This is a genomic window from Acinetobacter endophylla (genome assembly GCF_053543775.1).
Window position 1 is genome coordinate 1 of sequence record NZ_JBLVOM010000001.1, and the last position, 47,608, is coordinate 47,608.

The 47,608-nt window shown below is 37.3% G+C and carries 26 protein-coding genes and 1 pseudogene; 18 read left to right on the forward strand and 9 right to left on the reverse strand.

Going from position 1 to position 47,608, the window contains the following annotated elements; translation table 11 throughout:
• The 3 genes from ACNPNW_RS00005 to ACNPNW_RS00015 form a co-directional block, all read right to left on the reverse strand.
• Window positions 1–200, reverse strand: a 200-nt coding sequence (locus ACNPNW_RS00005) for a transposase-like zinc-binding domain-containing protein (RefSeq protein ID WP_448766370.1), incomplete at its 3' end; no start/stop codon positions are given.
• On the reverse strand, window positions 191–382 hold the full coding sequence (locus ACNPNW_RS00010) for a hypothetical protein (RefSeq protein WP_448766371.1): 192 nt from the start codon (window positions 380–382) through the stop codon (window positions 191–193). The genes ACNPNW_RS00005 and ACNPNW_RS00010, both read right to left, overlap by 10 nt.
• Window positions 383–387: 5 nt before the next feature.
• Complete coding sequence (locus tag ACNPNW_RS00015; protein WP_005005760.1) at window positions 388–810, reverse strand: hypothetical protein; 423 nt, start codon at window positions 808–810, stop codon at window positions 388–390.
• Window positions 811–974: 164 nt separating this feature from the next.
• On the opposite strand from ACNPNW_RS00015, the gene ACNPNW_RS00020 reads away from it, so the two are divergent.
• Complete coding sequence (locus tag ACNPNW_RS00020) at window positions 975–1,628, forward strand: hypothetical protein (protein WP_005005764.1); 654 nt, start codon at window positions 975–977, stop codon at window positions 1,626–1,628.
• Between the two features lie 65 nt (window positions 1,629–1,693).
• Here the strand turns inward: ACNPNW_RS00020 and ACNPNW_RS00025 are convergent, their stop codons facing one another.
• The 6 genes from ACNPNW_RS00025 to ACNPNW_RS00050 form a co-directional block, all read right to left on the reverse strand.
• A complete protein-coding gene (locus ACNPNW_RS00025; RefSeq protein WP_005005767.1) occupies window positions 1,694–2,206 on the reverse strand; it encodes a hypothetical protein in 513 nt (170 codons plus the stop codon).
• A 7-nt stretch (window positions 2,207–2,213) separates the two neighbouring features.
• Window positions 2,214–3,344 (reverse strand): hypothetical protein, encoded by a 1,131-nt coding sequence (locus ACNPNW_RS00030; RefSeq protein ID WP_005005771.1) that lies wholly within the window; start codon window positions 3,342–3,344, stop codon window positions 2,214–2,216.
• A gap of 685 nt (window positions 3,345–4,029) precedes the next feature.
• On the reverse strand, window positions 4,030–4,875 hold the full coding sequence (locus tag ACNPNW_RS00035) for a hypothetical protein (protein WP_024160863.1): 846 nt from the start codon (window positions 4,873–4,875) through the stop codon (window positions 4,030–4,032).
• Window positions 4,876–4,998: 123 nt separating this feature from the next.
• On the reverse strand, window positions 4,999–5,601 hold the full coding sequence (locus tag ACNPNW_RS00040; RefSeq protein WP_005005776.1) for a hypothetical protein: 603 nt from the start codon (window positions 5,599–5,601) through the stop codon (window positions 4,999–5,001).
• Entirely contained in the window at window positions 5,594–7,384 is a 1,791-nt protein-coding gene (locus ACNPNW_RS00045; RefSeq protein WP_005005779.1) for a hypothetical protein, read from the reverse strand. Before ACNPNW_RS00045 ends, ACNPNW_RS00040 begins: the two co-directional genes overlap by 8 nt.
• A gap of 167 nt (window positions 7,385–7,551) precedes the next feature.
• A complete protein-coding gene (locus ACNPNW_RS00050) occupies window positions 7,552–8,028 on the reverse strand; it encodes a hypothetical protein (protein WP_005005780.1) in 477 nt (158 codons plus the stop codon).
• A 1,608-nt stretch (window positions 8,029–9,636) separates the two neighbouring features.
• Here ACNPNW_RS00050 and ACNPNW_RS00055 point away from each other — a divergent pair.
• The 17 genes and pseudogenes from ACNPNW_RS00055 to ACNPNW_RS00135 all read left to right on the forward strand — a co-directional run.
• Window positions 9,637–11,271: a hypothetical protein gene (locus ACNPNW_RS00055; protein ID WP_005005782.1), complete on the forward strand. Its 1,635-nt coding sequence runs from the start codon at window positions 9,637–9,639 to the stop codon at window positions 11,269–11,271.
• Between the two features lie 31 nt (window positions 11,272–11,302).
• Complete coding sequence (locus tag ACNPNW_RS00060) at window positions 11,303–17,929, forward strand: strawberry notch C-terminal domain-containing protein (RefSeq protein ID WP_098733068.1); 6,627 nt, start codon at window positions 11,303–11,305, stop codon at window positions 17,927–17,929.
• Between the two features lie 312 nt (window positions 17,930–18,241).
• Window positions 18,242–22,675: a hypothetical protein gene (locus ACNPNW_RS00065; protein ID WP_448766372.1), complete on the forward strand. Its 4,434-nt coding sequence runs from the start codon at window positions 18,242–18,244 to the stop codon at window positions 22,673–22,675.
• A 2-nt stretch (window positions 22,676–22,677) separates the two neighbouring features.
• Window positions 22,678–23,571: a hypothetical protein gene (locus ACNPNW_RS00070; RefSeq protein ID WP_044108758.1), complete on the forward strand. Its 894-nt coding sequence runs from the start codon at window positions 22,678–22,680 to the stop codon at window positions 23,569–23,571.
• A 68-nt stretch (window positions 23,572–23,639) separates the two neighbouring features.
• The gene (locus ACNPNW_RS00075) at window positions 23,640–24,068 is read left to right on the forward strand and encodes a hypothetical protein (RefSeq protein ID WP_044108757.1); all 429 of its coding nucleotides are present in this window, start codon (window positions 23,640–23,642) and stop codon (window positions 24,066–24,068) included.
• A 9-nt stretch (window positions 24,069–24,077) separates the two neighbouring features.
• Window positions 24,078–24,878 carry a hypothetical protein gene (locus ACNPNW_RS00080; protein WP_227555118.1) on the forward strand — a complete coding sequence of 267 codons (801 nt, stop codon included), beginning with the start codon at window positions 24,078–24,080 and terminating at the stop codon, window positions 24,876–24,878.
• Window positions 24,879–24,903: 25 nt separating this feature from the next.
• The gene (locus tag ACNPNW_RS00085; RefSeq protein WP_044108754.1) at window positions 24,904–25,866 is read left to right on the forward strand and encodes a hypothetical protein; all 963 of its coding nucleotides are present in this window, start codon (window positions 24,904–24,906) and stop codon (window positions 25,864–25,866) included.
• A 12-nt stretch (window positions 25,867–25,878) separates the two neighbouring features.
• Window positions 25,879–26,715, forward strand: a complete 837-nt coding sequence (locus ACNPNW_RS00090) for a hypothetical protein (RefSeq protein WP_005028686.1) — start codon at window positions 25,879–25,881, stop codon at window positions 26,713–26,715.
• A gap of 5 nt (window positions 26,716–26,720) precedes the next feature.
• Window positions 26,721–27,911, forward strand: a complete 1,191-nt coding sequence (locus ACNPNW_RS00095) for a hypothetical protein (RefSeq protein WP_005028684.1) — start codon at window positions 26,721–26,723, stop codon at window positions 27,909–27,911.
• Window positions 27,912–27,923: 12 nt separating this feature from the next.
• The gene (locus ACNPNW_RS00100; RefSeq protein WP_044108753.1) at window positions 27,924–29,165 is read left to right on the forward strand and encodes a hypothetical protein; all 1,242 of its coding nucleotides are present in this window, start codon (window positions 27,924–27,926) and stop codon (window positions 29,163–29,165) included.
• 209 nt (window positions 29,166–29,374) lie between these two features.
• Entirely contained in the window at window positions 29,375–36,661 is a 7,287-nt protein-coding gene (locus ACNPNW_RS00105; RefSeq protein WP_448766373.1) for an LPD1 domain-containing protein, read from the forward strand.
• Window positions 36,662–36,948: 287 nt separating this feature from the next.
• Complete coding sequence (locus ACNPNW_RS00110) at window positions 36,949–44,175, forward strand: LPD1 domain-containing protein (protein WP_228273137.1); 7,227 nt, start codon at window positions 36,949–36,951, stop codon at window positions 44,173–44,175.
• A 9-nt stretch (window positions 44,176–44,184) separates the two neighbouring features.
• Window positions 44,185–44,616 carry a hypothetical protein gene (locus tag ACNPNW_RS00115; protein WP_005005806.1) on the forward strand — a complete coding sequence of 144 codons (432 nt, stop codon included), beginning with the start codon at window positions 44,185–44,187 and terminating at the stop codon, window positions 44,614–44,616.
• Window positions 44,617–44,888: 272 nt separating this feature from the next.
• Entirely contained in the window at window positions 44,889–45,461 is a 573-nt protein-coding gene (locus ACNPNW_RS00120) for a hypothetical protein (protein ID WP_005028673.1), read from the forward strand.
• Entirely contained in the window at window positions 45,415–46,203 is a 789-nt protein-coding gene (locus tag ACNPNW_RS00125) for a hypothetical protein (protein WP_077170153.1), read from the forward strand. Before ACNPNW_RS00120 ends, ACNPNW_RS00125 begins: the two co-directional genes overlap by 47 nt.
• Window positions 46,204–46,211: 8 nt before the next feature.
• Entirely contained in the window at window positions 46,212–46,694 is a 483-nt protein-coding gene (locus tag ACNPNW_RS00130) for a hypothetical protein (RefSeq protein ID WP_098733065.1), read from the forward strand.
• A gap of 97 nt (window positions 46,695–46,791) precedes the next feature.
• A pseudogene (locus ACNPNW_RS00135) lies at window positions 46,792–47,608 on the forward strand (hypothetical protein); the annotation flags it as partial.

Sequence of the window (47,608 nt, forward strand, 5' to 3'; positions counted from 1 at the left end):
CCGCTGCCTCTGACCATTAACTGTAATATTTTACGAGTAATGCCAGAATTACATCCTAGATAGCTCAGAGCATGGTCACCAATAAACTGACGTTTGCAGTCTTTGCATTGGTAGTTTTGTTTCCCATCTACTTTGATGCCATTTTTCTTTATACTGTCACTGAGGCAGGTTGGACATTTGATTTCTAGAGTTATTTGCATTTCTCTATTTTATCAAAATTCAACCTGCTTTTTTTTAGCATACTTTTTGATACACCACCAACTTGTTTATTAAAGTATGTGACCAAAACAGGTGCGCTATCTGGCACATACGCTTTGATACGTTCAAATTTACTTAAAGCTTCTGGAGAAGCATGACCACTAAGGGCTAATTTCACTAACATATAATTCACTCGACATCTAATTCATTTTTTAAAACCAATTTGTATTTTGGATGAACCCCAAGTCTAAGTTGAAGTAATGTCCACGCTTGCTTTGTTATTAACTTTTCGCCACTTTCAAACTTTGACCACTGTATATTGTTGTACAATCCTGTGTGACTAGACATTTTGGTTTTACTTAAACCACTCCAGACTCTTAGTTGTTTTCCTAAGACTGGTATTGGAACCAGCATTAAACCATTGTCCTCTTGTTCCTTTAAAATCTTTAAAGCTGCCTTTTTACCTACTAATTGACCGCCATCTTCACAAATATAAGTAATACGAGCTGTATATTGTTCAGAGTTTAAGCACTCTTCTAACAATGCTAGAACTTCATCCTGAGGATTCGTTAAACCCCCTCCAACCGTATCGCCTGTATCAGTTTTAATCACGAGTTATACCTTTTAAGATAGATATTCTTATAGTATATACGAAAAACATTTAAAAGATTTTTTTAAAAAAACAAAATGTTCATTTTTTGTATTTTAGCTAAAACCACTTATAATATGATTATTGGTATTAACCAAAGTTTAAAACATATTGAAAGGTGTTTAAAATGACTAACTCTAAAACTAACGCTAAAACCAAAGAGAACCGCTTAAACCAAAATGGCAGTTTAAGCAAAACCGACCAACGCAAGCTTAAACCTATTTCTTTTTGCTTATTAGATACAGAACAAGTGACAATGCTGGAGAAAATTGAAAAGTTTCAATATGGCAATTTCTTTAAAAACATTATAGCTTCTATGACTGATGAAGAAGTTGAACAGATCGCGAATAGCAACAAGAAAAGCGATCCAATCATTCCTCAAAAATTACTAGATCTAAACATCACAAAAGGTTTCTTATCTTGTCGTTCAATTGCAAAGGTGCTTTTTAAACACAATAAAGTTGAATCTATGCTGCATGAGCTACGTAACTTTATCTCTGACGAATTCATTTTAAAGTTAGCTGAAGACCGCAACTTAACACTATCTATAAGCGACTCAGAAGTCGATTCTAATACCTCTTCAGGTATGTTTGATGATCGCTATGCGATGGCTGATACTGGCTATAAGAGCCGTACAACACCTGTTTTCAATCAGCAAAATATTGAATCTATAAAATCCATTGTTCGTGAACATGAGAAGCTTCCAAAACATGTCGAATTAGACAATGATTTCATTGAACAGTTTATGAATGACAATCCTGAAGTATTCGCAAAATTATAAAAACACAAACAAAAAAAACCATCTAATTTTTAGATGGTTTTTTTATGTCTTAATTATTTCTAGAATCAGCTATAAAGCTTCGCTGGCTCGTCTGCAACTGGTATCACTGGCTGTACTTCTTGCATAAGAATTTTAGTCACTTCATCCAGTGGTGCAATGTTGGAAGGTAAAAACTCTATTGCTTCAGGAAATTGTGATTTAAGGTAAGCATCTATGGCTTTGTGAATAGCTCGGTACCATTCTCGCGATTCGCTCTCTAAATTAAACATGCTTGAAATTGAAGCTTCTAGATCCGCAATATATTTACTTGGTAGTAAAGCTTTACGCTCCATATAAGCTTGATGTGCCATAGCAAGCCAGATAAAGCGATTTAATTCCTTACTACTTCCCTCTACGCTATTATCTTTAAAGTTCAACGTTCTAAATTTGCAAATGTGAAAATGTTGCTCACTAAAATATTTAAAGAAATCTTCATACTCAATTACAGAAATGGATTTTTGTAGCACCAATGGTATATCTAATGCGAGATCCACTTCGACTTTACGTGTACCAATGCCATTTTTAATAACAAATTTCATATTCACCTCAAAATAAATTAAATTGTTTAAAGGTGTCTTTATCATTAAAAGTAACCAGGTGATGCGATTCAATTAACGATTTAAGGTCCTTAGCCTGAGCAACTGGCTGTATTTCAATGCTGGCGATTTGTGCAGCTTCATGAATTAACCCTATGATTTGAGCACGGCTTTCTAAATATGCAGATAGATCGCGAGTTTCTTTGAATGAAGAAATGACAAAGTTAATATTCTTTTCTAAATTCTCACTCAAACTGCTTAGTGTTTGGTTAATTGGTGCATACTTTTCTATATGCTCTAAGACTGTTGCATGATCTAGAAAAAAACTAACTTCCAGCAATAATGAATTGTAAAAATCAATAAAGTTCGTTTCTTTTTCAAAGATGAAAATTTCTTGGCCATCTTCGTCATTAGGTATCTCAATTGAACCTTTTGAGATCTCAAAACTTTCATCCCCCAACAATGTATGCAGAATTCGGCCTAAGTGTTCTGCATGTGGTTTGCTGTTAGTAAAGTTGATTTTCAAGTTTTCATTTGAATCAGCAATACGGACTAAAATATAGTTTGTTGTGTGAAATAATTCATCTGCATTGTCAGTAAAATTTAACATTGAAATCTGATTATCTGTTCCAGCATCAGAATCAAGTTGCTTATCCAAAAATTCATGGTTATCAATAAAAAGCTTAGCTACACCGTTTGTAATAATGCTTTCGTATTCACCAAAGTTTTGTGCAAGGTATTCGCTCATTAAATTTGGCAGAACTTCTAATAAACTTTTTTTAAGATCCGATAATTCAATAGCAGAATTGAATAACGAATCTGGCACAAGGTTCTCTACCTCTTCATCAAGTGCTTCATCGTTTGGTGACAACCCTTTTTGCTGTGCAATTGCATTACGGAAGGAAGCCATAATTGAGATTGTCAAAATTGAAAGTGTTACCGTTTTAACCCATTCACTTTTCACATCGTTAGGCACGTAAAAAGCGCAATTACTAACCCACTGGTGGTTATGATTAAGAATCCGCTTTAAAGGGGTTTTAGTGGCTGGAAAAATTTCAAAGACAGTATTTAAGATTGGGTTTTTACCCAATTTGATGCTTTTATTATTACCGTAAAAATAGATGCTGCGAATATCAGACATAATATACTTTCTTAAACTTAACGTTGGTTACATATTATCACTGATTTAGTTTTAAAAAATATTTTTTAAAACTATTAATTTTATTTTTTTGTGTTTTAATTCTGCCCTTGTTCACTGCTTTTAAAACCCAAAAAAACAGGTAACTTTTGCTTAGGCTACGGTGGGAACTTGGTATTACAGTGTTATTTGGTAGCTAAAAAATTAAACATTGATAAACTATTGATAGTAAAAGAGATAAGGAATAGATAGATTTCTTTGCGTGTAGGGATATACTTTTCATCAAACATTTTGTTTATCGCATACAGAAGTGAAGAAAAACATAAAATGAATATGATGATTTGCAATATATATGATGGAGTATTGAGGGTTTCTGGTAGATATTTAATCTTGTATATCGTTGTATTTAAAAACATTTCAAACACAAAGAATACAACTACAAAGATGTAGCAAATATTGAAAATGGCAACTAAGTTGTATGCCGATTTGAGTACCAGGCCTGTCATCGATTGTTCACTTGAATCAATCTCACCCGTTTTTGGAATTTTAAAAAGCACAACGCATTCCAGTTTTAAGAGTGTATCTATTATACTTTTAGAATACCTTTTATCAACTATAAAACTTTGTTATTAAAATAAAAAAATGGCCTTTTAAGACCATTTTAAAACACCCTACCCTCCTTTTAAGACTAGCCGTTGTGCTTATCTTTAGAATCACGGTAAGTAGAGATATGGTAGAAGAAAAAGCACGATAAAAGTGAGAAAAGCACCACCCCGAACGTGTTCCAAAATCTGCTATTTGATAGTTCAGAAATACGTTTATTGATTTCTGAGATAACACATGGATTCGCTTTTGCAACTTCAACATTTACATTGCAGACTTCAGCATATTGGAATAGGAATGTTTTATGGCCAATATCATACATTTCTTGGATCTGGTTAATATTGGTCGTATTCAGAAGAACCATAACAAGAGAGATCAGTGCTACAAATATAGAGATAACAAGAAAGCACTTCACAATGATTTCACGAGCCACATCATCAACACCACTTAAATATCTTTCGAGCAATATATTTAGCTTAGTTCGACCATCAAGGATAATGTTATAGTCATGTTTTACTTCATTATTTCCTGTATGGTTTTGATTTGTTGGTTCAACAGGAATGTCAGATAATTCGGCTGGTAAAGTGACTGCAATTACATCTTTTTGTTCTTCAGGTGCTAAACTTTTATTGCTGCTGTTTGATACAAAATCTTTTAATAAGGGTACTGGCTCACTTTTAAGGTGTTCTGTTTTTACAACCTCGTGAGCCGACTCATTTGCATCGAATAAGATCTTGTCTGTTCTTTCTGGATGCTTGAGATGTATATATTGATAAATAAAATAATTGATCTTTTGCTGTAAGACCGGGCTTTTATCAACTTCACTTTCCACATCTGCACCAAAAGTCTCAGTTATAGATGATTTTAATTCTTGTACTTCGGATTGATTCAGCAATTGATATAGTTCATATATTGTTTTAGAACTGATCATGATAAAACCCACATTAATATTCATTAAACTGTTAGTAGTATATAGAATGTGGTTTTAAAATAAATAGGTATGTTTTAAGAATAAAAAACCGCCTTTTAAGGACGGTTTTAAAAGGGGGTTTAATTAGTATAAACAGTTGCCGTTTGCACCAATAGAGCGTCCATTCTGGCTTAAATACCGTTGTACGGTGTTAGCAACATCTCTTGGGAGTTGATTATTCACTTTTTGTATAACATCGACTTTGTATTTATTCTGACAACTCACAATACCAGCCAACATGTTATTGATCAGTGATGTATTGTCTTTACCATCCAATTTACGTGTTTCTTCGTTTATCACTATGAATTGAACAATATTTAGATAGTTATTCGTGAGGTTGTCACCACTTTTTGATGACTTGTTTAGATTCTCAATGGTCGAATTCAAGTTATTCATTCGTGCTTCAAGGCCAGAATCACCAGTGACATTTGCATTATTGTTTTGGTAACGCGTAGCTGTGGTGTTCCGATTAGAATTATATTGTCTTTGCTGTATCGGCTGTTGCTGAACCTGAACTGGTGCTTGCTGTTGAATTTGACCAGGTGCTTGCTGTTGTTGAGCTGGCACTTGCTGAGTTGAATCTTCATTTGAAGTTGCTTTTTTATACCAATCACTAAAATCGGCATTTGCACTACTACTCAATATAGTAGCCGTAAAAATTGCACATAAATAAAGTTTATTATTCATTGTCTGAACTCTCTTTACCGTTGTAGTTCGCTGGACTAATAGCTTTTAAACTGAACTCATTTGCAAGTTTCCACAACCGCATAAATGTCTTTTGCTTTTCTTGTACCCAATAGTCCTTATCTTTTTTTAGAAGATTCTTTAATACATCTGAGTTCAAGTGGAAATTATCATCAAAAAAATGTTCAAACAGGAGTTCTGTTAAATAGTTTTGAGTTAACGTTTTTTTATTTTCATTACCCGTACCAAAGAATATTTGGCAAAGCTTTGTGCTTTCACACACGAGATCTATGTATTTTTTCTCGTCTGCATTTCGCTGGTGGCGCAAATGAGGATGTGTAATAAAAATAGAATTACGTATGAAAGCATAATCAATAATTACAGTAGCTTCCGTTTTCTTTGAAATGTACTCAGCGTTTGTAAGAATTTCACAAGTGGTAACATCAACTTTGTCGCGAATATTAATGAATTCGCTTGAGAAAGTAGATGCACTTTTGTTTTCGATCTCAACTTTCTTATCACGATTTCTCAGATAAAGTAAATTATCTGCTTGCTTCATATCGTTTAGGAATCTTTCAAAGAAGTGATTACTTTTATATAGATCTTCTAGAGCTCGCGTAACATAAGACGCAACCAAATTAAGATTTTTAGCTAAATATGATGGTCCATTCTTAGTTGTATAAGCAGCTAAACGATCCTTAACAAGTTCTATTACTTTTTCAGGTTCACCATTATTCAATCGAATTGCTGAAGTGAAGAGCGCATTACTGATTTTAAGCTCATTGCCCTGTTCATCCTGAACCTTTGCACACATTTCATTTAATGTATTAAGCGCTTTACGATAGTTGGACTTCAACTGAATCTGAAAACGATAATTGCAAAAATTGTCACGATCTGGTGTACGCTTATTGCATGGTTCATACTTAACAGAAATAAATAATTCAATAGATGGATTGTTATTCAGTCTTTCTAATGAAACAAGAAGTCGTTTACGGTAAAAATCACTTGCTTTGTATTTAAATTCTACTGAAAACTCGGTTAATGCTTTGAAGTCAATGTAAGGAATAACCACTTCGCCACGAAACTCATTGATCTTCATCAAGTTATACATATAAAGATCAAAACGGTCCTTAAATCCAAGAACCGTTAAAGTGTCGAGAACTGTGTAGCGCCCCTTTTTATCAAAATCTAATTCAGATAGATTGGCAATCAACGTTTCTTCAAGCTGATAGCAAATAAACGCATTGTTATCTAATTCAAAATAGCCCGTACTGGCAAACATTCTTTTATGAGTTACGCTGTCTACGTCATTTCTTGAAAATGGTTCGCTGTCCATTTGGCGTAAAGAGCTCATTGGTAGCATCACTTTACCAACACTATTTAGCGTATTCCATGCCAAAGATTTGATACGGCCATTGCTAAGGTAATTAGCTTTATTTTTGAATAAAAGAATTTGACGGATGTATTCAAAATTCAGAACAAAGTTGTTCGCTAGTTGTAATGCTTCAATTTGGGATAATTCAGGTTTTTCAGCGATAACGCGCTGCAGCTGATGTGCATACTTATTTTTGGCATTCACCAACATTAAGTAAAAAATGAATTGATCAACAACTGGAATATCTAGATAACATTCGACTATGAAATTACTGATTTTGTTGCCGTAACCCAAGAGATCCATGGTTTTTGTTTCGGCATTAATAATTGAGTCTTTGATTGACTGCGATAGTCCAAAAATTTCATCTTCTGAAATTCCTTTACTTATGCAGACTTGTGAAGAATCTTGCATAACTGCTCCACTTTAGACAACGTACAACGTACATTGCCTGAGATTGAATTAAAAAATAAAAATAAAAATATATTTGCAACCCAACTAACGTTGTAGTCTTTTCGCTTTAAAGCTGTGTATATACTAACTAAATTTTAGACAATAAAAAAGCCTCGTCAGAGGCTTAATTACGCAATTAACATTATTTGTTGACCGATCTGCGGTAACTCTAGTTTAGAAGTAGTGAACCTGTATGGTAGCTTCTCATATATGCTTTTAAAACTAAGAGAATTTCTAAAAAAATCAAAGCTTTTAGTGAGTTTAAAAGTAATATCGCCACTTGATAAGATTTGAATTTCGTCAATCATAGGTGCTGCAGCTTGCTTCGCATCTGTATCAATCATAAATGATAAATCACAAGCTTCACGCATGATCTGGTTGATAGTTTTCTTATTAAAATCTAGACCTGTAACGTGGTTAACTTTTTCAGCTGATACAACGTATCTACCGTCTTCTGCAGAATAAAATGCATTTAAATTATCAACTAGAATAAGCAATTCGGCAGATAAAACACCTTTTAGCAAAATATCAGACGAGCCAGAGCTAAACACATTGAAGTCAATGAGTATTTTTTGATGTCTAAGACTAAATGATTGATATTGCATATCTCGAATTCCCATAGGCATTCTGAGTAGACATTATAGCATCAATTCGTTAATTAGACTACGATTAAAAGCATTTTTAACAGTAATTTCTTAATAAATAAGACTATGAAAAACAGTGCCTTATATGAGTAATATTCACAATTACAATGTAAGTTAACCAATGTAATACTTGATCAAATAAATATGTGCTCAAGATAGGCACCCAGCGAAACTTTTTTATAAATGGTTTGTAAACTTTCTTCCGTCCTAATGACGTAAGTTATTGTTTTATAGTGGTGCCAAAATACGAGCGAAACTTTTTTATAAATGGGTTGTAAACTTTCTTCCGTCCTAATGATGTAAGTTGTTGATTTATAGTGCTGGCAAATTTCGAGCGAAAGTTTTTTATAAATGGGTTGTAAACTTTCTTCCGTCCTAATGATGTAAGTTGTTGATTTATATTGCTGGCAAATTTCGAGCGAAAGTTTTTTATAAGTGGGTGTAAACTTTCTTCCGTCCTAATGATGTAAGTTGTTGATTTATAGTGGTGCCAAAATACGAGCGAAAGTTTTTTATAAATGGGTTGTAAACTTTCTTCCGTCCTAATAGCGTAAGTTATTGATTTTACTTTTTTGTCCAGATCCAATAGCTCAACTATCATAGATAGTATGTTTAGTATGTTTTAAGGTTAGGTTATAACTTTTTGGCTGTACCTAACTTCCAGCGAAAGTTTTTTATAAATGGGTTGTAAACTTTCTTCCGTCCTAATGACGTAAGTTATTGATTTATAGTTGTGTCAAAATACGAGCGAAAGTTTTTTATAAGTGGATGTAAACTTTCTTCCGTCCTAATGGCGTAACTCATTGATTTTCTGTTATAGTCTGAACTCAGCGAAAGTTTTTTATAAATGGGTTGTAAACTTTCTTCCGTCCTAATGGCGTAAGTTATTGATTTGTCGTAAAACAAGCTAAATAGCGATCGTTGGGTCATATATAAGGGCTATTCCTCATAAAATCTGAAAGTCTTTATTATCAAGGCTCTCAGGAAATTGGAGAAGTTATCCGCAACGTTTTGAATTTAATTTGCGCTCAAATGAATTTAATTTGCGCTGGAAGTATTTTTTATTCTATTTAATTTTATTATAAACAGCGACTTACAACACTTGCTAGTTTGCAAATTTCCAATATTGCAAAAAGCTAAAAAATGAACAATATTTTACTCATATTTTTAAATTCATTCTAATATACAAGAACTTAATTTGTGGATAGAATTTAATAGGAAAGTGGATAAAAACATCAAAAACCAGCTAAAAACGCCTTATTTTCTAAAAATTCAAATTCAATTTGCGCTCAAATGAATTTGATTTTCGCTCGTACCATTTGTGTTTTTCCGTACTAATCCTGTAATATCATGAAAAATAAGCATAAAAAATGTCCCTAATTAACTTCCCTTAATTAGAAAGATAATAAACAAAAAATTTCTTTTTAAAAATTTACTCTTAAACTTTTTAATATATTTTTTAATTTTTTATTTGCCTCCTTAGTATATACCAATGAGGTTTTGTAGTATTTTATAAATAGCTTGAGTCAATGACCAGCAATCAAAAATATAAAGCGTGGAATTTAAGAAATGAGTAAAAGTGATAATACGATTAAACGTATCGTCATGACTGTAGATCAATTTTACAAACATGATGAACAAGACGAGCTGTATGCATACGGCTTTGATATGTCTACCAATGAACCAGTTCGCATACGAATGAGTTCATCTGAAGAATTCACGAAGATCATTAATAAACTCAACAAGCATCATACTGAGAATGTTTCAGTAGATGAAGTCCACGCAAAATTTGATTCTGGACGTAACCAACGTACTTCATTAGACACACATAATCGCGGTGCTAACCGTGGTCGAATTATCTGTTTTGACAAATGTGTTGACTCACCCTACGAATCTCTTGACGGTTATAAAACTTATGTTGCTCAGTGGTGCAACGTAATGAGTAACAACCCGAATTCACAATTAATCAAAGCAGTCACTTCTATCAATGTGCATCAACAAAAAAACGGCGATTTCTTTGTTAAAGCTCAAATCATTGAAGATGCAGCACATATGCAAGTGCCCAATGTAAAAATTAATTCTCCAGCACTTCATAACGCTATTATTAAAAATAATTTACAGCTTCTTGTTAAATCTTTATCGAATAGTACTGACAACCAACCTGAGCGCATTCCATTTTCAAAAATTGTTGTGCGCTATGAGTCTGGTTCTGTATTAACTACAATCCCATTGATTCCAACCTATGACAGTGCTGATCGTGAAAGTGTTAAGCAATTCGCTAAGCCAGATCCGTTGATGCAACGTGGCGGTATTGATAAAACTAAAAAGTCTTATCGGGTTGCTAAAGATCCGATTGAAAGTATCAAAGATATTTTGAACGGCAATGACTTTCACACCGCAACTTTTGATCCAAATTTTGTACCATCCAACCAGCATGAAAAAGACCAGTTCGATAAACAGGCTCAGAACGTTTATGTTATGGACCAGGCCCGTATTGCCCTGTTTGCATTACTTGGCGATCGACAAATTAAAGTGTTCTACAATGAAGATGTAGACAAAGAAAAAAATCAAAATTTAAAACGTCTTTACGCTGGCTTGGTGAGTCAAAAATTACTGCCTGAGGTTTATCATGGCCAACAACTACAACTAGGTGCGCTTTACAAAGACACGTTCTTAAAGAAATTTTTCAACAATAAAACGCCTCACGCTGGTTTTCGCAAGGTAGATCCAGAAATAGATTTACGTACTGGTGAGGGTGTTCGTGGTGTTGGTGCACCTCCCCTAGTGAATCAATTTACCGATGACTACGGCAATCCAAAACCGCACGACTTAAATCCTCAATTTTTAAGTCAAGTTGATCGTCAGACCATGAATAAATTGACGCATGCAAAACAGCAATTTGCTGAAGCGTTTATTGTTATTCAACCACACCAACGGAACTCGAATAATTGTTTTGTCTCGTTTATCGAGCCTGTTGAACTTACTCAAACCCGTATGAATGCGTTGAACTTTTCAGAAATTACGGTAGAGCATGTACAGCAACATAAAGCTTCAATCGATAGTCCGTTATCTAAGAACTTCAACCACGATCTTTTACCTGATCCACAAGAGTTAATGATGAAAGTCAGACAGCCAGAAATGGATGTTAAGAAAAGCCAAGAAAAGGCTGCGACTTCTGATGTCTATAACGACATGACTTTTTAATCAAATTTAATAATTCTTCTTCAGGTTCGCTATGACTACTCATGATTTAAACGAAAAAATTAAATGGATCGACTTATCACAAGCTGGTGTATATCTCGATGTACGGCGTGTTGGCCAGACGGATAGCCAATTACTCTTATTGGACGTTCAAAAAAAACTATCTAAAGAAAATTTGAATAACATTGGTTTTACACCGATGAAGTTTGAGGCTTATCCTCACTTTGACGGTCACTTGTATCAATACAATTTGAATGAAACGATCAAACCAAGACTGTTTCATGAAGTTTTGGGTATTCCAAAAGAATTTATCCGTAGTGTGCTTGCGACTCGCCAAGAATTGCATGATTTGTTCAATGCCCAAGCAAAAACATTGGTGCCACAACGATTGAACGTTGCGTTGAATAGTGCAACTCCACTCGGTTATAACTCTGATGGCAACAAAATCTATGCTTCAGCTCATAACCGTTTTTACGTGAATGCCCAAGGTACGCAAATACCTGAAGGTCCTAATGATCAGCCGTCTAGTCTGTACTTACGTGCGACCAAGCAAAAAGATTTAAAAGAATGCTTAAGAGGCTATATCTATCAATTAGAACATGAAACAAAGAGCCATAATCACCAGGACTTTTTAAAGTTTTTAGCTCTAATCACGCAAGCCAAAAATGCTGACGTTGATGTATCCAAGGTAACAGATAAACAGATCCATACTGCAGAAGAAGCGCTTGAAACAGTGATGGTCGAAAAGTTAGGTGAGCTTGATTTTACTGAGAGCTCATTTAAAACGAGTTTAGCGTTATACAATCGCATGCCGACTAAGACCATGCGAAACAATACGATTCGTATGTTACAGCAATATTCGACTCCAATCCCGATGTCACTTGTGGCTCAGCGCTTATTGATTGAGGGTGATAACCGAACAAAACAAAACTTTTCCGTGCTCGAGCCAACTGTGGGTAATGGATCTTTAATCGGTTTATTAACCCAAGAGCGTAATGCTTCTGTCTATGCGGTTGAGTTAGATCCCAAACGTGCTGAACGTACAAAAGCACTGACTCAAAATTATGAATGCACGGTTGTTACTGCAGATGCTACACAAATTGATTTTGAGCAAACGTTTAAGCAAAAAGTTGACTATGTGATTGCCAACCCTCCTTTTGGTGCTATGGATAAATTAGAACGTGTTGCACCAATTTTGGTTCAACAGCGTAACGGCGTAGATCCAAACCCATTATTGGTAGATCCATCAGAAAACGTCTGGTTCAGTACGGATAAATTGGACCATGCCATTCTGGTTAAATCACTAAACGCACGAAACGATCAAGGGCGTTCAGTTTTCATTATTGGCTCAGATAAACAGATTTCAGATGGTACGGTTGAGCGTAAATCAAAGAATTTACTCAATTATCTCTATAAGCATTATGAAGTTGAGGCGGTTGTAGAAATCCACGGCAATGCATATGCACGAAACGGCGCTAATCAAAATGTTCGTATGTTGGTGGTAGGCAATCGTAAAAATGAACAAGCGTTACTACAAACTTACCAATCTTCTGTGGTACCAGATAAGTTGAAAGTCATAACGGACTATGACGAACTTTGGGGATGGGCTAATAACGTAATCTATAAACGTTTGAATCCGAATAAGGATCTATACTTCAAGCCAACTACTCCGACTCCAGTTGAGCAACAAGCACCAGTGGTTGAACCTGTTGTTGAGGTTAAGCCTGTTGAAAAAGAAAATGACGATTTGTTTGCCAGTCTAGGTGATGAACAGCCTGTTTCGCCACTTGAAGATATTGCATCAAGTGTAACGCCTACGTCTGCAGTCACTATGTTTGATGAAGTCGTGGTCGCTAAAGAAGAAGAGATTAAGCAAGAGGAAGCTGTCAAACCAAAACCGATGTTTGGTCGTAAACCTAAATCAAAACCGAATAAAGTTTCTTTTGACTTCGGAACCGTTGAAGTTAGTACGCAAACAACCAGTTCAGATGATGATGTACCTACACCAACTGAAGCTACACCAACGTTTGAAAATGAAAATGACAATGATTTCGTGCCTGAGGTAAAGAATCCGCACGAGAACCAAAATCAGGATGAAGACCTTGACGATGACGTTAATCTTCAAGTAGGTGATACCACGGCGACCAATGAGGGTGAAACACCTGAACAAACACCAGCTGAAGAACCAGCGGTAGAGCAAGTAAAACAGGAACCGGGTTTAACTGCTGAAGAGATTGCTAAGTTAAATTCTGAATTAGCGATCGGTACTGAGCAAAAAGAAGAAGAACCGACTGTTGAATCTGACCAATCAAATTTACAGCCGATTGTTCCTGTTCCTAATGCTGAAAACACAACAGAACCAACTCCGGAAAATATATACCAAGTTAAGTATATACCGATGTCCATGGCATCTGAGCCAATTGCTTTAGTGGCTAAAAACCAGATTAAAGCGATTAATCAGGCAAATGCTCAATTGACTAAACACATCCAAAATGTATTAGGTTTTGGGGGTATCAATTTCCAAGCTGAAGTCGATAATGGTAACTACCCTACTCTTGTTGATGCCTATGTCGCTAAGAAATTGCAATATGACAATTTTGATGCACTAAAGTCCGCTTTTGCATGTGAACAGGTCGATGCGGTTGCCCATATCATTTTACGTTTTGACCAAAACTTACCTGTGCTTATTGGCGACCAGACGGGTTTAGGTAAAGGTCGTATTGCAGCTGCGTGTTTACGATATAGTGCGTTAAGAGGAAAGCCCCCTGTTTTCCTTACAGATACAACGCAACTCTTGAACGACATTTGGCGTGATATTGTTGCTACAGACAGTGACAAGTTCTTTAAAGATCCGTTTATCTTTAACTCGGATGCTGTGATTAACCGCTTTGGTACTGAAGAGGTTTTATTCACTGGCCAAGATCTGCCTAAGGAAATTGAAGATATTCCAGCGCAACATGACTTGGTATTGGCAACGTATAGCCAATTTAACCGACCAAACCGTAAACGTGCGTTATTGACTCGTTTTATTAATCAAGACACTGTTTTGGTGATGGATGAAACGCACCGTGCAGCATCCTTGAAATCAGCTACAAGTCAATTTTTCTTAGATGTTATTGATCAGACCAACCTAATTAATTTCCAGTCTGCATCGGCAATTAAGAAACCTGAAAATCTTGAATTCTTCCATAAATTGTTCCCTCGATCCGTATCTCGTAATGACTTACAAAAGGTTATCGATAATGCAGATGGTCCAATTTTGGAGTTTATTTCTGAAGGTTTGGTAGACAGCTCTGCCATGATTCGTAGAGAGCAAGATCTCTCGCACATTACCATTCAAACCTTTGTGCCAACTGAAGAGGAAATTAAGAAATTTCACAATTACTCAGATGTTCTTTCTGACATCTTGACGGACATGGTGAAATTTTCTAAAGACATTCGCCTCGATGCGCTAGAAAACATTGCCAATGATGATGATGCTGTTGCCAATTTAGACTTTCATCAGGATTCAGACGATCCGAAAAACCGTTTAAGTTTGAGTGTGATGAACTTTGGATCTCGAATGTACCAGATCCAAAAGCAATTCCTATTGGCATTGAAAACTGACTCTACAAGTGATGCTGTGATTCAGGCGTTACATGAGGGTAGAAAGCCCGTGATTGGTTTGGAAAATACGGGTGAGAGTCTATTCAACATTTTGATGCAAAGTCGCATGGAAGCGATTTTAAAAGCAGATACGGCGCAAGACGTTACCGCTGATTCGCCTGAAAAAGAAAAAGCGTTTAATAACTTCAAGTCGGTATCGTCAGAAATTGAATTTCTTGAAAATGAGCTTCAAAAACTCATGATCAAAGAAAACCGTGACGCTGGCGATGAAAAAGCAGCGAAAAATATTCAAAAGGAATTGACTAAGCTTGAAGATAAGCGCGGTAGCTATCTGCAAAGTCAAATTTCTGTTTTAGATGAACTCCCACAATTCCGTGACTTGCTTGAAGTGATGTTAGATCGCATCGATGTGGTGAAAGCTGAAGATAACTACGGTAACTCGTTCGTTAAGAAGCTCAGTACGGAAGTGACATTTAATGAAAACGGCGATCCAGTGGTAAGTCCGTATAAAATCATTTTGGATCGTATCAAAGAAAAGATTCAAAAGTTCCCTGACCTACCTTTGATGCCTTTGGACGTACTACGTAACAAGGTGACAAAAGCTGGCTTCAAGATTGATGAAATCTCTGGCCGTCAGATCCACTTAACGGAAACAAGAGACGGCAAATGGAAGGTTAATAAACAAGAGAACAATACGACACAAGGTAAGATTTTGGTTCAATCAAAATTCCAATCTGGTGAAATCGATGTTGTTATTGTGACTCGCTCTGGTTGTACGGGTATTTCTCTACATGCAGCCAAAAACCCTGATCCTACAATTCCATCGGATCACTTGCGCCAACGTGAGTTGTTTTTCTTGCAAAAACCTGAGAACTCTACCGATACGATTCAGATGATCGGTCGTGTGGGTCGCCGTGGTGAAGAATCACATCCGATTATGACGACAGTAGATTCGGGTATTCCAGCAGAAACACGTATGCACTTAATGATGATGCGTAAACTGTCTACCCTATCAGCGAACGTCTCTGCCAACTCAGAAACCAAGTTTAACGAAAACGATTATCCTGACATGCTCAACTACATTGGCAACCGGGTAGCGTTGGACTATTTAAAAAATAACGTGAACTTGGCGAACACACTTGATATTGATATTTCGGATGATGAAAAAGGACCATCGTATCGCACGGCGCAAAACTATCATGTAAACCAGTTGCTATCTAAACTGATTTTGATGCCGATTAGTCAGCAAGAACAGGTTTATCAAGACTTGGTTGTTGACTATAACGATAAGATCCGTGAATTAGACTTGTTGGGTCGTAACCCTCTCAAGACCAACTTTTTAGACTGGAAAGCTAAAAAAGTCCGTGAGTTTGAAGTGAAGGACAACTTCTTTACCGTGACTTCAGAAACAGAAGCAGCCAAGATCAATACCTTTGATCTACCTGTGCGTTTTGAAGGTCTGCAATACATTGAACATGTTGAGCCATTACGTGCTGACAATCTAAAACTCATGTTCAAAGAAAGTGATGATTATCTGGTGCGTCAATTTAAACGTATCAATGAAAACATCAATGAAACGGTACACGGACTACTACACTATGCCTATAACTTTGAGGCATTGATGTACCAAAAATATGAAGGCTTTGCTAAGCAAAAGTTATTTTTCAAAAATGGGCAAATGCGTGGTGAAGTAATTCGTGATTATCGACACGAAGTATTTGATCATTTCGGTGTTGTTGAAGCCAATGTAAAACACATTGATGATATTCAATTTCGTAAACCTGATGATCACTCTGCAGATGCCTTTGAAAAAGTAGCTGAAGCGGTTTATCTGGCCAATGATCCTATTCTGACCTCTAACTTTGATCGCATGTATCGAATTGTTCAGGATCTAAAATTCTTGGCTCGTTCTATGGAAAGGAACGAAAAAGAAGGTCATTCAGCGCATGGGTTATTGTTCCTTATCTCAAAACCTAGTCTTTTTGATGATGAAGTGACGCCAGATCACAAAACAGGTGCTTTGCTACGTCTAGACCTACCGCCGTTACGTGTAGGTGCAATCACACCGAATGCGGTTAAGCTTGATTTGGTTTACCCTGGTGATAAGAAGTCGTTTAAAGTTCCACTGATCAATTACACCATGCAAAATGCCAAGCAAGACTTGGATTGGGTAGCTCCAGTGAGTGAAAAAGGACGTATTATCCTAAAACGCTTCAATCCTGAATTTTATTCTTATGCTGATGTGAATAGACGTCATGTTGAGGATCGTCAACCCTTGGTGAACTTATTTACTGAACAAAACAATTATTCCCGTTATACGCGTACCTATTTTGAGAAAGCGCCGTCTGGTGATGTCACACGACAAGCGATTACCTTAACGGGCAATATGTTCAAGGCACATAAGATTGTCAGCTCACTAGATCTACGACATTCAACCGTTATATTTACCGATGCTGATGGTATGCGTAACCGTGCGTTATTATTGCCATCAAATACACCAACTGACTTGTTTGAAAGCTCTCTTGAAAACCAAGTGACGTTTAAGCAAGTTAAAGAGATTGCGAACTTCTTTAATCAATTGCCTGTAAACATTGATTTCAACCGCAATAACTATGTGGGTACTAAGGTTAATTTCCCGTACAAGAAAGCAAGTATTGAGTTCTACTACAACGGGTCAGACTGCTTTAATGTGACGGTGAAATCTGTTGCAAAACAGTTCAATCGTTTTATGTCGAATACCAACGTATTCCATGATCCTAAAGGCGGTAAAACAGATGAATCGTTGAACATCCACTTTACTGAGCCAGGCCGTAATGAGTTTAGATTTGCGCTTGATCTCAAGGATGTTGAACGCTTTGTTGACGAGCTGGACAGTACAACCAAAATTGAAGCTGCCTTTTTGGATTTAAAATCTAAGCTTCCTGATGGTAATGATTACTTTTTAAATGAAATTAACCGTATGCTTAATCCTCCAGAAGAGCCAGCTTATAAGGCTGAGTTACCTAAGGGTAAAACCTTAGATAACGATCAAGAAATCCAGCAATTATCTTTCTAAAACCCTCCCTTAAAAGGTATATACCAGACCATACGTGAATAACAATTACGTGTGGTCTAGTTCGTATATACCATGTATCATATCCGTGACGATCACATTGACGTTTTAAAAAACAAATACAGGTATTTTATGTGCAACTCTAATCCCTTAGAGGAATCTTCTAATAACTCAGATTTAGTGGATTTTGACAGTGAATTAGACATCACAACTGGTTTTAATTCTGACTTTAAAGAAGACTTTATTTGGAATGTTGATACAGATTCTAAAAAGGACTCTTAAAACCAGGAAGGCCACCTGTCATAAGGATCAAATATGGACCAAAGCCCTAAACAAGATAATTTTGACGAGCAAACACTTGATCAACTGCAAGACGGCCAATCATTAACTTTCAATGAGGGCCTGGAACAGTGGGATGATTTAAGTTTGGACGGCGTGGAATTTCAATCCATCCAGCCTACGCCACAACAAAACAATGTTGCACAAGATCAATCGCAACAATACCAGTCTGAACCATATCCCAATGATCCCCTATCTGAACCTCCATTAATGGAAGAACCGCCAGTCATGCAAGATGATGGGTATCAAAATAATCAGTATGATCAGTATGAACAATATGATCAGCCTATGGGCGGTAACTCTGTACCTCCTGGGCACCCAGATTATGATTACGCTCCCCCTCTTGAAGATACTCGGTTGAACGATGATGAACCGATGTTTTTTGATGAAGGTGATTATGAGCGTAGTAGCTACCCGAACTACGAGAATGAACAGTCCATCATTCCTGAAAACACTTTTGATCTTTCCGCTGTCACTGTCAATGATTTAGCTGAACTTGATCCTGTTCTGATTGGTAAAGTATTTGATGCACTTGAGCAAAGAGATCCAGCCAGTCAATTAGAATTCTTTGCAGACATCGGGCTTGATCTGCAGAATGATGATGATCTTAAGTTTATTGCGGATCTGAATAAAATCCAGACTAAAAACGCACTGGACCAAGGATTAGGTAATATTGCTGAAAATAACAGTTCATTGCCAGTTGAAGACCGTGTTTATACAACTGCAGACTCTAAATTATTTCTATCAGACAATGATCCTGATTTCCTCCTTTCCAAAGAAGAAAATCCATTTGAAGCCGTTCAAGTGGCTGAAAAAACCCTATTTAACTTTGAGACAAAATCTTTTATCACTCAGCCCTACTATGGTTTAAGCCTGAAGGGTGCAACTAAAGAAAATGCCCTCAACTTCCTGAGTAATCGTCAATTCGCGATTGAAGGCTTGATTAACCAAAACCAAGTCGTGCGTGAAGCAAAACAGCAGATCTACAACGAAGTTACGGGTGCACCGAATACCTATTTTTCAGGTGAATTAACCGATAAAAACCAAATTAACGCATTGATGCGCCAAGTGCGTGACTTTTGCTTAATTCGTGGGATTGAAGCTGAAGAACTTGGCTTAGTGCCAAAATCTATCGTCATGGATCAATGGCGTGTGAATAGCGACCATACAGCTGCTCGACTTGAACAACTTGAGATTCACTATCTTGAATTCAATACGGACACGTTAACCAAGGAAGTAATTCAGTTATTAGAAACCCGTGAACATAGCGACCAGTTACAAGCTGCTCTACTTTTGAAAGAACATAAAGAAAATCAGAAGACTAAAGAGACAGTAAAGGAAGATGTTGAATCAGCTGATCCGAATGCACCAAAAGGTACACCAAAGAGCACATTAAACATTGCTGGTGGTCCACAAGACAAAGCAAGTTTGGCTGCAAGTAGCGTTGCCTCTAAAAGCTTTAAGGATATGCGAAATGAGGAAGGTAACGAACGTCCTCCTTTAGCGCGTGAAAATAGCCACGGCCATCCACGAACGGTCGCTGATGAACTCGCTGCGCTCAGTGCAAAAATGATTGCAGTCATGATTGAACTGGTTAAGAAAACAATCAAGTTGATCATTGCAGCGATTATGGCCATGTTCAACAAGAACAAAAGCCTTGATAACCTGAAAAACATTTGGGATAAACCAATCAATCCTGATGTTACCGTTAAAAGTAACCATCCAGACGCACAACAACCCGAACAGCTTGCCAATACAGCCGATAAATCAAAATTGACTGAACCTGGTAAGAATGCCGATATTTTAAAACCGATCTCAAAAGAGCAAATGTTGCCTCTTTTAAACGATCCATATACCACTCAACTGAATAAAGACCGTGACGGCGTTACCTTAGAAGAATTCGATCTAAATGTCGGTAAAGTCTATGCCATTGACGGTGAACAATACATCGTGATTGATGTAGTCGGTAAGGATTCTGTCGAAGGTATTGAATCCTCTACCCCATTTATCAAACTAGTTAAAGAAGCAGATTTACCGCCTCAAGTGGAAGGTAGCGATGCACCTACCCCGATTACGCCGTTCTATTTAGAAACGATTGAAGACAAAGTAACGTTTCTCTCAATTGAAGAACTGCACGAAGGCATTAAGTCTGAAAAGATCCATGAGTTTGAAGGTCGCTTTTTTGAACCCATTTGTTCTCAGTACTTAGAACAAGCACGTATGTTCCTTGGTGCCGAATATCCATTAGGGCAAGATCCAGAACAAATGACTGAAGAAGCCAAAGCTTCATACAAAGATCAGTTTATTCAACGTGCCTATCAATCAGGTCAAATGATTTCGGATCAAGTAAAGAAAGCCAAATCTAAACTTTCAAACCTTTTGGGTAAGTTTAAAGGCAATACTGCAGAACAGTCGGCAACTCAATCAGCACCGCAAAGCCAAGACCAAAACAATGACGGTAAACCAATGAACCCTTATGACAGTATTTATGTTGATCATGATTCTGACTTAGAAGCATTCTTTAATGACCGTCACAACAATATTTCTTATGCTGAAATTGAACAGTTTGTCGGTATGGTTTATGAAGATGAAACAACCCAAACCAATATGGTTGTTTTGGATATAGCTTCCGATAATCTGGATAAACGTGCGATCGTTGTGCCTCTTTCGGTGATTGAAAATCTCGAAAATATCACTGAAAAAGATGTGCTTTATTTTAAAGACATCGTGAATGAATCCTCTACCGTTCCACTGTATGAGCTGGAGTCTGTCGAGCCGATAGACGAGTTAAATGCGCTTGGTAAATTTTCAAGCGAATACTTAGACAAGCTCAAAGCCGATACCATCAACAATACTGCAGAACAGACTAATACTTACGCCAGATCTGCCGAACGTGAACTTGAACTTTCAAAAATGATTTTGGAAGGCAAACTCAGTGTTGTAGGCGCCATGGTGAAAACGGATTACGGTCAATTCGTGGTACTGACTTCAGATTCGGAAGGTCATAAATCAATTGCACCCGAATACAACGCCGTGGCCATTACTAACCTTGATCGTCAAATTACCACGGAAGATATTATTAATGCCGGTATTACAACGATACCGCGTAAAGATATTTTAGAGTGGAATACTGTCACGGCGCTCAATGAAGAATCTGCCAATCAGGTGACTTATTTAGATCCTGAAGTTTACCAGGCAGTAAGTAATGCAATTCATCAAAATCGCGAAAAAGAATTGATTCAAACCTTGAGTACATTACAACCCTCTGCTGCACTCAATAGCATCGGTTCAAAAATCATTACGCAAGATGGCAATACATATATTGGTCTATGCGCCAAAGATGATGGCAAATCAGGCGAGTACTACGCCGTAAAAGCTCCAGATAATCAACTCTCCCCGATTGGTGCAAGCTATATCAATGATGTTGGTGTTGAAGTCATTAGCCGTAGCCAAATTGCTGAATTTCAGAATGCGGAAAATAATCAGCAACAACTAATCAGCCATGATGTGTTTGTTACATTGCTAAATGCAGTCAATAACAGCAATGAACAAGAAGTACTTCACCTCTTCTCTAACTTGGACCAGGTGAAACAACAAATTAAAGATTCGTTATTCAGCGAAAAGGAAAGTGAAAAAGTGATTGAACAAAATCAATTTATTGAACAACTGAAAAACAATAACCTTGTGAAAGCCGATCACATTAACGCGCTTAATCAAATTGCTGATCAGATTCAAAATACGCAACTGAAAAATGTTGTTAAAGGTATGGCCTCAACCGTTGTTGCGCCTGAAAACTCTCAAAACGAGATGTATGTTCAAAGCTTTCTACATCTCAACCAACGCCTAGACACGTTACAACAAGATTTAAAGCTTCAAGCAGCATCAAATCTTATGAATGCTGAATATAAGCAACTTTTTGAATGTATGGATGATCATCTAGTACTACCTACTGCGTATGGTGATGCCAAGTTTGTTAACCTTAATAGTGTTGAGCCTCGTATTGTTGAATTTAGAAACTCGGCTGAAACAGGTCAAATCTTTGACAGCTTCAACGCCGTGATTGCTGAAACAGGAAACGTGGAAATTGCGCTTCAGCACTTAAAGCAAGAGATCTTAACTGATCACTATATCGCTGCGATTCATGAAGATGTGAAGTTACACCGTCTAGAACAGCAAGACATGGACAAAATCAAAGAAGTGAATCAGATCCTTGAGGCTGATTTTGATAAAACTGGCCTACGCTTAGAAGCGCTCCAAGATGGTTTGAATTTCAATACTAAAAACTACTTAGACCAAGTAAAGCTTGAGAAAAATACGACATCTCAATTTTTGAGTGACCTTGATAAGCATATAGATTTAGAACTCGCACGTAGAAACGATCATGACAATAATCAAACATTGGGGCGTTAATCATGGATCTCTATAAAAACGTAATTGGCGACATCGATGCGATGATTACTTTTGATAAAATCTTAGGTGGTTTTGGTCAAAATACAGTGAATACCACGCGAGAGCGTGTTCAAATCAACTCTAAGCATGAAAAGGTAGAGCGTGAGATTGAAGGTGCCAGTCCGTACCTTAAAAGCGATTATGAGCTATTTGTCGAGCATCACAATATGTTGATGCAAGAGTATCGGGCAACTCAGCTACATTTACGCAATATCTTAGAAAAGAAAAATGAGGTTAAAAGCATTCAAAAGCTTGCGGATCTCTGCGAACGGCACCAGTGCTCCAACATCGCTCAATTATTCGTTGAGAAAAATGAAGATGAATATGTATTGCAATGCTTTCAAGACTTTCAGCAAGACTTAGAAAACAATAACGCTCTGCGAAAAGACTTTAATCACTTTTCAGACTCGTTTGAAGCCTACCGATACAATATGGAGATCTGCAATAAGCTCTCTGGTATCGATCAGCCGTTTACCCTTGAACGTCCGAATGACAGACAGTTGAATTTCGTTATCCATAGTCATGAAAACATCAATAAAACATTGTTGGACTATCAGGCGAAGATCATTGAGCAACAAACAACTGTGGACCAGCTCAAGCAAGATGCTTCCTATACTGCCCTATTTCCGATCGCAACCAATGATAAGAACATGTTCTCAATTGCAGCGACCGAAGTTTATGTAGAACAGTCACCGAAATATCAAGACTATCTTAAGGTCATTAAAAATGAGCTTAAGAACATAAACGAAACGGGTAAAAATACGTTTAGTCAGCATTACAAAGATACTATTACGCAAAGCAATCTTGAAAACGTTAAAACTAAAGAAAGCGCTTCAACTTATAGTAATGGGTTTTAATTAATTTTAAATAAAAACATTTAGGGTGTTTTAAGATAGAATCTAAATACCCTTTAATGGAGTTAAACATGATTCAAACTAAAATCACTGAACCGACAAGAACGCCGTTTAATCCTCATGGTTTTGCAGATGCAACGCCTTTACATGCGTTTTACTTGGGATTATTAGAAAAGGGATTAATCAATAAAGTTCTTGAAGAAGGTAATTTGGAATTTGAAAACCAAAACTTGTTCATGACGATCGATTGGGAATCAATAGACGTTCAAATGGATGCTTATACGTTTGATGTGAAATTAGATATTGTATGTGGCGTCATACTTGATGAACAAAAGGTCACGAATAGCATTCAAGTGTTTATTAATGAGCATACTTTGTTTATAGCTTCAGCTAAAACCTTTAACCCTAAATCTGGTCTAACGCAAAGTCTTAACTTTGATATTCCTTTACGTGTTTTAAGTCAAATGGGCTATTACGCCCTACCTCTCAAAGAGGACTAAATTGTGGGAATGAGCATAGAAAGCCAAAACATAGCATTGTCTCAAGAGCCTACAACCTTTGTACCAGAAGCTTTTGTACACTCTATTAACTACTTTTGTCAGACCTTAGAGAACACTTTTCATTTTGATAAGCGTTCACTCAATTTCTTTGAATCAGGTACACCAAAAGAATACGGCTTGTATCTTACTGAACAGCATTGCCTTGTTTTTTTGAATGCTTGCAGTAGTGGCTATCTTGGCGAAACACGCAAAGTTACCAGCTTTACCGCTTTTGTTCTTTTAAATCAAAAAAATAATGAATCTGAAATGCTCGACATCACGTTAAACGATCCAAAACGTGTAGAGGAACATTTCAAAACTGCGTCTAAAGATCAGATCAATATTTACTTAAAGAACGTGCATGAATTAAGTAATTTTCTGAAAAATAAGTACTCGGATTCAGGTTTTTTAAAAGATATTGTGACTGAGGAAGGTTTTTCTAAAACCCTAAAGCCATCGGTTTTACAGGAATGCTTAAAAGAGGAAGTAGAGCTAATTAATACTTTAATGTGTTTGGTTAGTACTCAGTTTATATATATTACGACAGCTATTATTTTTAAGCGTCCTATTTTAAAAGAATTCATAAAACTATGTTTAACCAATGAGAAGTATATACTACAATATGGTGAAGAATGGTATTATGATTCTATATATAAGTTCGCTAAAAGGATATATGAGTTAAAACACCTTATAGCTACCTTATATTTAAGTAGTGAAGCTGTAGTAAAAGATGTTGTAGTGCTTTGCGAACTTGCTTCTAAAAAACATTAATCATAACTCTTTTAAAGGGCTAGATATGCGTAACAATCACAAGAAAGCTAAAAGGCTACAACAAGTTCGGGGCAAGACTTTAAGGACTAACCCTAATCTACAAAATGTTAAGCCAGCTTTTAAAACTAAAAGTGCTTTAAGCATTTTTGTTGCTACCGTTATTGGGTGTTCAAGTGCTATTGCAGTTCAACAAAGTTCCGTTGCTTCTGTTACCAGTAATACTCAAAACATGGGTAACTTAAACATCGCAACATCATCGACCATTGCAAGTAGCTCTGGTGGTGATACGCCTTTGTCGAATTCAAATAGCGGATATTATTCGTCTACCAGTTCTAATTCGTCATTCAACTCTACTGCTGCTGAAAACAACTTCATGGCGGTTAAAAAAGGTGAACAAGCAGCTGCTCAAAACATTCAAACCAATATTGAATCATGTGCAACTGATGGGATCGGTAAAGTCGTTAAAGACAACTTAGATCTACAAATGACGGTTTGGGGTCGTCCAATCGATATTAACAAAATGTTCAGTCCAGCTAGTCAAGGTGGCTGTTTTGCTGACATCGGTAAAATCATTGACCTTTCTGTGACTATTCCATCACTTGATACAATCATCAATGCAGCGCAACAAATGGTTGTCGATTACGCGACTAAAAAAGCGTGTGACGCAATGAAAACTGCAAGTACTGAACTTGTTGGCCCATTGAATGATGTTATAGGTGAAATCAACAAAGCTGGTCAATATACTGATGTATCGGGTGCGCTTGGTACTGCTGTGAATGGTCAACTTGGTAAACTTGATCCTGGTCTAGTTATGCCTAGCGGTGCTTTTGAGGGTGGAGATACTTATACAATCAATGGTAGTAGCTCAACTGCTCCAGTTTCTTATTCAACTGATCAAAAAGCCAGTACTAGCACACCGTCTAACGCAAAAACTTCAGGTTCAGAATCTACTTCTGTCACCCAATCAATTAAAGACTTTTTCTCTTAAGTTGGGGGTGGTATGAAAAATAGAAATAATCTGCGTAAAAGAAGAATTACTGTTAATCAGTTTTCACCTGTTAAAGCAATTGCGGTGGGTACTTTAACGGTTGGTCTATTATCCGTACCACTTTTTACCAATGCTTTTAGTCTTGGCACTATCCTTTCTGAGCTTGCAATACAAGCTCAGCAATTGATGGTACGTTCTGCTGTGCGTGTATCTACTCAACAAACAGCGGTCAGTGCAAATCAAATTGTTGATAACCAAACGCGTGATTCAGAAATGATCGTTGCTGGTATTCAAAGTGTCGATAAAAATATTGAGATCAAAAAAGCGATTTTAAATTCTGGTACGAATGCTGCCCTCCCTGATTCAGCTTTTTGTACGGCTCTTGAAGAACGTGAACAAACCGATCTCAATAGAAACTTAAAAGACTTTAACGTTTCTAAATACATGCAAGACGTTTCAGGGAAACTTTTCTCAAATTCAACAGATGAAGCAACCTCACCATATGCGTTTCACTTGGCGACCTCGTGTGGCGTAGAAGAAGCAAAAATGGGTGTCTGTAATTTGATTCCAAATGGTCTGCAGTATGGCGACATTGATACTGCTTTTGTTTTTTCTCGTTCTCGACTTTCTGAACAGCAAGCGACTGTTGCATTGAACTACTCGTCAATTGCATCTAACAACGTTGTTCCAGTCGGATTGATGGAATGCTCTTCATCAACTTGCGTTGATTTTCAAAATAAATACATGGCTGGAAGTACTCTTTCATCACTGGCTAACTATTCGGTGGCTAATAATGTGATGCAACGCACTACACCAAACTCCAATGCTTCAGCCAAATTCTTTGAGTAATGACTATGAGAAAGCGTAAAAATACTTTAAGACAGCCTAAAGGAAAATCAAAGTTTGTACCTGTCATTTTAGGTGCAACTTTGGTGATTAGTAGTCCTGTTTTTGCTGAATGGGCTACGGTTGGTTTGGGTACGATTATGAGCGAGATGTCTTCTCAGATTCCTAAGCATGCAAGCAACCAAGCAAATGATATTCAACAAGTATCTCAAAGTACCCGTAGAAAGTTAGATGATTCGACTGAAAACATCGTTGCAGCGCTTAAAGTTGCGGTGAAGCAAAAGGCGCAAGCTGCTAACCAAATTACCGATGCGACAACTAAAAATACCCAAACTATTGCCTCTGGTATTCAAGCGCTTTTACAGTCAGATACCATGAAAAAAGCACAATTTGCTTATGGTGCCAATACTGGTCAAGGCTTTAAGTCTTGTGAGGTTTTGGCTGAAAATACAAATATGTCGAGTGCATCTGGTCAAGTGATTGATCAAGCAGCTGATATGGCGACTCAAACTTCTCAAGTCGGCGGTAAATTAGTTGGCTCTCAACAGGAAGTGATTAATCAACGCCTAAACGTGCATAAAGCTGAATTCTGTACGGTTGCTGAAGCACAAGCTGGTCAATGTACGTTGTCTAAATTACCGGGTGGCGATACCAATGCTTCCCTACTGTTTAAGTCTGTTGCACCTGGCTCAAAAGAAGCTCTTGCAAGACATTACGTGCGTGAAAACATTTTAGGTACACCAGATAAATCATTGTCTAATGCAACGGCACGTACTCCAGCTGGTCGAGATTATTTGCAAGCAACCAACCAAAAAACAGCTTTACTTGCTATGCCAGCGTATAGCTTGGCGGTTATTGACGCGCAAAATACAAAATCATTCAAAGATATTGACGGCAAAATGGTGTCTGCCAACGATTTGATCGACCAAACAATCGCACGTTACTACGGTGGTCCTGAAGCTAAAAAATGGCAAATGGCGATGGCGATGCAAGATCCACGCGGTCTACTTAAAGAAGCCAATATCATTAACGGCGTTTCTGTTTATTTAGATCTTCAAACTTACAAGCAAAGTTTGCGTGAAGAAGGTTTATTGTCTGCATTACTTTTAGCGAAATCTCAGCCGATAAAAGATGATGTGAAAACGAAATACGGCCAGTCAGTGAAAGTTAAGCTTTCACAAACTATGCCTCAATTTTAAGGAGACTAAATAATGCGTACTCCGAAAAGAACATCACGTAAAGTTATGAAAGCGCCACAAGCGCACGGCTCTCGTTCAAGAATTAGTGCACTCGGTTTAACCCTCGCCATCATTAGCGGTTCTGCATCTGCTTATTACTGTGCTTCCGTGGGCAACCCGATGGCAGTAAATACCTTGAATATGCTTATTCAACAGGCTGATGCGGTGGAAAGCGCTGCGTTACGTGCGTTGGACACAAACTTATCTTTGGGCATTAAAAAGCAACAAGATGATGTGACGACAGCGATTAAGATCCTGACGAAACAAGAGGCTGTATCTGCTCAAGGTATTTCAGATAACGCACATAAAAACGCACAAAGTCTTGTAACGGCGTACCAAGCTGTTAAACAAAGTGAGCAAATGAAAAAAGCTCAATTTGAGTTTGGTGCACATGGCCAAGCATTTAAAGCGTGTGAAGTTTTAGGCGATCGTGAACAAGCTCAACAAGACAATAAATCTGCTGATAGTTCAATTTTAAATAAAGTTGGCTCTGAAGTGGTTGCTGCGCCTGGTGTCTACATGAACCCTCACAAAGCACAAGAAGCTATGTTACAAGCTCATAATGAGTTTTGTACCACTTCTCAGGCTGCGTCTGGACTATGTGGTGCTGCTGGTGAAAATGCTGGTCTAAGTTTACAAGCTTCAACTTTATTCACGACTGCAGCGCCAGACACGGCGATGGCTCGTGCTCAAAATGCATTGATCAACAACATGGTTGGTCTACCTGATGCCCCAATTGACGGTAAAATTGCGAAAACATCTGCTGGTCAAGATTATGTGATGGCTAAACTGGCGAAAGATGCTTTAACTTCTCCAGCAATTACCTCTTTGAAAGCAATTCAAGCGCAATACTCCCCTGTTGCTGGTGGTGGTACCAATAGTCATGATTCAAGTACCAAACTTGCACCGATGCAACACTTGGAAAAAAGTGTCTCTCGTTATTTAGGTTCAGGGCAAGATTACAAAGACTTTGCTAAATCACAAGCGATTAAAGATGAACGTGGTTTGATGGTCGATGGTTTAATTCAAAGTACTGAACGCTTGAACTTGCAATATCAACAATACAAGTCAAATGAACGTAAAGAAGCGGTATTGGCTGCGCTAGTTTCTGCTGAAAGCAAATTATCTGACGGCTCAATTGAAGTGACAGATCGTTCTAAGTCTACGGGTAACATTCGTAGGATTGCACTTTCACAAGCAATGGCAAGTAAATAGCCTGATTTTTTCATTATCAGACTGATAATGAAAAAAACTTAAAAAATAGGGATGGTTTTAAGCCATCTCTTTTTTTTGTTTAAAACCCTTTTAGATAGTTTCTTTATATAAATTCTCTTATAATCTTTAGTATATACCGCTCAAAAGTAACCGATGGTGCTTTGATATTTTAATTAAAAGATGCTTATACATATTGCCATGGAGTTTATATGTCAACTAAAAAGAAATGGTTGGATCTGAGTAGCTTTGGCGCTCAACTTGTAGTAACCCCTAAAACTGATTCAAGAAACCAAGCAGCCATTATTAAGATTAAAGATGTTGAGCTTTTAGAGAAAAAGTTGAACACATCCTTAAACAGCTTCTTAACTGGTTTAAAACAGACTGGAAAGTTTGTTTATATCACCAATGAGCAAAATAACGACCTTAGTTTTATGTATAAGAGTTCGCAAGATAGTCTCTCTCTTGCTGACATAAAATCTGTTTTTCCTTACGACTCTAAAAATGACCTCATTGAAATGGATATGTCAGATATATATCTGCAAAACCCAATGAGTAGTGCTGAAAAAAACCAGTGGCAATCCCTATTTGAACTCAATAATCAAAAGTCCGTTGTGCTTTACCAAGCAAAACAGCAAAAACCGTTTGCCCAAAATACAACCATTATGGGTGCGGTTAAACAATTCAATAAAGCAGATTTAGGCTGGAATAAGCTACCGACATTACTGCAGTCAGTAGATCCATTGCCGTTGGCTGATTTAGACAATTACGGGTACCAAGCAGATAAAACACTGACTCGTTATTATGTTGATAAAGAAGCAGCGCTAAATGCTGGACTCATAGAAGATACGATAGAGCCTATTGAACTAAGCAAACAGCTAGTGATTTCGGTTAATTCAGGCGGTGAAGTACTTGCCCTAAAAGATATTACGCAAATCCCTGAGCTGACCAATTATAAAATATCTTCACATCCAGCATGGCCAGCGTATAACAGCTTACCGAAGCAATTTATTGATATTCGAGAGCTGAATAAGGGACTGAATACGAGCATTGATCCAATTGTGAATGCGCTTAGATCGGATGATCATGCCGTTAATCACCAAGGATTGATCAAGCTTCAAACCTTAGTCACGAAAATCAATGACTGTTTGTATTCATACGAAGAAAACAGCATCCCGTCAGCATTGGCACCATTTGGTATAGAAACAACTGCGTTACAGCTGGTGGACAATGATTGGAAAGTTTGGGAATACAACAACCAAACTTTAGATGTAGAAGAATTCGACCTTACCGATAAGATTAAGGACCTGATCCAAAGCGTTCAAAATAATATTAATAATTTAAGAACATTTGATCCCTACTCAATTGGTGATAGCAGTTTTGATCGTGAATTAATTTATGAAAGTTTGGATGACATCGGTACAAGTTTAGAAAGCTTGGATCTCAATCAAATTAAGCAAACCATACCGCCTGAACCTAAGGTTCCAGTAAAACGTTTGTTCAATCGAATTGATCACTTTTTTAGACACACCAAGTTTAAGCCGAACATTCCGGAACCAGTCATTAAGGACTCTTTGACTAAACTCGCTTTAATGCGAAAAATTAAGCAAGAATACCTACAAAAAATTGCAAAGCTCAAAGAAGAACGTCAAGCCATTGTTGAAGCAAAAGCAACACATACCATCAGTGAGCGTATTGAAAAAGCGGTTGCGATTCAAGTCGCTGTTGCTACTGAAAATGCGTATGTTTTGGATCAGCAAGCCTATGAAGATCAAGCTTATGAAATGGAATTGGCATTAAGTCAGTTAAACATCGCTTCTACGCGTCTGAACAATCTTTATGATAGTTTTTTTGATTCAGTGATAGACCGTGAAGAATACGGCACGGATCTGGATAACTTCCTACAAAGCGTTGTCACCGATGATGAATTGCAAGATGAAATGCAACGTCTATTGGATGAAGCGAACGAGTTTGAAGCTACTCACACCTCAAATGACATTGACATTTATCATTTCAACGTTGATCTAGGTGAAGAACCTAACGGGCTTTGGAATGAAGCTGTTAACCAGTTTGATGTGGTTCATTATTATGATGAACAAGATCAAGAGTTATCTGCAGTCGAAAAGTTTGAATATTCTATTTTGGGATATTCACCATCTCAAGAATCTGCAATGCCAGATTTTAACGATATGGTGTTCTCGAATGCTGTATCAGTGCTGGATAACAGTATTGAGGACATGATTGCGACCAGTGCTGAAAATGTAGGTAAAAACTACTTTTCATTTCATCAGCAAATGCCTCGTATTCTTCAACAACTGCATAGTATTAATAGCCAATTTACGGCGCTTGGTGATGGTGATGCCCATAGCATTGCATCACAATATTTATCGGATGAAAGCTTAGAGCGATTCTATAACCTGTTAGAACAGGACGGTAACTACAAGGGTTTTAATAAGCGTATCGATGTGGCTCATGTGCTTTCTGAGCTGAGTAGCAATATTGGCAACAATCCTGACTCCCCTATCCTTAACCGATTACCTGATATTAGGTCGCAACTCAATCATGCGATAAATGAGGAATTACGTGTACGCACGAATCCTGGTAATGCACTGGCCAACGCGATTGTTTTTGCTGCGACCAATGAAGTTTTGTCTTTAAAAGAAACACTCGAAAAAGATGAAATCTATGTGGTAGACAGCTTTCAAAACTATCTGCCTAAGGTGATACATAAAGACCACTTCAACTCAAATACACAAGAACAGCTTTTTGCCTTAAATAAAAAGGTCGCGGTAAGTATGGCGTATAAGCGCTATCTACAAGACTTTTATCAAAATGCCGTGGGTGAAGAGTCTAAATCTGAAGCGGTTACTGCCATTATTAATAATGAGCACAAGCATATTTTGATGGCACTAGGTTATCTAACACCGACCTACAATGAAGTCACGGCGCCAAAAGACTCGAAAATTGAAAATGTCGTCACGTTGACTGAAGAAGCGGTAAAAACCTACCTAGCTGAAGGTAACGCTTTGATGGTTGAGCCTGAAGTTAGCGCACGTTCTTTGGCGGTGTATAGCAGTACGATAGCATCTGATCAGAACTTCATTCGCTTACTGCCGATGGATCTAGGTCAAAAGGTTAGTTCATTACAAAAGCAAAAAACCATTATGATTAATGGTGCTTCTTCGTTTGAACATATCCTGAGCTCTAATCCGATCAGCAAAAACAAGCTGACCTATGATGACCTTAAGAATGTAATTCTTAATCGTATTTTGACCAAGGAAGCGGTACCGAAATATGAAAAAGGCTTAAAGCTTGATATTGAAGTTAAGAATGTCTATGAGCATGCATCAAGTTTCTTGCCACTTGAAAAGACCGATGTTAACAGTGAAAATGACTTTGGCAATCTCTTTAAACATGGGCTTGTGCTTGAAGCATTACAATCGACTCCAGACTCACTCAAGAATGGATTTAACCTCAACCGTGATTTAATCAATTCTGCCCTACTGCAGTCATTTGAAAATCGTTCTATTGAAGAATGGACGGCACTAAAAAATAAATCTCTCGAGACAAAAACGGGATCTCTTTTAAGCATTATCACCAATCCAGAACGTATCAAAGAGTTTGAGTTTCCTGAGATAAATTTTTATCTCACGGTTTCACCAGCTGATGAACAAAAGCACGGTGCGATTAACTTATATTTCAGCGGTGAACAGATTCCGTCTACCGATCGCTTAATCGTTAAATCAAGTCTGAATGACTTAGCTGCAGACGATAAGGCGCTGTTTAAAGCTTTGACGCTTAGCAATGATTCAGTTTTAAGTACGCAAGAGCAAATGCAGTACTTGATCGACTCATTAGAAAAACGCTATCAGATCTTCCAGTCGATCGAAAACCTACACCTTAAAGAAAAGGTATTGTTTAACCCTGAGTTGGACGATTACAAGGCATTAACTTTGCGTGATGCCGATAATCAATACATCGATCCAACGGCGAAACAAGATCTAATCGATTTTGTGAAAAGCAATGATGTGATGACCAATGTTGATTTGATGAACGTCTTTACCGACTACATCCATCAAAAAGAAATGGATCAAGCGTTTGAAAACGGCTCCAAAATTATTGTGGCCAATGACGGTGCTGATTTAGTGATTTCTGTCATAGATAAAGACACACCAGTTTTACAGCATGATCAATTACGGGTTTTTGATAATGTTGAGCAGTTTGCTAAATTCAACGAGCGTGGTGGATTGTTTAAAGACTTCCAGTTAAACGGGATAAAAGCGCATCTTGTGGACCAAGTATTAAATGATCTTGGGTTACGTGAAAACATACTGCAGACAATCAAGGTGCCATTATCACCCGGTTTTGAAAATATTGATGTTAAAGGCCTTAATGAGATTGTGGCTGTTAATATTTCAACATTGGTCAATAAAATTGATTTTACCTTTGGTGAAAAGCTACTTGAATCTAAAGACCGGTTCGATCTCGCGATTAAAGTTGCCGATGATCAATCTCCGTTAAAACTGGCCATTGTGAATAATGCCGAACATCAGCAATTTGTTGATCAAGGCTATAAAATTCTTCCTACGCCAAAGCACCCGAACTCTAAGAACTTCTTAATTACTGATTTTGCAAAATCATTCAAAAAAGCAGAATTATTTAAGTCTCGCGATCAAGTATATAAACCTGAACATATGGTTCAAAGCGCACCTGTTGTAGAAGTTGCCCAAGAACCATTGGTTGAAGAACCGATCGTAACTGAACCTGAAGTTCAAAAGCCTACTGAACCAGAAGTACAGGAAGCAACGGTAGAAGTTGTAGAGCCGACTGAGCCAGTTGCTCCAGAGCAAACATCACTGTTTGAGTCTGAGGGTAAGCCTGAAGCTGAAGCACCAAAAGAGCCAAAAACAACCAAACCGAAAGCCACTGAGTCACGTTCTGAAGTTGGACTTATTGAAGATACGGGTATGAAAATGCCTGGTGCGAAAAAGGATCTGTATGGTCCACGTTTATCGCTCAGTCAGATTCAAGATATGTCGCTTTTGCAAGTCAAAAACCTAATTACGCGTGACAAAATTTGGAAAAAGGAATCGGTTTTACAAGCAAAAGAAGCTGGTCGAGATATTTACATTCACTTGCTGACTGACGCTGTACGCAAGATGACGAATGATCAGCCACGTTATCCGCTTGAAAATGCCACTGAAGAACAGTTTAAAAAAGTAGGTGCTGGATACTATGACGCTGTTTTAAGTATGCGTGATGCTTTAATGGAAGCAAAAACAGTTCGTGAATTTATTCCTAATGCATGTGATTTATACGTTCGTTTGAATGAAGACAAAGATCTGTTCACGGCGTTTAAATCATTAGATCGGTCATTATTTTCATTGGTAGAAAGCTATGCTGAATATGCTGCCACTGACATGATTATTAGTTCTGAATTGGCGAAAACCGATAGTAGTGAAGCACGTAAAACGCTCACTGAAGCACTTCATCATTTACGGAAAGAGTTACCGCCAGTTAAAGGCACCTACTCTATCTATAAAAAAATACGTAGTGCGATTGATGCCAAACCGTTCCAAGACAAAGTAAAAGCGACTGTTACTTTTAGAAGTGGCAACATTATAGATTCGAGTACGCTATTTAGCAGATCTGATGCTGGTCTATCTGAACAAGTAATGGATCTGTTAACTGCTAAAAAAACCAAAGACGCAACTGCAGAGAATGATGATACTCAAGAAGTCTCGTTATCTGAAAAGAATGTATCGAACATTGTAGATGACACGGCGAGTACCTTAGATGCCCTATTCAAAGAGTATGCTAAGCCTCGTACTATGCGTAAGGCATTCAAGCTCAGTGATGTGGTTGTGACGGAAAACATTGCTTCACGTAATGGCCAAGATGTTACAGCACATACCTTGCAAGCGACCTTTGGATTTAAAGCCGTAGAGTTTGGCGAGTACTTGAACCAGAGCGATCGTCAAATCGCATTAAATAACGCATATGACGGTTGTTTCGCTCTTGCTAAGGCACTTGATATAGATCCGAAATTTGTTGGCTTTAACGGTATGTTGGGTGTTGCTTTTGGTTCGCGTGGACGTTCCGCTGCGATGGCACATTACGAGCCATCTAACCGTGTGACTAACTTAACCAAGAATTCAGGTTTTGGCTCGTTTGGTCATGAATTTTTCCATGCCTATGACCATCTCATTTTTAGTGCGATGACACGCAATCAACCAAAAATGATGATGGAAAACGTACAGCCTTATCTAACTCGTTTTGCAGAATTGAATAACATTAAGTCTGAGAAGTATGCCAACATTAACCAAGATTTGTTGCAAGCTGCAGCCAAAGTAAATCAAGCGATGTATTACTTGCCAATGAAAAAGGATGACTCGATAGAAGTACTTCGCACGAATCTTGAGAATCAAGTCAAGTTTTATGAAACCAGCATCAAAACGATTTTGGATAAAACATTGGTAGATCAACCTGACATTGTTGATTTGTTTACGCCAGATAGAGACAGCATAAAAGAGAAAATTAATACGTTTATTGCGGAACGTGGCAAGTTGCATACTGAACTATCTTCATTGATTAACTTCGCTAATCGTCATGAAGATCCTGAACTTTTCCAAAAGGACGCCATACAACATAGACGTTATATGCACGTTGCCCAAGGCTTGCATAAGTTCTTGTCTGAAAATGAGTATCCAATCCCACGGACTGAGCTCAACAAATATATCTCGCAATCTCGTTCTGAAATTGATCATGATCGTGTCTTTGCAGCGCAAGTACTTGGTGCAGCGAACAGTACAGTCTTTAGATCAGTTGTATTCCGTGATTATCGACAAATGTTGCGTAGTCAGTTTGCGATATGTGCACTCGACTTCATCAAAGAAAACAGCCCTAAACCATTGTCAGATGAACACTTAAAGTTAATTTCTTTAAGCTTACAGACGAACGATCGCTTAACATCAACTAATCAATCTCAGCTAAAAACTGATTTCTACAAAAATGCGATGGTATTAGAGGGCTTAACAAGTGCTAAGAAGCCGTATTGGACGACCGCACATGAAATGTTTGCCCGTAGTGGTGAGCAGTACTTACAAGTGACCTTAGCAGAAATGAACTTGCGTAATGATTGGCTTGTTTACCCATGTCCTGAAGGTGGTTCATCTTCTGTAACTCAACCGCATGGTATAGAAAAAGATGCAATCATGAAGGAGATTCGCGAATTTACGGTGAAAGGCCTGGACTATATTCAGGAAAATATTGCTGAACTGCGTTTTGCTGATCATCAGCAGTATGTCAGAAATGCAATGCACTTCTTCCAACCGGGTACAGATCAACATGAGAACCTAGTTAAATGGAATGAAGTCATTAATGAGATGTCACAAGCTGAATACGATGAATATTGGACTAAGCTCATGACCAACATTGAAGTACAAGCAGATCCAGAATTAAGCAAACAAAAGAATAGCGATCCTGAATTGGCACTATAAGCAATTTTGAGATCTTGGATGCTATCCCCTGTGGGTGGCATCTTTTTTTATACGGTGGCATTTTTATTTATAAAAAAAGAAAGAATAGTGCACGGTTTTAGATGGTTTTATTAAAAATGATAGGTATTTAAACAGTGCTATTTACTCGGTATATACTATTTTAAAGAATAACGCTTAAACCCTCCCTCAAAGTTAATTTTTTAGTTTAATATAAGCACATATAAGTACTCGTAAGAGTCGTTTTAAAGTCTTGGATCATGCTATGTGACCAAGTAGGAGACTATAAAGTGAATGAAGTTAAATGGCCTAATTTAACTGGTCTTGGTGCGCGTCTTGTAGTATCGCCAGCCAACAATTTTCGCCCAAAAACGGCGATGCTTGTTGTTAATGAATTTGAGCAATTCAAAAAATCTATTGAACAAAACAGTTCTAAGCAATTTGAACAAGTGTTAATGGATGCCCATTTTTATGAAGTGCAAAATGATGATGGTATTCATGCGTACTACTATAAAAACCCGGCAAAGTCTGGTATCGATCTAAACGATCTTCAGAAGGTCTTTCCAGCGTTTACCAACGATATGAAAGTACCGACTAAGCAAGAAGATATTTATCTCACCAATCTACCGTTTAAAAAGAACATTCCGAACTGGAAAAGTTACTTCGCATCAGCGACCGAACGCCTTTCCGCTTTCCCTGAAGTGTATGTCAGCAAGCTAAACAATGGATCTAATATCCTTGATACGCTGAAAACCAGTCTTCAGGAATCGAACAAATCCTACTTGGCTCAATTTCAGTCTTCAAAAATTCCTTTTAATCGTCTTCAAGATTATGGCTATGAAAATATCTTCTCTAAAGTCTATCTAGATGAAGAATCGGCGATGGCCAGTGGCGAAAGTCCAGATAAACTAGCCAAAATTAAGTTGTCTCCATTTGCAGTACCCGTCAATTACGAAAAAGATGGTTCGTTACTGATTATTGATGACTTGCGCCATATTCCTGAAATCTTTGCTCATGATCCGTATGAAGCATTGGGGTTAAATGACAATATTAACCTGGTGCATTTTGCTCATGAATACGAGTCCACTTTTAATCAGCTGATTGAGCATGGCCGTGGCAACAGAATGTTTAACATGAGCTTTAAAGATGTTGATGCTTATGTACAAAAATTAGCTTCTGATCTTGTTGTGATAGACCGTGTGTTTAATCAACAGCAATTGCCGTATCCAAAGCTATTAGAATCAGCTAAACAAGGTATTCCAGCTTTTTATAAAGATGAACACGGCACATGGATGGCGTCTAAACAAGGTATTGAAACACGCCTTGTAGATAAGATGGTGTATGACGCTGCCATGCTTCGCCATGATGTCTTACAACAAATGGTACGCCAGATGCCAACAGGTAAAGTTTTCTTTGCCGATCTGAGCCAAGAGTTCTCTGAATTCTCTGTAAACATCGTTCCTAAGTTTAATGCGTTCTATGATCACCAATCTGCTGAAATCAAACAGCGTAAACTAGAAGAACAACTCAATGAATCAAATGTTAACGAGATCTTGAATGATCTTGATGTTAATTTTGAGGCAACTGAGAAGGCATCTATTACTGAGTCTGATCTACTCAACATTGCAAATGACCTCCCTACTCCAGAAATTGATGATGTTGCCGTACTTAAAGAGCTCTTAAAGTTTCCTGAAGAATTATTGGATGCAAGAGGCAATGACAAGGTGCGTGATTTCGCGCCGTCTATGCTTGAAATTAGACAGATCTTGGATGTCTATGTCATTCCTAAGGCTACCGAACAAGCTCAACAAATTGAGAAGCAATATAGTGATTATCTAAATCAGAAATATGCTGAAATTCAAGATGTCGTGCGCTCAGCTACACAAACAAAAAACTTCAGCGTAGATGATATTCAAGCGATCTCTGACGAAATCGACACACACAATGTTGAGATCTCAAAACAGTACAATGAAGTTAAAAAAGTCTTATGGCAAAGTGAAACTTTGGTATCTGGCATTACGTCTGCAACAAATACCTTTTTGTTTAATAAAAACAGCTTCTACTACGCTAAAGATGAAAACGGCAAATTTGTAGGTTTTGAATCTGAAGTAGAAAGCAATCAACATAAAGCGGATCTGTTCAAATTACTATCTAAGCAATTCGACAATCAATTGGTTTCAATTAACACGCCTGAGCTTCAGGAATTTGTGAATAATGAAACTGCAGTTGATATGTTGATGTCACGCACGAACAATTATGTTGAGCAAAATATCAATGATTTTGTTGCTGGTGATTTTTCTGCGCCTTTAGAGCTAGAGCAAGATGTACAGCGTTTAGAGTTAAGCGATCTGTGCACGGCTGATCTTGCTAATAACGATAAATTAGCTTCAGCGTATTTTGAAGAGTTTACTCGGCTTCTTGATGAATCAAACTTTGATGAAGCATTTTTAAAACAATCTCTATCACAAACTAAAAGTGCGTCATTCTTAAAGAACGGTGTAAATGAGATTTTATTCCGTAATTTATTGGTGCCAAATGCAAGTGAAAACTTCAATCGTAAGACTAAATCTGATTCTGTTCCTGAGGATATTCTTGCTAAAACTTCATCACATACAGATGGGTTTAGTCTGGACCGTCAGTTCAATCGCTTTGTTGAAGTTCAAAGCTTCCAAAAGGCATTAACAGCCAAATATCCGCAACAAGACTGGTCATTTATCACAAAGGATGACCGTGGCGAAAACATCAAGTCGATTGCTGAAGATATGCAGTCTGACATGGAAGAAGACCGTAAAGATGCAAAGGATCTGTTGTCGAGTATCGAACGTCAGTTTTATTCTAAAAATTCGACCTTATTTGTCTCGAACATGGATCTCGCTGCAGATGAAATCTATGTTCAGATTAAACCAACGGGTGACATTGACGATTTAAAAGTTAAAACCGTTAAATCAAATGAATTTGATGAAAACAAACATTTTTCATTGTCTACCGATGGCTACAAAGCAACAAATCAAGCGTATGCGAACATTGCCAAGTATTTTGTTGAAAAAACCCTATATCTAGAAGATGGCGATTATGACAAGGCACAAAAACTAGCTGCCTTAGTGATTGCTGGTGAAGATAAAGAGCTCAAACAAGAAACTAAGAAAGTCTTTGGTGTAGAGCTGACTGCAGATGACTTGAAGCAAGTCCAAAGCATGCAGTTAGAAGATGGTAAGCTCCAGTTAAACAAAACTGCCCTACCGAACCACAACTACAACAACATTCAGCTATTCAACTATCTGAACCTGATTGATATTAATCAGCGTACAGTTTTTGGCAAATTTGATGTTGAAGTACAAAAAGAATTTGAGGTGATTAAGGATCTTCTCAAACCTAATGTAGCTTTTCAGAATAACGTTAAATATTTTTCTCTAACAGCTGAAGAAGAGAACGTACAGTTCAATAGTGAATCTGAATACTTTAACACTCAGCTAGAAAATGCTGTAAAGCACTATGAAGATCACCACGGCGCAATCAAGATCCCTGATCATGATTTGTTTATAACTGTGTTTCAAAAGAATGATCTTCAGTATATACGCCTCTACAATCATAAAGACAAAAATGCGCCGTTTATTGGGCATTCAGTTTCCCTAGATGCCAATATACATAAGGCTACTGGCTTTAATGATAGAGATGCGGTTAAAACGTCTGCGAATGCTTTGTTTAAGTTATCGACTTCACGCAACAGCATGACGTTTATGCCTCCAGCTAAGTTCACTTTTGAAAAATATTACGAGTCAGATCTCAACTTCTTCAAAGCTAAAGATAGTCAGCAAACTTTAATCAATAAAGTGTTTACGTCTTTACCAAACAAGATGTTCCAGTACATTTCTGATCATCCATCTAATTTCAACTCTAAATTAGATTTCATCAGCAATCTTAATTCTGCAACATACGAAAAGTTTGAGGATCTTAGCTACGATAAAAAACCGAATGAAGTCACTGAGCTTCTGAGCAACATCTCTCCAGCGTACACCTATGTTATCGCTCATGTAGATGGCCAGACAGCAATCATGCCTAAAAACTTAACCAAAGTTTTTGATGTTCAGGCATTTGAAGAAGTTCATCCGTTTGATTTGGTGAACTCTAAACTTCAGAAAAGTGATCTTAAAGAACTTTTTAGCAATGGTATCAATGGTGAACCTGATCCGTTCATTAATAAGCTCAAATTTAGTGTTGTATTAAACCGTGTAGGTAATCCAGAACTTGAGGATATTCAGCCTAGATTTATGTTAGAGCAGATCGCCGTGAATGAGGCGTTTGCAGAAAAATATAAAACCTTAACCGCTTTAAATGAAGTCAATGCCGTCATGCTTGAGCATGTCAAAGCATTACAAGATACGATTAAACAGGCTTATGCTGAGCATTTTGTAGGTTCCAACCCTAAAGTTCACCAATACAAGTTGCTAAACAAATCATCTCAACAAGATGAAACACCGCAATTGTTTATGGTTGATACGGACTATGAGCCTCAATTAACTGCCGTGCTTCTTCGTATACCGTCTCATGACTATCAGTATCAATTGATTACTGGTTTTGATGATGTAGACCAGTTTAGTCACGAAATCTTAAATGCTATCGAATCTAAGGTTAATTTCGGTACCACTTTAGAGCAATTAGCACTATCTAACTTGCCTGAAATTCAGATTAAACACAAAACTGACTTTGAGAATAAACAGTTAGCAAGTTTGCATTTCCAAACTTTGATTACGAATACGCTTGGTGCTCTATACGATCAAACCGCACACATAAAGCCGTATATCAAAACTGAAAATCACAAATTGTTTTTGGCCATCAAGCCATCGACCGACAATGAATATGCATCGGTTAAACTTTTTGGTGATAAGTCCGATATTCACGGTGATTACAAGTCTCTGTGCGTTTTTCCTGTTAAAAGTATGCGCTCAGTTGAAGATGTCTTACAACTTCAAAACCGTGTGTTTACTGACTTCACGTTTATCGATCAATTGGTACCAAAAGACAAATATGTGCCTGTTGATGTAAAGGTAGAGCCAAGTGACTCCCCTGCTATGTACTTAGGTGATGTAGGTGCCAAGTTTGGCGGTGCACATAAAGATCGCTACGGTGAATACATTTCATTGGAATATATTTCAGCGACATCAGCCGATCAAACAGCTACGGACTATCGAAAAGCAAAAATCGTTGCAAATAAAGAATTCCAAGCTTGGTACACCAATACGCCACTCGGTATTGATGACAAAATATTCGTAAAGGCAATGTATGACTACTGCCCAACTAAACCGTTATTCTCTAAAAATGCGTTGATGCTTGATAGCCAACGAGCGACAGAATTACGTGCGTATGTGGCTGTTGTTTCTAACATCAGAAATTTGATGGTAGATACTCAAGAAGAGTTGATTCATGCGGTAAGAAACAATAAAAGCTTATCTGCTGAAAGTCTTGGTATGACTGATCGCCAACGTAAAGACTATATCGGGCTTTATAGTAAAGGTACCAAGAACAACTACAAAAACTACTTCGAATTGCTTAGCAATTTGAATGAGTACTACATTATGCCAGAACATACAGGCGGTATCAGTGTTCAGCTTGAGAAAATCATCGAAAAAACGATTGATAAAGAACTCAGTGAGATTCTATCAACAGGTAAGATCTTTGATTTTTACGGTAAGTCGAAAGTCACTAAAGATGTGAGCGATGCGATCAGCAACATGCAACGTACTGGCTTATATTCAACTGTGCTTGAACCATACGTTCTGAAAAGTGCGATTGAAAGTGGTTTAGTTAAAGCTGAATCTGCACCTATTTATGTTAAAGATCCTGTTGCACCAGTTATAGAAGCAACGACTGAAGCTGTGAATACACCTAAAGCACCACGTTTGCCGTCATTTACCAGTGAAGTGAAAAAACTTGAAAATGGCTTTGTGACTGAAAAAGTCCAATCAAGTATTTACGGATTGTTAAATTACTCTCGTACTGGTCCTGATCATCGCCAAGGTGCCGATGTGGATTCATTCAAGCTTAAAGATGACTTTTCTATCCGTGGTGTTGAAGTAGGCAATAAAGTTAGTCCTGTGGCTCAACAGTTGGTTAATGCCGTGTATGACTCATTGGCTGACTTAAAACAACTCATGGGCTTTAAATCAAACAATGGTTTATTGAACTTGGGTGTTGCTTTGGCTTCACGCGGAATTAAAGGATCTGCAGCGCATTTTGAACTGTCTAAGAACGTGGTTAACTTAACTCGTGATAGCGGATCTGGAAGTTTGGCTCATGAGTATGGCCATGCGCTAGATGCACACTTGGGAATGTTGGAAAAAGCGGAAGTATATAAAAATCACGCTCAAATGAATCGTTCTGTACTTCAGGACTATTATGAAGACATCCCTAATTTTGAGATACCAGGTGCACGACACTTCTTATCAAATATGTTGGATGCTGGATACTCCCCTGTTACTGAGTCCGGTCGTGCTTTTGAAAAGGTACATCGTGCGATGATGAATGAGCCAGTTCAGCCAATGAAAAATTACGGTCAAGTACTTCATGAGAATGCTGAGACTGCAATCAAGGCGTACCACACTGTTGCTGATTCAATGCATGATGAAGTGATTAAGAATAAAGAGAATTATCCTAATTCTACGCGCAAAACCTTAAACAGCTTCTTTGACTGGCACCAAAAGCACTATGAAGATCTCATTCGCCGTCAGTTTGAGAAAATTGAAGAGTACTTGAAGAAGTATGAGCGTGAATATAAAGCTGATACAAACCTATCTTTCTTCAGTACAGTTCAAGACAAGGTGGATGTCATTGTCTCTAAAATTAACACTGACATTAATGCTATAAGCTTTAAGTCGTTTGAGCGCTATCAGCAAAAACTTAATGATATGCGCCAGCCAGAACATCATTTACCTACAACCGGTTTGGAAGAAAAAATTACAGGTGTTGCGAACGCAGCGAATGTGGATTTAAAAACACTATCGCAAAACCTATCTGAATACTTGATAGAGTCATCTAAATACAAGTTCTATAACCTGGTAGAGAAGTACATGCCTGAGGGAGTTAAAAATCCTCATACTCAAATGCAAAACTTCTTTGATAAGTCGCAAGACGTTGAAGTTAACGTAGGTGATATTCGTTTTAGTGACAATCTATCGCGTTATAAAAAGGACTGTTTAAATATCGACAGTGCTGAAAATCGTGCAACGCCGTATTACGCGACCAGTACCGAAATGTTTGCTCGTTATTTTGAGACTTATTTGTACTCTAAAGTTTCAAATGAAAATGAAATGAAAAACTCATTTTTAATTGACGGCTACCCTACCGTACAACCTAAAGGTTTAGAGTTTGAGATCTGCAGAAACTTGACTGAACAATTAGTCGAAACTTGTGTGAATGAAATATTTGATCAAGATCTGCAAAACGAAAATACCCAAAAAATTATTGCTGAAGTTTCGATTGAAAAAGAAAATGAAGCTGACCAATTAAGACTTGAGATGTGAGATAACTAAATGCAATACGAAAATATTCATGAAGCAAAAACGCCACTTAAAAGCATGATTACTCGTAGTCATGCCTATATTCGCCTGTTGGTAGAAAAAAGTATGGCTGATGGTATTAAGTTTAAATATCACAACGGTAGACGTTTAACTCAAATTGATGATCCTGAGCGTGTTGTTTCTCAAATCTTCCCTTATTTTTTCCGTTTAGTTTTCTTGGAAATATCAACTTATTACGGTCAAACATTTGATGGTCTTAAGTTTCATTCTAAGAAACGTGCAACAGGAACATTGCAATTAGAGGTCAGTATTCTTGAAGACAAAATACCGAACCAATTAGAGTTTTTCACCTTTATTAGTTACGTTTTTAACTATGGGTTTTTAAAAAATCAATTCCATGAAGACTTAACCCTTTTAACCAAAGCAACAAAGTTTGCCAGTTAAAAGTTAGATCCATTTTAAATCTTAGATTTAGGTATATACTAAAAATAATTTTTAAATATTTAAACTTTCAATGTGGCTTTATAATCAAATAAAGCCATATTGATTTAGAAACAAGTTAGATATTTCTGAATTAAAAGTGTGGCGAAAGTATCAGTTTTATAAGTCAAACAGTCTGCAGTCTTTTAAGTAACTGTTGTAACGAAATAGTCATAACTGAGTCGCTGTACATTTGATGTGTATGCCCTTTTATTAATCCCATTGGAGATGATCGAATGCAAAAACCATTGCATGAAAATCTTGAAAACTTTCTGCCTTACTTGAAAAGTGAACTCGCTGCCAAAGGTATTTTAAGTGCGTCACTCAAAACCATCTTTTTGAACTACATTGATCAGATCACAAAAGAGAATAGATTCGTCAGCCATACCAATACGACCGATCGACAAATTGTATATATAGAACGTGGCGATGATGCATTGATGTTGCGCTTTAAATATTTTGTTGAAAATAATGAGTACTTAGAAGTTGAGTTAATCATCACGGATACTCATGTAAAGTTGGTTTATGCTGAATCACCAGAATTACACTTGCTTTATGATGATGAAACACCAATTTGCTTAGATGCTGGCCAGTTAATCAAGTGTACCAATGACTATGGAACATCACTTGCTACTTTAATTAGCGCCCTATTCCAATGTTTACTCAGTGATGATCCACAAAAAAATATCCAAGACGTACTTAATCAAACTAATCTTTTTGACAAAGTTTCAGATGAAAATGCCGAATTAAACAAGGGTTCACATGATTTCGATAACCGACAAAATCAAGCAAATATCTGGGTTTTCTGATTCAGATTCAGAAGTTGTTAAGGATAGTGTTTTATCCTTATCTACTGCTTTGTGGATCATGAATATACTCATGTCCACAAATTTTGTTATTGGTTTAACCAAGAGAGATCAGAAGCTTTTTGATAATGCCAAAGAAACACTGATTACTGAAATGAAGCGGTTAAATTACAATCTTAGCGATTATAAAGTACTCCCTGTTTCAAAAAAGAATGAACCGCTTTTGCTTCAAATTAAACTTGAACAAAAATCAGATCGGATCATAGATTTAGTCAATGCCAATTTAAAGGATTTATCCAAAGACGAGTCCATGGTTATTGAAGTTCTTTATGCAAATTTAATGAATAGTAATAGTGGTGTTTGCATCACTATAAGCGATATTCATGATAAAACAGCGCTTCAAGTCAGTGAGATTCTTACTGACATTTCAAAAGAATTAAAGGTATCTACTTTATCCGATGTTCTTGATATTTATGCACGACCAATTGAACATAATAATGCCAAGGTGAGATTTACCCTGGTGAACCCATGGGCATTATCAACCGATAGAAAAAAGACTCTTTGCATTGCTGCACCCATATTCAATGAATACAACAGTCCATTTAAATTAATTGCACTTCTTCAAAATATCATTTATCTAATTAATCAGAAGTGTACTAAAGAGACGGACCTTCTATTCGATTCCATTAACCTACCAAAATTTCAAAATAGACTTTTTGGCCAAAGCTTTTTTTATATTAATTAGGACTAACCATGAAAAACCAAACACGCCCATTTACTGTAGTGTTGTTGGCTCCTATTGCAGAACAACCTATTCATGCTTTAGTTGCGCCATCAGGTGATTCAATTCTGTTATCACAAGATACGAAAGTCTCTACTCTCGCAAATTGTCCAGATATGATCGAATCTGAGTTCGGTACATATGATGAATTTCTTATCGAACATCGCGATCAATTTATGCTGTTTAACCAAGTCGCATCTGATTTAGATCCTGATCTAATTTTTCCTAAAGTGCATTCAGACCTACTTGAAGATAGCTTATGTATTATTCGTTCTATTTTCGCTTTTGAACGTTTCAAATTAGAAGAAGAACAAAAGAATGCTACTCGTAAAGAGCCTAAAGAAATTAATCAAGAATATTTAATGAAACGTGCGATAGACCAGGCAATGACTTTAGAGCAAGATGTTTCTGACCTTTCATCAAATGTAGAGCGCTTACAAAGCCCGATGCCTTAAACTCCATTAAATATATTTAAAATTAACTTTAAACCCTCTCTTAAAACTTATATGCTTATTAGTAATAGTTTAAGGGTGTGGTTTAAAGTATTTTTAAATGGATACAAATTTAGTTTTTTTCGATGACTTTAACGCTACTTCTAACACCTCTTCTGGTGAAAATCACCGTTCTTTAAATAACGTACTATTCTTCTTTCTCAACTATCATAAAGGTACGTTTTTAGCTGATACGATATTTTTTGATACCCACTATCAAACAATTGACAACCGTAATATTGTCGGGGTTTTGCCTGTTCTTTTTAGTATCTGCCAGATTGACCGTTCAGAAGGTCACACCGGGCAAATAGTCGATATTCAACAGGATCTAAATAACGTAGATGAAGATGATTATGAACCTGTAATTGATATAGATGATACGCAAACATTTAACTTGTTCTACCACTTCCTTAAACCATCCAATGATGCACCTGTAAAACCACACCTTAATCAACTAAAAGTATTACCAGACAACTTAATCGATTCGATTAAACACCATGAGCTTTTAAATTACATTCTTGCTCTCATTGAGAATAAGATCTGGACCGATTCTGATGTATTTAAGTATGAGTACAAAAATAGGTTTTTGTTTTGCGTTTTTATCTATTTGTCCAAGGCCGTAGATCTAAGTTTTAATAGCTCTCACGATTCTTTCACGAGCTGGCTTGAACTGCGTAACCTATCTTGGTTTGGTGCTAATGAAGTTGATACCAGTAACTTTGCAACATTAGAGCTTTATATACATGCCCTATCCTACACGCTTAAACTGGCAAACCATATTGTAAAAGCAATCATCAATAATAATGTGACGCCGTTTAAAGTTGCACCGCAAGAAGAATTGTTTTACTTTTTTGCTGAACGTACAGACGCACGTTCTC

What these genes read in the sequence shown, in the direction of transcription:
- ACNPNW_RS00010 (WP_448766371.1), bottom strand. Translation starts at nt 382, where the DNA reads ATGTTAGTGAAATTAGCCCTTAGTGGTCATGCTTCTCCAGAAGCTTTA.
- ACNPNW_RS00020 (WP_005005764.1), top strand. Translation starts at nt 975, where the DNA reads ATGACTAACTCTAAAACTAACGCTAAAACCAAAGAGAACCGCTTAAAC.
- ACNPNW_RS00025 (WP_005005767.1), bottom strand. Translation starts at nt 2,206, where the DNA reads ATGAAATTTGTTATTAAAAATGGCATTGGTACACGTAAAGTCGAAGTG.
- ACNPNW_RS00030 (WP_005005771.1), bottom strand. Translation starts at nt 3,344, where the DNA reads ATGTCTGATATTCGCAGCATCTATTTTTACGGTAATAATAAAAGCATC.
- ACNPNW_RS00035 (WP_024160863.1), bottom strand. Translation starts at nt 4,875, where the DNA reads ATGATCAGTTCTAAAACAATATATGAACTATATCAATTGCTGAATCAA.
- ACNPNW_RS00040 (WP_005005776.1), bottom strand. Translation starts at nt 5,601, where the DNA reads ATGAATAATAAACTTTATTTATGTGCAATTTTTACGGCTACTATATTG.
- ACNPNW_RS00045 (WP_005005779.1), bottom strand. Translation starts at nt 7,384, where the DNA reads ATGCAAGATTCTTCACAAGTCTGCATAAGTAAAGGAATTTCAGAAGAT.
- ACNPNW_RS00050 (WP_005005780.1), bottom strand. Translation starts at nt 8,028, where the DNA reads ATGCAATATCAATCATTTAGTCTTAGACATCAAAAAATACTCATTGAC.
- ACNPNW_RS00055 (WP_005005782.1), top strand. Translation starts at nt 9,637, where the DNA reads ATGAGTAAAAGTGATAATACGATTAAACGTATCGTCATGACTGTAGAT.
- ACNPNW_RS00060 (WP_098733068.1), top strand. Translation starts at nt 11,303, where the DNA reads ATGACTACTCATGATTTAAACGAAAAAATTAAATGGATCGACTTATCA.
- ACNPNW_RS00065 (WP_448766372.1), top strand. Translation starts at nt 18,242, where the DNA reads ATGGACCAAAGCCCTAAACAAGATAATTTTGACGAGCAAACACTTGAT.
- ACNPNW_RS00070 (WP_044108758.1), top strand. Translation starts at nt 22,678, where the DNA reads ATGGATCTCTATAAAAACGTAATTGGCGACATCGATGCGATGATTACT.
- ACNPNW_RS00075 (WP_044108757.1), top strand. Translation starts at nt 23,640, where the DNA reads ATGATTCAAACTAAAATCACTGAACCGACAAGAACGCCGTTTAATCCT.
- ACNPNW_RS00080 (WP_227555118.1), top strand. Translation starts at nt 24,078, where the DNA reads ATGAGCATAGAAAGCCAAAACATAGCATTGTCTCAAGAGCCTACAACC.
- ACNPNW_RS00085 (WP_044108754.1), top strand. Translation starts at nt 24,904, where the DNA reads ATGCGTAACAATCACAAGAAAGCTAAAAGGCTACAACAAGTTCGGGGC.
- ACNPNW_RS00090 (WP_005028686.1), top strand. Translation starts at nt 25,879, where the DNA reads ATGAAAAATAGAAATAATCTGCGTAAAAGAAGAATTACTGTTAATCAG.
- ACNPNW_RS00095 (WP_005028684.1), top strand. Translation starts at nt 26,721, where the DNA reads ATGAGAAAGCGTAAAAATACTTTAAGACAGCCTAAAGGAAAATCAAAG.
- ACNPNW_RS00100 (WP_044108753.1), top strand. Translation starts at nt 27,924, where the DNA reads ATGCGTACTCCGAAAAGAACATCACGTAAAGTTATGAAAGCGCCACAA.
- ACNPNW_RS00105 (WP_448766373.1), top strand. Translation starts at nt 29,375, where the DNA reads ATGTCAACTAAAAAGAAATGGTTGGATCTGAGTAGCTTTGGCGCTCAA.
- ACNPNW_RS00115 (WP_005005806.1), top strand. Translation starts at nt 44,185, where the DNA reads ATGCAATACGAAAATATTCATGAAGCAAAAACGCCACTTAAAAGCATG.
- ACNPNW_RS00120 (WP_005028673.1), top strand. Translation starts at nt 44,889, where the DNA reads ATGCAAAAACCATTGCATGAAAATCTTGAAAACTTTCTGCCTTACTTG.
- ACNPNW_RS00125 (WP_077170153.1), top strand. Translation starts at nt 45,415, where the DNA reads ATGATTTCGATAACCGACAAAATCAAGCAAATATCTGGGTTTTCTGAT.
- ACNPNW_RS00130 (WP_098733065.1), top strand. Translation starts at nt 46,212, where the DNA reads ATGAAAAACCAAACACGCCCATTTACTGTAGTGTTGTTGGCTCCTATT.